This is a genomic window from Bradyrhizobium liaoningense, assembly GCF_018130825.1.
Taxonomy (GTDB): Bacteria; Pseudomonadota; Alphaproteobacteria; order Rhizobiales; family Xanthobacteraceae; genus Bradyrhizobium; species Bradyrhizobium liaoningense_B.
Genome location: NZ_JAFCJS010000001.1, coordinates 110344 through 166925, shown reverse-complemented (window position 1 = coordinate 166925; position 56582 = coordinate 110344). Strand labels below are relative to the sequence as shown.

The 56582-nt window shown below is 64.6% G+C and carries 51 protein-coding genes, 1 tRNA gene and 2 pseudogenes (2 of these 54 only partly in view); 11 read left to right on the top strand and 43 right to left on the bottom strand.

The genetic code is table 11. The annotated features are described in order from the left end of the window. Positions 1 to 984, top strand: partial view of an MFS transporter gene (locus JQ603_RS00830; RefSeq protein WP_212335902.1) — the 3' portion only. The gene continues 261 nt to the left of window position 1, outside the view; only the last 984 of its 1245 coding nucleotides appear in the window; the start codon falls outside the window, past its left edge; it ends in the stop codon at positions 982 to 984. 178 nt (positions 985 to 1162) lie between these two features. Here the strand turns inward: JQ603_RS00830 and JQ603_RS00825 are convergent, their stop codons facing one another. Then, a complete protein-coding gene (locus JQ603_RS00825) occupies positions 1163 to 2422 on the bottom strand; it encodes an adenylate/guanylate cyclase domain-containing protein (protein WP_212335901.1) in 1260 nt (419 codons plus the stop codon). 179 nt (positions 2423 to 2601) lie between these two features. Between JQ603_RS00825 and JQ603_RS00820 the strand changes: the two genes are divergently transcribed. Next, on the top strand, positions 2602 to 3759 hold the full coding sequence (locus tag JQ603_RS00820; RefSeq protein WP_212338098.1) for an MFS transporter: 1158 nt from the start codon (positions 2602 to 2604) through the stop codon (positions 3757 to 3759). 31 nt (positions 3760 to 3790) lie between these two features. After that, positions 3791 to 3982, top strand: a complete 192-nt coding sequence (locus JQ603_RS00815; RefSeq protein ID WP_212335900.1) for a hypothetical protein — start codon at positions 3791 to 3793, stop codon at positions 3980 to 3982. Here JQ603_RS00815 and JQ603_RS00810 read toward each other — a convergent pair. The 3 genes from JQ603_RS00810 to dmeF all read right to left on the bottom strand — a co-directional run bounded on the left by JQ603_RS00810 (position 3979) and on the right by dmeF (position 6829). Further along, on the bottom strand, positions 3979 to 4857 hold the full coding sequence (locus JQ603_RS00810) for a DMT family transporter (RefSeq protein WP_212335899.1): 879 nt from the start codon (positions 4855 to 4857) through the stop codon (positions 3979 to 3981). The genes JQ603_RS00815 and JQ603_RS00810 overlap by 4 nt on opposite strands. A gap of 83 nt (positions 4858 to 4940) precedes the next feature. After that, positions 4941 to 5771, bottom strand: a complete 831-nt coding sequence (locus JQ603_RS00805; RefSeq protein WP_212335898.1) for an N-acyl homoserine lactonase family protein — start codon at positions 5769 to 5771, stop codon at positions 4941 to 4943. Between the two features lie 83 nt (positions 5772 to 5854). Further along, entirely contained in the window at positions 5855 to 6829 is a 975-nt protein-coding gene (gene dmeF, locus JQ603_RS00800; RefSeq protein ID WP_212335897.1) for a CDF family Co(II)/Ni(II) efflux transporter DmeF, read from the bottom strand. 199 nt (positions 6830 to 7028) lie between these two features. Here dmeF and JQ603_RS00795 point away from each other — a divergent pair, with 199 nt between their 5' ends. The 3 genes from JQ603_RS00795 (at position 7029) to JQ603_RS00785 (ending at position 9853) form a co-directional block, all read left to right on the top strand. Then, positions 7029 to 7847: a chromate resistance protein ChrB domain-containing protein gene (locus JQ603_RS00795; protein WP_212335896.1), complete on the top strand. Its 819-nt coding sequence runs from the start codon at positions 7029 to 7031 to the stop codon at positions 7845 to 7847. Further along, positions 7847 to 9232, top strand: coding sequence for a chromate efflux transporter (gene chrA / locus JQ603_RS00790; protein ID WP_212335895.1), 1386 nt, complete (start codon positions 7847 to 7849; stop codon positions 9230 to 9232). The genes JQ603_RS00795 and chrA overlap by 1 nt, the downstream gene beginning before the upstream one ends. Before the next feature lie 174 nt (positions 9233 to 9406). Beyond that, complete coding sequence (locus tag JQ603_RS00785) at positions 9407 to 9853, top strand: hypothetical protein (RefSeq protein ID WP_245003429.1); 447 nt, start codon at positions 9407 to 9409, stop codon at positions 9851 to 9853. Positions 9854 to 9978: 125 nt separating this feature from the next. On the opposite strand, the gene JQ603_RS00780 is transcribed toward JQ603_RS00785, so the two are convergent. From JQ603_RS00780 to JQ603_RS00715, 14 genes and pseudogenes are all read right to left on the bottom strand, one after another. After that, a complete protein-coding gene (locus JQ603_RS00780) occupies positions 9979 to 11523 on the bottom strand; it encodes a GMC family oxidoreductase (protein ID WP_212335893.1) in 1545 nt (514 codons plus the stop codon). Between the two features lie 4 nt (positions 11524 to 11527). Then, positions 11528 to 13078, bottom strand: coding sequence for an ABC transporter substrate-binding protein (locus tag JQ603_RS00775; RefSeq protein ID WP_212335892.1), 1551 nt, complete (start codon positions 13076 to 13078; stop codon positions 11528 to 11530). 292 nt (positions 13079 to 13370) lie between these two features. Continuing rightward, complete coding sequence (gene parC, locus JQ603_RS00770; RefSeq protein WP_212335891.1) at positions 13371 to 15629, bottom strand: DNA topoisomerase IV subunit A; 2259 nt, start codon at positions 15627 to 15629, stop codon at positions 13371 to 13373. Between the two features lie 194 nt (positions 15630 to 15823). Beyond that, a complete protein-coding gene (locus JQ603_RS00765) occupies positions 15824 to 16843 on the bottom strand; it encodes an ABC transporter substrate-binding protein (RefSeq protein WP_433996616.1) in 1020 nt (339 codons plus the stop codon). Then, complete coding sequence (locus JQ603_RS00760) at positions 16840 to 18945, bottom strand: adenylate/guanylate cyclase domain-containing protein (protein WP_212335890.1); 2106 nt, start codon at positions 18943 to 18945, stop codon at positions 16840 to 16842. The genes JQ603_RS00765 and JQ603_RS00760 overlap by 4 nt, the downstream gene beginning before the upstream one ends. Before the next feature lie 21 nt (positions 18946 to 18966). After that, positions 18967 to 19983, bottom strand: coding sequence for a SphA family protein (locus JQ603_RS00755; protein WP_212335889.1), 1017 nt, complete (start codon positions 19981 to 19983; stop codon positions 18967 to 18969). A 60-nt stretch (positions 19984 to 20043) separates the two neighbouring features. Next, positions 20044 to 21477, bottom strand: a complete 1434-nt coding sequence (locus JQ603_RS00750) for a DUF1254 domain-containing protein (RefSeq protein WP_212335888.1) — start codon at positions 21475 to 21477, stop codon at positions 20044 to 20046. A gap of 22 nt (positions 21478 to 21499) precedes the next feature. After that, positions 21500 to 22519, bottom strand: a complete 1020-nt coding sequence (locus tag JQ603_RS00745; RefSeq protein WP_212335887.1) for a DUF1254 domain-containing protein — start codon at positions 22517 to 22519, stop codon at positions 21500 to 21502. 12 nt (positions 22520 to 22531) lie between these two features. Next, a complete protein-coding gene (locus JQ603_RS00740; RefSeq protein ID WP_212335886.1) occupies positions 22532 to 23473 on the bottom strand; it encodes an HlyD family secretion protein in 942 nt (313 codons plus the stop codon). Further along, positions 23473 to 23712, bottom strand: a complete 240-nt coding sequence (locus JQ603_RS00735) for a DUF3302 domain-containing protein (RefSeq protein WP_212335885.1) — start codon at positions 23710 to 23712, stop codon at positions 23473 to 23475. The genes JQ603_RS00740 and JQ603_RS00735 overlap by 1 nt, the downstream gene beginning before the upstream one ends. A 32-nt stretch (positions 23713 to 23744) precedes the next feature. Next, positions 23745 to 24254, bottom strand: coding sequence for a hypothetical protein (locus JQ603_RS00730; protein ID WP_212335884.1), 510 nt, complete (start codon positions 24252 to 24254; stop codon positions 23745 to 23747). 59 nt (positions 24255 to 24313) lie between these two features. After that, a pseudogene (locus tag JQ603_RS00725) lies at positions 24314 to 24547 on the bottom strand (haloacid dehalogenase-like hydrolase); the annotation flags it as partial. A gap of 18 nt (positions 24548 to 24565) precedes the next feature. After that, positions 24566 to 26278, bottom strand: a complete 1713-nt coding sequence (locus JQ603_RS00720) for an arylsulfatase (protein WP_212335883.1) — start codon at positions 26276 to 26278, stop codon at positions 24566 to 24568. A 26-nt stretch (positions 26279 to 26304) separates the two neighbouring features. After that, a complete protein-coding gene (locus JQ603_RS00715; protein WP_212335882.1) occupies positions 26305 to 27318 on the bottom strand; it encodes a formylglycine-generating enzyme family protein in 1014 nt (337 codons plus the stop codon). Between the two features lie 517 nt (positions 27319 to 27835). Between JQ603_RS00715 and JQ603_RS00710 the strand changes: the two genes are divergently transcribed. After that, on the top strand, positions 27836 to 28843 hold the full coding sequence (locus tag JQ603_RS00710; RefSeq protein WP_212335881.1) for a helix-turn-helix domain-containing protein: 1008 nt from the start codon (positions 27836 to 27838) through the stop codon (positions 28841 to 28843). A gap of 71 nt (positions 28844 to 28914) precedes the next feature. On the opposite strand, the gene JQ603_RS00705 is transcribed toward JQ603_RS00710, so the two are convergent. From JQ603_RS00705 to rpoZ, 10 genes are all read right to left on the bottom strand, one after another. After that, entirely contained in the window at positions 28915 to 29184 is a 270-nt protein-coding gene (locus JQ603_RS00705) for a hypothetical protein (protein ID WP_212335880.1), read from the bottom strand. Between the two features lie 101 nt (positions 29185 to 29285). Next, positions 29286 to 30038, bottom strand: coding sequence for a DNA repair protein RecO (gene recO / locus JQ603_RS00700; RefSeq protein ID WP_212335879.1), 753 nt, complete (start codon positions 30036 to 30038; stop codon positions 29286 to 29288). Positions 30039 to 30183: 145 nt separating this feature from the next. Further along, complete coding sequence (locus JQ603_RS00695; protein WP_212335878.1) at positions 30184 to 30564, bottom strand: hypothetical protein; 381 nt, start codon at positions 30562 to 30564, stop codon at positions 30184 to 30186. Positions 30565 to 30585: 21 nt separating this feature from the next. Beyond that, on the bottom strand, positions 30586 to 31512 hold the full coding sequence (gene era, locus JQ603_RS00690; protein WP_212335877.1) for a GTPase Era: 927 nt from the start codon (positions 31510 to 31512) through the stop codon (positions 30586 to 30588). Continuing rightward, on the bottom strand, positions 31502 to 32383 hold the full coding sequence (gene rnc, locus JQ603_RS00685) for a ribonuclease III (protein ID WP_212335876.1): 882 nt from the start codon (positions 32381 to 32383) through the stop codon (positions 31502 to 31504). The genes era and rnc overlap by 11 nt, the downstream gene beginning before the upstream one ends. Continuing rightward, positions 32380 to 33144, bottom strand: a complete 765-nt coding sequence (gene lepB, locus JQ603_RS00680; RefSeq protein WP_212335875.1) for a signal peptidase I — start codon at positions 33142 to 33144, stop codon at positions 32380 to 32382. Before lepB ends, rnc begins: the two co-directional genes overlap by 4 nt. A 249-nt stretch (positions 33145 to 33393) precedes the next feature. Continuing rightward, on the bottom strand, positions 33394 to 33813 hold the full coding sequence (gene acpS, locus JQ603_RS00675) for a holo-ACP synthase (protein WP_212335874.1): 420 nt from the start codon (positions 33811 to 33813) through the stop codon (positions 33394 to 33396). Beyond that, positions 33810 to 34562 carry a pyridoxine 5'-phosphate synthase gene (locus JQ603_RS00670; protein WP_212335873.1) on the bottom strand — a complete coding sequence of 251 codons (753 nt, stop codon included), beginning with the start codon at positions 34560 to 34562 and terminating at the stop codon, positions 33810 to 33812. Before JQ603_RS00670 ends, acpS begins: the two co-directional genes overlap by 4 nt. A gap of 45 nt (positions 34563 to 34607) precedes the next feature. Further along, positions 34608 to 36893: a RelA/SpoT family protein gene (locus JQ603_RS00665; RefSeq protein WP_212335872.1), complete on the bottom strand. Its 2286-nt coding sequence runs from the start codon at positions 36891 to 36893 to the stop codon at positions 34608 to 34610. A 208-nt stretch (positions 36894 to 37101) separates the two neighbouring features. Next, the gene (gene rpoZ / locus JQ603_RS00660) at positions 37102 to 37494 is read right to left on the bottom strand and encodes a DNA-directed RNA polymerase subunit omega (protein WP_008133017.1); all 393 of its coding nucleotides are present in this window, start codon (positions 37492 to 37494) and stop codon (positions 37102 to 37104) included. A 330-nt stretch (positions 37495 to 37824) separates the two neighbouring features. Between rpoZ and JQ603_RS00655 the strand changes: the two genes are divergently transcribed. After that, positions 37825 to 38472, top strand: coding sequence for an NYN domain-containing protein (locus tag JQ603_RS00655; RefSeq protein WP_018644573.1), 648 nt, complete (start codon positions 37825 to 37827; stop codon positions 38470 to 38472). Next, complete coding sequence (locus tag JQ603_RS00650; protein WP_212335871.1) at positions 38453 to 39127, top strand: uracil-DNA glycosylase; 675 nt, start codon at positions 38453 to 38455, stop codon at positions 39125 to 39127. Before JQ603_RS00655 ends, JQ603_RS00650 begins: the two co-directional genes overlap by 20 nt. A gap of 12 nt (positions 39128 to 39139) precedes the next feature. Here the strand turns inward: JQ603_RS00650 and JQ603_RS00645 are convergent, their stop codons facing one another. The 4 genes from JQ603_RS00645 to dapA form a co-directional block, all read right to left on the bottom strand. Continuing rightward, positions 39140 to 39721, bottom strand: a complete 582-nt coding sequence (locus tag JQ603_RS00645; RefSeq protein WP_212335870.1) for a peroxiredoxin — start codon at positions 39719 to 39721, stop codon at positions 39140 to 39142. A 4-nt stretch (positions 39722 to 39725) separates the two neighbouring features. Then, complete coding sequence (smpB, locus tag JQ603_RS00640) at positions 39726 to 40199, bottom strand: SsrA-binding protein SmpB (protein WP_035709956.1); 474 nt, start codon at positions 40197 to 40199, stop codon at positions 39726 to 39728. A gap of 72 nt (positions 40200 to 40271) precedes the next feature. Continuing rightward, positions 40272 to 40685, bottom strand: a complete 414-nt coding sequence (mscL, locus tag JQ603_RS00635; RefSeq protein ID WP_212338094.1) for a large conductance mechanosensitive channel protein MscL — start codon at positions 40683 to 40685, stop codon at positions 40272 to 40274. A gap of 56 nt (positions 40686 to 40741) precedes the next feature. Then, entirely contained in the window at positions 40742 to 41632 is an 891-nt protein-coding gene (gene dapA / locus JQ603_RS00630) for a 4-hydroxy-tetrahydrodipicolinate synthase (RefSeq protein WP_212335869.1), read from the bottom strand. 278 nt (positions 41633 to 41910) lie between these two features. On the opposite strand from dapA, the gene JQ603_RS00625 reads away from it, so the two are divergent. Next, the gene (locus JQ603_RS00625; protein ID WP_212338092.1) at positions 41911 to 44295 is read left to right on the top strand and encodes a lytic transglycosylase domain-containing protein; all 2385 of its coding nucleotides are present in this window, start codon (positions 41911 to 41913) and stop codon (positions 44293 to 44295) included. 158 nt (positions 44296 to 44453) lie between these two features. On the opposite strand, the gene JQ603_RS00620 is transcribed toward JQ603_RS00625, so the two are convergent. The 3 genes and pseudogenes from JQ603_RS00620 to JQ603_RS00610 all read right to left on the bottom strand — a co-directional run bounded on the left by JQ603_RS00620 (position 44454) and on the right by JQ603_RS00610 (position 48718). Next, a complete protein-coding gene (locus JQ603_RS00620) occupies positions 44454 to 46121 on the bottom strand; it encodes an arylsulfatase (RefSeq protein ID WP_212335868.1) in 1668 nt (555 codons plus the stop codon). 29 nt (positions 46122 to 46150) lie between these two features. Next, positions 46151 to 46488: pseudogene (locus JQ603_RS00615) on the bottom strand (SUMF1/EgtB/PvdO family nonheme iron enzyme). Positions 46489 to 47149: 661 nt separating this feature from the next. Then, positions 47150 to 48718, bottom strand: coding sequence for a porin (locus JQ603_RS00610; RefSeq protein ID WP_212335867.1), 1569 nt, complete (start codon positions 48716 to 48718; stop codon positions 47150 to 47152). Positions 48719 to 49559: 841 nt separating this feature from the next. Here JQ603_RS00610 and JQ603_RS00605 point away from each other — a divergent pair. Further along, positions 49560 to 49652: transfer RNA gene (locus JQ603_RS00605), tRNA-Ser, on the top strand. Positions 49653 to 49791: 139 nt separating this feature from the next. Here JQ603_RS00605 and JQ603_RS00600 read toward each other — a convergent pair. The 8 genes from JQ603_RS00600 to JQ603_RS00565 all read right to left on the bottom strand — a co-directional run. Next, the gene (locus JQ603_RS00600; protein WP_212335866.1) at positions 49792 to 50001 is read right to left on the bottom strand and encodes a hypothetical protein; all 210 of its coding nucleotides are present in this window, start codon (positions 49999 to 50001) and stop codon (positions 49792 to 49794) included. Between the two features lie 187 nt (positions 50002 to 50188). After that, positions 50189 to 50455, bottom strand: a complete 267-nt coding sequence (locus JQ603_RS00595) for a hypothetical protein (protein WP_130366276.1) — start codon at positions 50453 to 50455, stop codon at positions 50189 to 50191. A 1569-nt stretch (positions 50456 to 52024) separates the two neighbouring features. After that, positions 52025 to 53503, bottom strand: a complete 1479-nt coding sequence (gatB, locus tag JQ603_RS00590) for an Asp-tRNA(Asn)/Glu-tRNA(Gln) amidotransferase subunit GatB (RefSeq protein ID WP_212335865.1) — start codon at positions 53501 to 53503, stop codon at positions 52025 to 52027. Beyond that, the gene (locus JQ603_RS00585; protein WP_212335864.1) at positions 53500 to 53802 is read right to left on the bottom strand and encodes a hypothetical protein; all 303 of its coding nucleotides are present in this window, start codon (positions 53800 to 53802) and stop codon (positions 53500 to 53502) included. The genes gatB and JQ603_RS00585 overlap by 4 nt, the downstream gene beginning before the upstream one ends. After that, positions 53793 to 55268 (bottom strand): Asp-tRNA(Asn)/Glu-tRNA(Gln) amidotransferase subunit GatA, encoded by a 1476-nt coding sequence (gene gatA / locus JQ603_RS00580; protein WP_212335863.1) that lies wholly within the window; start codon positions 55266 to 55268, stop codon positions 53793 to 53795. Before gatA ends, JQ603_RS00585 begins: the two co-directional genes overlap by 10 nt. Continuing rightward, entirely contained in the window at positions 55265 to 55477 is a 213-nt protein-coding gene (locus tag JQ603_RS00575) for a hypothetical protein (protein WP_027547180.1), read from the bottom strand. Before JQ603_RS00575 ends, gatA begins: the two co-directional genes overlap by 4 nt. Before the next feature lie 18 nt (positions 55478 to 55495). Continuing rightward, on the bottom strand, positions 55496 to 55783 hold the full coding sequence (gene gatC, locus JQ603_RS00570; RefSeq protein WP_212335862.1) for an Asp-tRNA(Asn)/Glu-tRNA(Gln) amidotransferase subunit GatC: 288 nt from the start codon (positions 55781 to 55783) through the stop codon (positions 55496 to 55498). A 77-nt stretch (positions 55784 to 55860) separates the two neighbouring features. Further along, positions 55861 to 56582: the 3' portion of an NAD(P)H-dependent flavin oxidoreductase gene (locus JQ603_RS00565; RefSeq protein WP_212335861.1), read on the bottom strand. The gene runs 355 nt beyond the window's last position; only the last 722 of its 1077 coding nucleotides appear in the window; the start codon falls outside the window, past its right edge — the gene reads right to left on this strand; it ends in the stop codon at positions 55861 to 55863.

Below are 56582 nucleotides of genomic sequence, written 5' to 3'. Positions count from 1 at the left end.
GCGCTCGCGGCCATCGTGCTGCTGCTCGTGCTCGGCGCGCTCAATCTGTCGCTGCTGTCGCTGCTCGGCTTTGCCGCGGTATGCGGCACCGTCGTCTACAGCGTCGCCGCGCCGGCGCTGGTGCCCTCGCTGGTCAGGGCGGATCTGTTGCCCGCAGCGAATGCCCGGATCGAGCTTGCACGCACCATTGCCTTTGCCAGCGGACCTGCGCTCGGCGGCGCGCTGGTCGGCTGGTGGGGCGCGAGCCTCGCCTTCGGCTTTGCCGCGGCGCTTTCGGCCGTCGCCGTGGGCCTGCTCTCCGGCATCTACGAGCCCGCCCGCGCGCCGATGCCACGGCGCCATCCATTCCAGGAGATCCGTGAAGGCGCGGCCTTCGTGTTCCACCATCCGCTGCTGCGGCCGGTGTTCATCACCCAGTTCATTTTCAACACCGGCTGGTTTCTCCAGATCGCAGTGTTCGTGCCCTATGCGGTGCGCCATCTCGGCCTGACCGCCGCCGGCGTCGGCACGGTGCTGACGATGTACGGCGTCGGCATGGTGATCGGCGCGCTCCTCGCCACGCGCGTGATGCAGCGCATCGCCTTCGGCACCGTCGTCGGCCTCGGCCCGGTCACGGGGTTCGTCGCCTCGGTGGTGATGGCGCTCACGGTGCTGGTCCCCTCGCCCTGGCTCGCTGGCTTGAGCTTCTTCCTGCTCGGCGTCGGGCCGATCCTGTGGGTGATCTCGACCACGACGCTGCGCCAGTCGGTGACGCCGCCGCGGCTGCTCGGCCGCGTCTCCGCCATCAACATCATGAGCTATGGCGCCCGCCCGCTCGGCTCGGCACTTGGCGCAATCGTCGGCGGCTTCTGGAGCGCCGAAGCGTGCCTCTATCTCGCCGCCGCCGTGTTCGGCGCGCAGGCGCTGGTGATCCTGCTGTCTCCGGCCGCGACGCTCGACCGACAGCCGGACATGGTGGGGGATGAGGTGGCGGTGCGGTGTTAGCCGCGTCGCGATTGGGGAAAATGACGCAACATCTCCATCGTCGTCCTGGCGAAAGCCAGGACCCATTACCCCAGGGAGAAATTTGAGGCGAGCCGGTAACCACTAGTCTTCGCAAAACCCAGGCCGGTGGTTATGGGTCCTGGCTTTCGCCAGGACGACGTTGGAGAAGCAGTCGGGCCTAACCCGCCAGATATCGCTCGTAGCTGCCCGTCACCGGCTCGCTGGCATCGACATCGGGATCGAGCGTGTAGAGGTCCTGCGCGCGGCCGATGCCACGCAGCGCGTAGCGGCCGGTGGAGACGAGATAGCGGCGGCCGGCGGCATCCAGGCCCTTGTAGAATTCCGCTGATGCCAAGAGCTCGCGATCGACCGAGCGGCTCATCGAGGCGATGCGGCTGACCTCGTTCACCGTCGGGCCCACCACCGTGAAATCGAGCCGGTCCTCGCTGCCGATATTGCCGTAGAAGACCTCGCCGACATGCAGGCCGATATAGGCCGACGTGGTGGGACGGCCGTCCGCCGCCCGGCGCGCGTTCAGCGCCGCGACGTTCTGGCGGAACAGATGCTCGGCGCGCAGCGCGGCACGGCGCGCGGCCGCCATGTCCTCGCCGGTGAACATCGCGAGCACACCGTCGCCGATCAGCTTCAGGACGTCGCCGCCGGCGTCGTGGATCGCGTCGATCACCGCCTGCGCATAGTCGTTGAGGAACGGGATGATCTCGTCGGGGCCGATGCTCTCGCTGATCCCGGTCGAGCCGCGTAAATCCGAATACCACAGCACGGCGTTGATGCGCTCGGTGACGCCGCGCGAGATGCGCCCGCCCAGCACCTGCTCGGAGGCACCGCGGCCGAGATAGACCCGTCCCAGCGTGCGCGCGATGTCGACCTGCTGCGCCGACTTGATCGCAAGCCCCAGCACCGGCACCAGATCGCGCAGGGACTCCAGCTCGGCTTCGCTGAAGCCGCTGTCGCGGCGCGTGGTCCAGCAGGAATACAGGCAGTCCATCAGGCCTAGCGCGCCGTTCTCGCCGAAGCGATGCACGAAGGCGAGATAGTGCTTATGGCCCTTCTCCGCGAGCTCGCCGATCTGCGAGAAATCCAGCGACGGTGCGTCGGCCAGATCGATCAGCATTTCGTCATGGCCGTGCTCGAGCATGTGGAAGAACACCGAGCGGCGCCACTTCTTGTTGGCATCGCCCTCGGCGGTCGAACCATATTCGAAGGCGTCGCTCTCGTTGCTGGGGCGGTCGCTCCAGAGGAAGCCGCGGCCCTCATAGATCGGATGCAGCGTGTCGATGACGACGAGGGCGCGCGAGAGCTGCAGGCCCTCGGCGCGGCAGCGCTCGCAGAACCCTCTGAGTAGTTCGTTTTCGGGCAGGCCCGTGAGCCCCTGGCCGGTCAGCCAGTTCATCAGCGCAAGGCGCGAGGTCAATTGCATACGCCATTATGGCGTGCATTCGTGACGAGCGAAAGGCGCAAGCCTCGCGCGGGGCCGTGTCCAAGGTTCCCCGTCCCGCGCAGGTCGAATATGCCGCAGCCGCGGTTGACGCGCTCGCTACGCGGGCGGCAAATGCCGGCGATGATGACATTGCCGGCCAGAATCGAAAGCACGCGCGGATGAGCCAGCGCCAGCTTCCGATCATCCTGGCGCTCGGCACCACGCAGACCTTGGCCTGGGCTTCCAGCTACTATCTGCCGGCCCTGCTCGCCGACCCCATGGCGCACGACCTCGGCATCTCCTCCAACTGGATTTTTGGCGCGTTCTCGGCCTCGCTGGTGATCTCGGCGATGCTCGGCCCGCGGATCGGGCGGCAGATCGATCTCGTCGGCGGGCGGCAGGTGCTGTCGGTCTCCAACCTGACCATCGCCGCCGGCCTCGTCCTGCTCGGCGTCTCGCAATCCGTCGCAGTGATGGCGATCGCCTGGCTCGTGCTCGGCATCGGCATGGCGATGGGTCTCTATGATGCCGCCTTCGCCGCACTGGGGCGCATCTACGGCACCGAGGCGCGCCGGCCCATCACCGGGATCACGCTGATGGCGGGCTTTGCCTCCACGGTCGGCTGGCCGCTCACCGCCTGGGGCCTCGCCCATATCGGCTGGCGCGAGACCTGCTTTGCCTGGGCCGCCGCCAACATCCTGATCGGCCTGCCCCTCAATTTCTTCATGCTGCCGGCGATCAAGGGCGCCAAACAGGCGGCGGCGACCGCCGAGAAGCCGCATCTGCCGCTCGACCGCACCATGGTGCTGCTCGCCTTCGTCTTTGCCGCGGTCTGGACCGTCACCGGCGCGATGGCCGTGCATTTTCCGCGGATCGTCGAGGCCACCGGCGCGACGCATGTCGAGGCGATCGCGGCTGGCGCGCTGATCGGCCCGGCGCAGGTGGTGGCGCGCATCCTCGAAGCCAGCGTTCTGAGCCGCTTTCATCCCTTGTGGTCGACGCGGCTCGCCTGCCTGACCCATCCGATCGGCGCTGCCGTCGTCGCCATCTTTGGTGGTGCCGCCGCGAGCGCCTTTGCGCTGTTCCACGGCTCGGGCAACGGCATCCTGACGATCGCCCGCGGGACGCTGCCGCTGTCGATCTTCGGCCCCAAGGATTTCGGCTACCGCCTCGGCATCATCGGCGCGCCGGCGCGGATGGCGCAGGCGGTGGCGCCGCTGGTGTTCGGCCTGCTCATCGACGTCATGAGCGCCAAGGTGCTGATCGTCTCCTCCGCGCTCAGCCTCTCGGCGCTGGCGGCGCTGTTCCTGATCCGCGCCGAGCGGCGGCCGGATTGACCGCACCGCCGCTTTCGCGCACAAGCGGGCCATGACCGACGACAACAATCCGCCGCGCACATTCAAGGGCCTTTTGCGCTGGGCGACCACTCCGCCGCAGGCCTGGGGCGTTTATCTCCTCGCCCTCCTGCTGGTGTGGCTGGTCTCGTTCTATGCCGGCTCGCTAAAGCCGAAGAAGACGCCCGAAGCGAGCCCGCCCGCGGCCACGGCGCCGAAGAGCTAGGCCGGCTTCGCTTCGCCGGTCGCAATCCAGATCCCGGCGAACACCGCCACCAACCCGATCAACAGATTTGCCGTGATCGGCTCGCCGATCAGCAGCGCAGCGAGCAAGGTGGCGGCGATCGGATTGACCGTCATGGTATTGGCGACACGGGTCGGCGTCGCCCGCGCCAGCGCCATGACCCAGAGGATGAAGGCAAGCGCGCCGCCGCCAGCGCCGAGATAGAGGCCGGCAATCCACTGCCCCGTCGTGAACTGGTCGAGCGCCGCAAAACTGCCCTTCAACAAACCCGCCACGACCAGCACCACGGCGCCCGCGCCCATGCCGACCGTGAGAAAGCCGAGCGCGCTCGAACGCTGCATCAGCGGACGCGACAAGACGTTGTAGAACGCCATGCAGAACACGGCCGCGGTCATGATCAGTTCGCCGCGCCAGGCTCCCGGCGGGCTTTGTGCGAGCCCCGCGGCGAGCGCCGCCGTCACGCCGAGCACGGCGATGCCCACCCCCATGATCTTGCGCGCGGTCAGTCGCTCCGCGCCGAGGATGGCACCGACCACCATGGTGTGCAGCGGCAACGTCGCCAGCGCGAGGCTGGCGCGCGCCGCGGTCGTGTAGGATACGGCGATGTTGTAGAGGATGAAGAACAGGCCGAAGAAGCAGATGCCGAGCAGCGCCACCGCCGGCCAGTCGGAGCGCTGCGGCCAGCGGACACCAAGCAGCAGCGCGCATGGCAGGAGACAGAGGAAACCGATCCCCCAGCGCAGGATCGCCAGCAGGACCGGATCGGCGCCGGTGACGAGATAGCGGGTGATCGCCGCCGCGGTGCCCCCTAAGCTGCTCGAGACAAGCGCGATCGCAACGCCGAGCCACTCCCCCACGACCGTCTCCTGTGCCGGAGCTTTTGCGGACCGCTAGCACAGCCCTGCTGCCACCGGTGTGGCAACAGGGGTGTTGACGAGCGCTAGTCGTAAAACTCCGGCGCCATCTTCTGGCTGTCGCGCTGGGCCTTGTCGTGGTTGATCCAGAGCTGCGCCTTCTCCCTGGCGAGGGTGTCGGCGATCTTCTGCATCGAGGCCGCGCTCTGGTCCTTGTTGACGTTCATGCTGGGCACGCGGCGGTTGTCCCAATTGTCTTTGAAGTGCACGGCATCGCCGGACAGCACCACCGCGCCGGTCTTCGGCAATTTCACCAGCCGCGACTGGTGCCCCGGCGTGTGGCCGGGTGTCGACAGAATGGTCACGCTGCCGTCGCCGAACACGTCCTTGTCTCCTGCGAGCTGCTCGACCGGATGCGAAGGCTTGAAGCGCGGCTCGTTATTGGCGCCGGGCCAGTCATATTCGGCCTTCTGCACGTAGAGCGTGGCCTGCGGGAACAGCTCGACATTGCCGGAATGGTCCGGGTGCGTGTGCGAGACGGCCATGGCCTTGATGTCGTCGGGCTTGACGCCGAGCTGCTCGAGCTGGGCCGCCAGCGTCTTCGGCCGGCGCCAGGTCACAGCCTTGGGGTCGGCCGGTGCCAGGCCGTTGGGCATGGCTGCGACTGCATCGGCGATGCCGGTGTCCCACAGGAACCAGCCCTTCGTGTGCTTGATCAGGTAGCAGCTGTCGACGAAGTCCATCGTCTTGCCTTCGTTGATGCCGGGCGTCCAGCGCGAGATGTCGCCGGCAGTGCCCTCACCGCAATTGAGGACGTAGAGCCGTTCGACGCCGCCCTTCTCCGACTGGGCCATCGCCGCATGGCCGGACAAGGCTAGCGAAACGACGGCGAGTGCGAGCGTGATCCTGGGCATCATTGTTGCTTCTCCTCAACGCCATGCGGACTGCGACCGAGGATCAACCCCGGCCGCGCCGCAGAATTCCGCGCCCGCCGATCACGTCAATGCGGGCAGGTCTCGACCTCGACCGTGACGTGGCTGAGACCCTTCAGCCCGGCGAGCCGCTTCTTGTAGACCGCCGGCTGCTTCGGCTTGTCCGACACCACCGACACCAGCACGGCACAATGGCCGGGGCCGACCTGCCAGAGATGCAGATCGGTGACGCGGTCCTCGCCGACCTCCATGCGCGCGCGGATCACGCGCTCCAGCTTCTCGTCGGCGCGCACGTCGAGCAGCACCGCGCCCGACGACTTGATCAGACCGAACGCCCAGCTCGCGATCACGACGCTGCCGATCAGGCCCACAGCCGGGTCGGCCCAGACCCAGCCCGAATACATTGCGACCACAAGGGCGCCGATCGCCAGCACCGAGGTCGCGGCGTCCGCCATGACGTGGACGTAAGCTGCGCGAAGGTTGTTGTCGTGATGATGGTGGTGGTGATCATGGTCGTGGTCATGATGATCGTGATCATGATGCGCATGGCCGTGGCCATGATCATGGCCGTGGTGGTGATGGTCGTGGCTGCCGCGCAAGAGCCACGCGCTGGCGAGATTGACGCACAGTCCCAGCGAGGCGACCGCGATGGCCTCGCCATAGACGATCGGCACCGGCGTGATCAGCCGCAGCACGCTCTCATAGGCGATCTCGACGGCAATCAGGCCGAGGATGATCGCGCTGGAGAAGGCGGCGAGATCGCCGAACTTGCCGGTGCCGAAGGTGAAATGCGCATTGCCGAGGTGCCTCCGCGCGAAGCGGTAGGCGAAGGCGGCAATGCCGAGCGCGGCCGCATGCGTTCCCATGTGCCAGCCGTCGGCGAGCAGCGCCATCGAGCCGAACAGCGAACCGGCCACGATCTCGCCGACCATCATGACCAGCGTCAGCACGACCACGAGCCAGGTGCGCCGCTCGTTCTCGTCGTGCTTCTCGCCGAGGAACGCGTGGTCATGGGTCCACGGTTCAATGGAGTGGGAATGCATCGAATTCTCCAGAAGATTCAGGTGTGTTGGCGCGCACTATAGACCGGTGCAGGCCAATTTTCTAAGACCCAATCGTCCTGCGGATTGACAGTTCCGCTTAGTTTAGCTGTAATCAGCCCATGGGGATTTGAGCGATCTCCCCACGAGGCGACATGCCCAAGTATCGCGTCCCGTTCGGTTTTTGCGAGGACGCAACAACATGTCTACTTTCACGACCATATCATCCGACAAATTGGCGCGCCTGATCGGCACGGCCAATGCACCTGTCCTGATCGACGTCCGCACGGAGGAGGATTTTGCCGCCGACCGGCGGCTGATCCCCGGCTCCATCAGGCGCAGCCACGAGACCGTTGCGGAATGGGGCGGCGAATTTGCCGGCCGCTCCGCCATCGTCTCCTGCCTGCGCGGTGCCAAGCTGGCGCAGGGCACCGCCGCCTGGCTGAGGCAGCTCGGTGTGCAGGCCGAGACGCTCGATGGCGGCTTCGAGGGCTGGAAAGCAGCAAAACTGCCGCTGCTCGACACCCGCAAGCTGCCGCCGCGCGACGCGCAGGGTCGCACCGTCTGGGTGACCCGGGCGCGGCCGAAGGTCGACCGCATCGCCTGCCCCTGGCTGATCCGCCGCTTCGTCGATCCCAGCGCGGTGTTCCTCTATGTGGCGCCGTCCGAGGTGGTCGCCGTCGGCGAGCGCTTTGGCGCAGCGCCCTTCGACATCGAGAACGTGTTCTGGAGCCACCGCGGCGAGCTCTGCACCTTCGACGTCATGATCGAGGAGTTCGGCATTGCGACGCCGCCCCTGCTTCGCCTCGCGATGCTGGTGCGCGGCGCCGACACCGCGCGGCCGGATCTGGCGCCGGAGGCACCGGGCCTGCTCGCGGCCTCGCTCGGGCTGTCGCGGATGTATGACGACGATCTCGAGCAGCTCGAGGCCGGGATGACGATCTACGACGCCTTCTACCGCTGGTGCCGCGACGCCACCACCGAGACCCACAACTGGCCGACCAACAAGGTGAAGGCGTAATGGATACTCGCGCCAATCAAATGGGAGCTGATGCCGGTCACGGCATCAGCTTCAACGAAGCCTTCCGCGTCTGGCTTCGCGTCGCCTGCCTGAGCTTCGGCGGGCCCGCGGGCCAGATCGCGGTGATGCACCGCATCCTGGTCGAGGAGAAGACGTGGATCTCCGAGGGCCGTTTCCTGCATGCGCTGAACTATTGCATGTTGCTGCCAGGACCGGAGGCGCAGCAGCTTGCAACCTATGTCGGCTGGCTGATGCATCGCACCGCCGGCGGCCTGATGGCGGGCGGGCTGTTCATCCTGCCCGGCATCATCGCCATCATGGCCTTGAGCTATATCTACGCCGCCTATGGCAATGTCAGCTTCGTCGAGGCGCTGTTCTTCGGCCTGAAGGCCGCCGTGCTCGCCATCGTCGTCGAGGCCGTGGTGCGCGTCGGCAAGCGCGCGCTGAAGAACCGCATCATGATCGCGCTCGCCGCCCTCGCCTTCGTCGCGATCTTCTTCTTCGCCGTCCCCTTCCCGATCATCATCATCGCCGCCGGCGTGATCGGATATGTCGGCGCCAGACAAGGCCGTCCGGAATTTGCCCCGGCCGGTCACGGTCATGGCGACAGCAGCGCCGTGATCGACAGCATGCTCGGCGACGCCGTGCCGGACCACGTCAAACCCGACACCGGCCGCGCGATCCGCATCGGTGCGATCTGGCTGGCGCTCTGGCTGGTGCCGGTGATCGCCCTGCTCGCTGCGTTCGGACAGGCCAACGTCTTCAGCCAGATCGCGTTGTTCTTTTCGAAGATGGCGCTGGTCACCTTCGGCGGCGCTTACGCCGTGCTGGCCTATGTCGCCCAGCAGGCGGTCGAGCATTATCACTGGCTGAAGCCGCACGAGATGCTCGACGGCCTCGGCATGGCCGAGACCACGCCGGGCCCGCTGATCATGGTGCTGCAGTTCGTGGGCTTCATGGCGGCCTATCGCGACCCCGGCGGCCTGTCGCCGATGGTCGCGGCAACCTTCGGCGGCCTGCTCGCAACCTGGGTCACCTTCACGCCCTGCTTCCTCTGGATCTTCGTCGGCGCCCCCTACATCGAGCGCCTGCGCGGCAACACCGGCCTTGCCGGCGCGCTCAGTGCGATCACCGCCGCCGTGGTCGGCGTGATCCTCAATCTCTCGATCTGGTTCGCGCTGCACACGCTGTTCCGCGAGACCGTGCCGGTGCACGCCTTCCCGTTCGCGTTCGACCGGCCGGTGCTGACCAGCGTCGATATCCCGGCGCTGCTGCTGGCGATCGCGGCGGCGACAGCGATCTTCCGGTTCAAGCTGGGGATGCTGACGGTGCTGGCGGGCAGTTGCGCGGCGGGTGTGGCGTTACGGCTGGCAGGGGTCATTTAGAGCGTGTAGTCGCCTCCATTTTCGCCGCCGGAAGGACGTGAGCGGCAGCATCACCGACGTTAACCCTGTCGGTAAATGATCCGTCGTGGGTCGGCTGCCCGCCGACAAGTTGCCTTATTGGAGCGGAGAATTTTCAGCAGCACTAACGCAGGTTAGAGGCGCATTATGCTGAGAATGGCGTTGTTGGGCCTCCTGATCCTGCTGACTGTAGGAATGCTGTCGGCCATGGAGCTGAGAGCTCCACCGCGTCGCGCAGCCGCGATCGCCCAGCAAAATACAGACATTTCCGCTTCACGTGGCGCGCTGGCGAAGGCCGATCGCCTTGAAATTGTTGCTGTGAGCAGCGAGACGCCGACACAGGCTGCCGTGGTTGAAGACCGTGTTGCTCCCCCGGAAGACATCCATATTGGCTCGTCCGAGCCGAAGCCGATTGCCCGTCATCGGCACAAGCCGAAGAAGATCGCGACCGCTGAACGTCCCAAGCCAAAGCCAAGAGCAATCGTTATCAAGCAAACCTCCAATTTCCAAAGTCCAAAGGCCGCAAGCAATACAGAGCCCTGTCGGCTCAAGGCGTTTGGTGGTTTGCTCAAGGCGCTGAATCTGACCGGTTGCGAAATCTGAGGATCCTTGGGCGTGGCCCCCGTCGACCGATATCCGTCGGACAAAACAGCCGCGGCACGCCGGCCACGCCGTCTGTCAAGCCCCGCTCCGCGGTCGAGTCGGGGCATGACACCATGGTTGTCGCGCTACCGCATCATCATCCGCGCGATCGCCTCCCCGATCACCACCGTCGTGAAGTGCGTGTTGGCGCGGCAGTCGGACGGCATGATCGAGGCGTCGGCGACGCGCAGGCCGCTGATCCCTTTCACGGTGCCATCGGGGTTGACCACGCCATCGCCGTCGTTGACGCCGCTCATGCGGCAGCTGCCGGCGGCGTGCTGGATGTCGCCGGTCTCCCGGCGCAGCAGCGCATCGAGCTCGTGATCGGACAGGCTAGCTGCCTGCGGCAGCGTCAGGTCGGTGTCGGTCAGCCTGATCCAGTCGGCGATGCCTGACAGCGCCGGCTGCGAGGTGATCACGGCAAGGCGCTTCACCGCATCCATCATGCGCAGCATGTCGCGGGGATCGGCCAGCATGTTCTCCTCGACGACAGGATCGATCGCAGGATCGGTCGAGGCCAGCTTGAGCGTGCCACGCGAATAGGCGTTGAACAGCCCGGCGCCGATCGCGCCGGGCACGCCGATGCCGCGATGGTTGAACGCGATCAGGATCATGTCGCGCTTGCCGCCATTGGCGAGGCCCGAGGAATAGGTCACGCAGCAATTGGTGTGGCGGGTATCGGGATCGGTCGGCCGCAGGTCCTCGCGGAGCTGGATCGTGGCGCGAAACAGCGGGTGGTCGAAGAAGTGGCGACCGACCGGCAGGTCGCGCTCGACCGCGATCCCCATCGCCTTCAGCTCCTCGGCCGGGCCGATGCCCGAGCGCAGCAGGATCGCCGGGCTGTGGATCGCGCCGGCACACAGCACGATCTGACGCGCGCTGATCTCGTGGATGCCCTGCCCCTCGATGTGGACGCGGAGGCCGGTCGCCCTTCCGTCGCTGATCAGCACGCGATCGACCAGCGCATGGCCGCGGATCTCCAGATTGGCGCGGCCGCGCCCGGGCTCGAGATAGCCCTCATTGGTGGTGATGCGGCGGCTATCGCGGCTGTTGATGGGATAACAGGCGACGCCCTCGCCGTCAGGACCGTTGAGGTCGGCGCACCAGGGATAGCCGCTCGCCAGCGCGGCGTCGCGCAAGCCCCGGTCGATCGGGCCCCACGTCTCGAGTGGCGCGCGATAGACCGGCAGCGGTCCGCCGCGTCCATGTCCCGCGGCGTCACCGAACTCCAGATCATCCTCGATCACCGAGAATAGCGGCATCACCTCTTTGGCCGACCAGCCGGTGCAGCCATTGGCCGCCCATTCATCGAACGCGTCGGCAACGCCGCGGATGGCGATCTGGCCGTTCATCATCGATGAGCCGCCAAGCCCCTTGCCGCGCCAGTAGAAGCGTGGCTCCTGCCCCGCCACGCGGCGCGTCAGGAGATCAGGCCACTGCCATTTCTCCTGAAACTCGCGCTTGTGGATGATCGGGATGGGGTTCGGCGTCTTCACTTCCCACGGCGCTTCGTCCGCGCGCCAGTCGAGACCGGCCTCTAACAACAGCACGCGGCGTGCGGGATCTTCGGAGAGCCTTGCGGCCACAGCGGCGCCGGCGGAACCGCCGCCGACAACAATGACATCGTACATCGCGTTACTTCTCAACGTTCCAGAACACCGGGATGGCGGACGGTATCAGACCGCGCAGAGTGGCGCGATAGGCGGCCGGCTGCGCGAACTGGCCCCACGGAATTGCGGGCGCCTGATCGTACATCACGCTCTGGATCTCGCCCGCGATCTTCTTGCGGTCCTCCTCCGCCGGCGCCTTGGCGAAGGCTTCCATCAAAGGCGTGATGCGCGCATCGCACTGCCAGCCGGTAAAGTCGGCGCAGTTGAAGGCGACCATGACGTTGGTCAGCGGCGAGCCCAGATCGAAACCGCCGGCGTGAACGCCATAGACGCTCCAGCCCTCCTTCTTGGCACGGCGCGCCAGCACGCTCGCCCAGTCCATCACCTGCAGATCGACATTGAAGCCGACGGCCTTCAGCCGCTCGGCCAGCACCTGCGCCGAGACGCGCGGGGCTTCGAGATCGTTGGCCTCCATGACGACGACGGGCTCGCCGGCATATTTGGTCGCCTTCAGCGCAGCCTTCGCCGCTTCGATTGAGGGCTTGGCGGCAGCTTCCGTGCCGGCCTTGCTCTCATAAGTCGTGCCGCAGGTGAAGGAGGTCGCGCAGGGCGTGGCGTATTTGGCATCTAAGCCGAGCGCATCCAGCACTTCGCGCTGGTCGACCAGCTTCCACAGCACGCGCCTGATCTCGGGATCGTCGAATGGTTTCGACGCAGCGTTGAGGCGATAGGCGCCAGCGAACATGTTGCCGCCGGTGAAATTGACCAGCTTCACGCGCGAGTTCTTCTCCAGCTGCGGCAGCAGATCGAACGGCGCGTATTGCATGAAGTCGACTTCGCCGGCCTGCAACGCGGAGGCCGCCGTCGCGCCATCGGGAATGACGCGGACCTCCAGCGTGTCGACATTGACGCGCTTGCCACCGGCGAGGAAGTCGGCGGGCTCGGGACGCGGCACATAGTCGGCGAACTTCTTCAGGATCATGCGGTCGCCGGTACGGTGATCGGCCTTGCTGTAGACGAACGGACCGGAGCCGATGATCTCCGTGATGCGCTGGTCGCCGGGCGTTTTCGCGATGCGCTCGGGCATCATGAAGGCAACGGGGCTGACGGGATTGCCGAGCGCGTCGATGACGAGGCCGGACGGCTCCTTCAATGTCAGCACGAAGGTCTTCGCATCCGTCGGCTCGAGCGAAGCCGTGATCGCAAAAATGCGGCGGCCGAGCGCGCTGCGGGTGCCCCAGCGGCGCAGCGAGGCGACGCAATCCGCCGCCGTCACCGGCTGGCCGTCATGCCACTTCAGGCCGTCGCGCAGCGTGAACGTATAGGTCAACCCGTCGGCAGAGACTTTCCAGTCCTGCACCATTTGCGGCTTGATCTCGCCCTTGGAATCCTTCGCGAACAGCGTGTCGAACACCATGTAGCCGAAGGTGCGCGAAATATAGGCCGTGGAAAAATGCGGATCGAGCGTGACGATTTCCGCCTCGAGCACCGCGACCAGATTGCCCGCCGCATGCGCGGGCGCAGCCACCAGCGCGAGGCCGAACAGCGCCGGAATGAAAGCCTTCAGTTTGAACATTGGGGTGTTTTTGCCTTTTGACCAGCCGTTTGCAGTCGCCAGGAAAAAGCAATGTTCGTGCCCGCACGTATGCTCTCGTGGCTATCTGCCACGCGTTTGCGGGGTACTCAATGTCAGTTGGAGAGCAGCGCTATCGCCTCTCGTCATTGCGAGCGCAGCGAAGCAATCCAGAATCTTTCCGCGGTGGCAATCTGGATTGCTTCGCTACGCTCGCAATGACGAAGGGGAGATAGCGCATCTCCCCTCCCCGTCATCGCCCGGCATGACGCCAGCGCAGCAATGAGAGCCGTCCCTACCCGATCACCCGGCCGAACTTGTTCGACTTCGGGAAGCCCTTCGGCGGCAGGCGGCCGGCATCGGCGCGGGTGCCCTGCCACTCCGCGAGCTCCTTCATGGTCGCCGAGAATTCGCGCCCCGCGGAGTCCTTCCAGGTCAGGCCGGCCTTGGCGTCGAACACGGCGATGTCAGAGAGGCCGCCATCCTTGTACTTCTGCAGCCGCACGCCGCGGCCGCGCGCCATTTCCGGCACCTGGTCGAGCGGGAACACCAGCATCTTGCGGTTCTCGCCGATGACGGCAACGGTGTCGCCGAGCACCTCGGTGATCGCGCGCGCCTCGTTCGGCATGTCGACGTTGAGGACCTGCTTGCCCTTCTTGGTGGTGCCGACGCAATCGTCCTCATTGACGACGAAGCCCTGGCCCTCGTGGCTCGCGACCAGGAACTTGCGCCCGCCCTTGTTGACGAAGAGCGCGACGGGCGCCGCCTCCTGCTCGAGGTCGATGAACAGGCGGATCGGCTCGCCGTGACCGCGGCCGCCCGGAAGCTTGGCAACGTCGAGCGAGTAGAACTTGCCGTTGGTCGCGAACAGCAAGAGCTTCGAGGTCGTCTCCGCGAAGAAGGCGAAGCCGAGCTTGTCGTCCTGCTTGAAGGCCAGCCCCGAGAGATCCTCGACATGGCCCTTCATGGTGCGAATCCAGCCCTTGTCGGAGACGACGACCGTCACCGGCTCGCGCTCGACGAGGGCCTCCTCCATCGCCGCGAGATCGTGCTCGGGCGCATCCGCAAAAGTGGTGCGGCGCTTGCCGAGCGGCGTCTTCGGCCCGAACATGTCGCGGACCTTGCCGACCTGCTCGCCGACCTTCTTCCACTGCTCGGCTTCCGAGGCGAGCACGCCCTCGATGCCCTTCAGCTCCTTGCGGAGATCCCTGTCCTCGTTGCGGATCTCCATTTCCTCGAGTCTGCGCAGATTGCGCAAACGCATATTGAGGATGGCCTCCGCCTGGATCTCGGTGAGCTTGAACGCCTTGATCAGGGCTGGCTTCGGCTCGTCCTCGGTGCGGATGATCTTGATCACCTTGTCGAGGTTCAGATAGGCGACCAGATGACCGCCGAGGACTTCCAGCCGGTGCTCGATCTGCGCCTTGCGGAAGTTGCTGCGGCGGATCAGTACGTCGCGCAGATGGTCCAGCCATTCGCGCAAGCACTCCGCGAGCCCCACCACCTTCGGGATGCGGCCCTTGATCAGCACGTTGAGGTTCAGCGGAATCTTGTTTTCGAGCTCGGTCAGCCGGAACAGCGATTCCATCATCAGCGCAGGATCGACGTTCTTCGACTTCGGCTCGATGACGATGCGGACGTCTTCGGCCGACTCGTCCCTGATGTCGCCGACCAGCGGCAGCTTCTTCTGGTCCAGCAACTCGGCGACCTTCTCGATCAGGCGCGACTTCTGCACCAGATAGGGAATCTCGGTGACGACGACGACCCAGGCGCCTCGCGCGCCCTCTTCCTGCTCCCACCTCGCGCGGACACGGAACGAGCCGCGGCCGGTGGTATAGGCTTCGGCGATCGCCTGCTTGGAATCGACGCAGATGCCGCCGGTCGGGAAATCCGGGCCCTTCACCCACTTCATCAGCGCCTTCGACTTCGCGTCGGGCTTCTCGATCAGATGCAGTGCGGCGTCGCAGAGCTCGGCGGCGTTGTGCGGCGGAATCGAGGTCGCCATGCCGACCGCGATGCCTTGCGCGCCGTTGGCGAGCAGGTTCGGAAAGCCGCCGGGCAGCACGACCGGCTCTTTCGACTGGCCGTCGTAATTGGCGCGGAATTCGACGCCGTCCTCGTCGATGCCTTCGAGGAGAAGGCGCGCGACGTCGGTCATGCGCGCTTCGGTGTAGCGGTAGGCGGCGGGGTTATCGCCGTCGATGTTGCCGAAATTGCCCTGGCCGTCGACCAGCGGATAGCGCGAGGAGAAATCCTGCGCGAGGCGGACCATGGCGTCGTAGATCGCCTGGTCGCCATGCGGATGGAACGAGCCCATCACGTCGCCAACGATCTTGGCTGATTTCTTGAAGGCCGTGCCGGGATCGAGCCGGAGCAGGCGCATGCCGTAGAGGATGCGCCGGTGCACCGGCTTCAGGCCGTCGCGCGCGTCCGGCAGCGCGCGGTGCATGATCGTGGACAGCGCATAGGCGAGATAGCGCTCTTCGAGCGCTTCCCGCAGCGGAACCTCATGGATTTCGGCCGGCTCTTCCGGCGGAACTATTCGTTTGCCCATTAGGCCTTTACTTTCAAAGACTTCCGGCTGGGCCTCGGGCAGCTTCCCAAAAACCTGGCCAATTCTCCCCCGCTGGGGCGCGATTCGGGCGGATATATAGCAGGCTGGGCTGCGACATGCGCCCCCTGCCCTGTGTGTGCGCCACGGCGCGAGTTATCCACAGGGCGCCCGCGGCCGCTGCGGACGGTATGGGGTTACGCCACGGTCGAAAGATAGAGCTGCGTGTCGAAATAGTCCGATGCGCGGAGCGGGTTCGTGACTCCGGCATCTGCCATGAAGAAGTCGCTGACCTGCTGGAGCCATTTCACGACAGTGCCGCCCGAATAAAGACGTCGCCATTCGCGCGAGGAATAAAGCTTCTGCGCCTTGAAGGCCTCGGCGAGGTCGTCCCGCCCCGACCGCTGATAGTGGGACCGCTGCAACGCCTCCGCGGCCGCCGCCGGATTGCGGACCATGTGGTCGTTGGCATCCGTCCAGGCGCGGATGATCCGTCTGAGCACCTCCCTGTGCTCCGTATAGTAATCGCTCGTCGCGGCCCAACCGCCCAGCACGGCCGATTGCGGATAGAAGGCGGACGCATCGACCAGCTTGATCGCTTCGGGCAGCGCCTGGCGCACGGCGATATTGAACGGCACCCAGAGCGCCACGGCGGGAACGTCGCCGGCGATGAACGCCTGGACCGCGGCGGGCATGCTGCGATTGACGATCTCGACCTCGGATGGATTGATGTTGTTGGCGCGCAGCGCGCGGTCGAGAAAGATGTGCGCGGTCGTCTTCGCCGTCGTCGCGATCCGTCTGCCCCGGAGGTCGGCAAAGGTCTTTACGCCCAGCGTCGGCCGGACCCAAAGCTGCGCGGTCGCCACCTCGATGTCATTGATGAGAAAGCCCCGGCCGTGGCCGAGCGCCAGATAGTTCGAGATCACGCCGCCGGCCGAGACGACGTCAACCTGGCTCTTCCCCATCGCCTCGAAGACCTCGGGGCCGGTGCTGAATTCGTGCAGCTCGAAATCAATTCCCTCGCGGTCGAACGAACCGCGATCGAGGCCGGTCCAGATGTGCCCATCCACGGCGACCACGTGGAGATAGCCGAGCCGCACTCTGCTGCGGGCCTGCGCAAGAGCCGGTGCGCCCAGCGCCGACATGGTGGCCGACATGGTGGCTAGGCCCGCGCCACGATGCAGCAACCGTCTGCGGCTGATATCGCCTGCGCTCACGCCGCCTCCCCCGAATTCTGGGCCGCCGCGCGGAGTCGCCGGGTGTGAAACTGCGCGACGGGGTCCGCGGGATAATCGAGCAGGAAGCCGGCGAGCCGAACCAGAGTCGTCTCGACCGCACCGCCCTTTGCAATCAGCGCAAAAATCTCGTCCCAGCGCCGGCACATCGTGATCTCGGCTTCATCCGCCTTCGCAAGCTCGCCGCGCAACTCGCTGACCTCGATCGCCTCGGCAAATCCCTTCGGCCTGATGCTGTCGACGCCCCGGAACAGGAACGCCTGCTCCGCACGGGCGCGAACGGCCGCGCTGACCAGCACGCGCGTGCCGTAGTTCTTGTTCAGTCCTTCCAGCCGCGAGGCCAGATTGATGGTGGCGCCGAGCGCGGTGTAGTTCATCCGGTCGCTCGAGCCGATATTGCCGACCACGGCATCGCCGACGTGAAGGCCGAAGCGCGTGTCGTAGGGCGGCCAGCCCTCGCGCCGAAATTCCCTGTTGAGCGCTTCATTCGCCACGACGCATGCCAGGACGGCGCGGCAGGCATTGACGGTGTGATCAGGGTCATCGACGGGCGCATTCCAGAACGCCATCACGGCATCGCCGATATATTTGTCGATCGTGCCCTGGTGGTGCATGATCTCGTCCGACAGCACAGCGAAATAGCGCGAGGTGTGGATCATCACCTGCGACGGGTCGGCCCGTTCCGTCTTGGCGGTGAAATCGGCGACGTCGGTGAACAGCACCGTCACCTCGCGCCTGGCTCCGCCCAGCCTGAGCGCAGAGCCGGTCTCGATCAGCTGCCGCACGATCTGGCGCGGGATGAAGCTGGCAAAACTGCGGACCACGCTGCGCATGGTGAACACCGAGCGGCCGAGTTCCTCGATCTCGGCGACGACCGAATGAATGCGCGGCCGTTCCGCGATCTCGAACCGCTGGATCGCGTCGGTTTCCTCCGCAAGCTTGCGCAGCGGCCGCGCCATCAGCGATCCCAGCCAGAACGCGAACGGCAGCGTGGCGCCGACGAAGGCGAGCGCCAGCGCGAACAGGGTGCGGCGCTCGCGGATGATCTGCGCGTAGAATTCGTCGAGCGGCGCGATCATCGCGAGGCGAACATTGGCGGAGCCCGTCGTTTCAAGCTTATGGACCGCGGCCACATAGGTGCGCCCCGATGCGCCTGTGAAGAATTGCTGAGCCGGCCCGCCCTCGCGCCAGGAGCGGATGATCGGCACGAGGCCCGGCAGCTTGAGCGCGCCGACCTGCGGCAGGTCGTCCTGCCGCTCCGGGATCTCGGCCATCAGGCGGTTCATCTCGGGATGGCCGACGATCTGCTCGCTGTCGTTGAACAGGAAGGCCTGTCCCGACTGCCCGAGCTTCTGCTCCGCCAGCATGTCCTCGAAGCGGTTCAGCAGCACGTCGCCGGCGACGACGCCGCGCCGTCCCTCCCTCAGCGGCGTCCGCAGGGTGTAGCCGGGTTCGCCCGTGGCAAAGAAGACGTAGGGGCCGGTCAGCAGCGTCTTGTCGTTCCTGAATGCCTCGACATACCAGGGCCGCTGCCGAGGGTCGTAGCCCGTCGGTCCGGCGACCTCGGCGACCTGGATGAGGTTCTCGGACAGATATTGGGTCACCGGTGCGGCTCCCGCCGTGCGCGAGATCACCACAAGCCGGAAGGCCGCATCCTGATCCACGTTCAGGCTTGTCCGGAAAGCCGGCCTGGCGCGATCGATCACGTCCATCTCGATGAATGAACCATCCTCATAGCCCACATAGAGATTGAAGAGCTGCGGATTGTTGCGCAGCATCGCCGCCATCAGGCTGTAGAGCCGCGCGTTATCGGCGATGTCAGCCTCCTGGATCGACGGCAGGCCGGACAGGATGTCGAGATTGTCGCGAACGTTCTTGAACTGCTCGTCGACGTGGTCCGCCCCCAGTTGGGCCACCTTCTCGATGAAGCTGCTGGCTGCCTTCTGCGTGATCACCGTCACGCGTTCGAAGCTGAGATAGACCAGCGCCAAGCCCACGATCAGCACGACGGCAACGAACACCGTGATGATCGATGTCTGAAAGCCGATGCTGAATGCGCGCTTTATGGTTTGATCTCCCGCCATCGAGCGACGTCGGCGCCTCCCTCAGTACTTTCGAACGATGGGCTTCGTCGCCGCCGGCGCAGGCGCGGCCGGCGAGACCGAGAAGGTGACCCAGGTCGACCAGCTCTTCGGCCGGTTCTCGACCTCCAGGTCCTTGTAGCCACGGACATTGAGGTAGCCCTGGTAGCCGTCGGACATCGGGATCATGAAACCGATCTGCGGCCCGATGCCGACCGCTTGGCCCCTGAAGCCGCCGAGCCTGGCGCCGGGACCGCTGTCGTCGGTGAGCTGCTGGAAGAAATAGCCGGCGACGCCGATATGGACATTCTTGCTGACGAACTGGGACGCGGCCCAATCGACGTGGAAATCGATCCCGTTCTGGTACTGGAGGAACGGATTCGTGAAATTGTAGGTGAGCCCGCCGACGACCGAGAATTCATGCCCGGTCTTGAGGTCGAGATAGGTGTAGCCGGCTCCCACATCGATCGCGGGGAAACCAAAGCTCAGGTTCGCGAGCCGGCTGGAATCGTAAGTGCCGCTCGGGATGTTGCCGGTGATGTAGACCATCTCGTTGTGCACGCCCTGGTTCCATTTCAGCGTGCCCTGGTAGAACACGTCGGTCAGCGTGGTGCGGTTGTCGGTCGCACTGCCGGAGATGGTGTTGCCTCTCGGACCCGTCAGCGTCGCGTCGATGCCGACGCCGATGTTTCCCGGCGCGGTCAGCACGGTGAAGCCGGCCTGGCCGCCGAGCACCGGCATCGACGAGGTGTAGGTAATGCCCATGACGAGCACGTCGGCATGCGCATTGAGGCCGGCGGTCACCGAGCCGGGTATGCCGCCGCTGGTGACGAAGTTCTGCCCTCCTCCTGCCTTCTCCTGAAGATGGATGTAAATGGTCGAATAGGCCCATCCCGGCGTCACCGGAACGGCGGCCAGGCTGCCGAAGATGCCCGGCAGCCAGAAGCTCACGCCGCCGGCGGCGGCCAGCGCAGGCTGGGCGGAGAGGCTGGTGAATGTCAGTGCGGCAGCGAGCGTGGCCTTTCGAAGATGTCCCGTCATGTCGTGTCCTCGTTCTTGTCGCTGCCCCGACCAACTAGCCTTTCACAGGCCGCGCCCCCGCTACTTCGTGGCGCCTCCGACCGTCGTGGCGAGGAGTTCGACATCAGGCAGCTTCCAGCTCTTTGCGAACAGTTCCTGCTTCGGCCCATAGAGGCGGAACATCATTTCGAACTTGCGAGCGGGGTCGGTCGGGATCCAGTTAGCCTCCTGCCCGGCGGGCGGCCTGGGCCCGAGGTAGAGATCGACTGAGCCGTCGGCATTCTTTTTGACATCCGCATTGTTCGAGGCGCGGCTGGCACGATCGACGTTCTTGATAAGCGCGTGCGTTTCGCGGTCATAGGCCGTCAGCGACCAATATTGCTCGACTGGCACGTTCGGCGGAACGTGGAGACGATAGGTCTTCGCACCGTCGTAGCTCTGGCCGTCCTTATCTTTGATGTTGATCAGGTAGAACTGGCCGGCGCCGAGCCGCTTGATGCCGACATACGCATAAGTATAGGCAAGGCCGCGCCAGTCCACCGGATAGGCATTCGGTTCGTCGAAATTGGCTGCGGCTGCGCTCAGCACCTCCGGATGCGCGGGCAGCGTCCAGTGCGTGCCGTCGAAGAATGTGGGCAGGCCGGCGTCGTATCTTTCTGCCATCAGCGCGTGGGCCTCGCGAATTCCGTCCTTCAGCGCCTGCTTCAGCTTCGCATCCGGTGCGAACGCCTTGCCCTTCTCGATGCCGATCGTGCGCAGCTGATCGATCATCGCGCGATCGCGCGTGAGCCACGGCTCGGTCTGCACGGCGCGGTCGAGGTTGACGAAGAAACTGTCATCGTAGCGGATCGTCGAGTCGAAGGTGACGTCCTTGACGTCGGTAAAGACAGTTGCCGGCGGATTCGATGCCTGTGACATCGGATAGACCCTGATCTGCCTGCCGTAAGCGATGGAGCTGGCGACGTCAGCCTCGCCGTGGCTCTTCATGTTGGAGCGGAACAGGACGTAACTTCCGAATGTGTTGGGCTGCAGCGGCTCGAACCCCGCGGGCACCTGGCCCGTGTAGCCGGGTGGCAGCATCACGAGCTTGACGCCGGCTCCCTTGTCCACGCCGAGCAGACCCGCGTCCTCCAGCGGCTGCTGCCAGGCATTGACGATGTTGGCGTTGAGAGAGCCGCCGGGACCCGCTGGCGGAATTTCGATGGCGATGGGGCCGACGTCCTTCGTGTTGAGGAACGCCATCAGGTAGAGCGTGTCCGGGTTTGGCGTCAGCGTCTGGTTCTTCCAGTCAAGCGGCTTGCCCCAGTAAATCACCTGATTCACCTTGCCCGGCGTCTTGGTCAGCATCTCCTGGAGCATGAGATCGTAATTGACGATCGGCATTCCCCAGATGACGGCCTCGACGGCGCGGCGCTGAAACTGGCGCGCGGCAAGCTCATCCGGATTGTTAGTCTGCGCGGCTGCTCCCGTAGCAATCCACATCATGGCAGCAACTCCAGAAAGCAGCATCTTCATGGAAGCCTCTCCTTCTCCGTGTTCAGCTCACGGGCTTCGGCTCCGGGAATTTCCACTTGCCGTTCAGGATTTCGGGGCGCGGCCGGTAGAGCCGCACGGTGTAGTTCCATCCTTTCATGATCGGCAGGCAGTTCGGGATCTTGCCGTCGCAGCCGCCGAACTGGATCGCCGTCGAGCCATCAGCCGATTTCACCGCCGTCAGATTGTTGACGGAGTAGGCGTTGTACGGGTTCTTCTCGAAATAGCCCTCGGCGTTGTAGAGGCTGATCGACCAGAAGCCGTCGACCGGCACATTGCCGGGAACGACCAGCTTGTAGACCGTGCTGCCGTCGTTCTTCTCGGGATTGAAGCTGAGATAGGTGGCTTCCTTGTCGGGATTGCCGCCCCACCCCGCGGCGGTTCCGATCAGGTGCTTGATCGGATCGACCTGCTCCCTGGGGCCGAACGCATTCTTGAATCCGCCCGTCGTTGAGGCCAGCACGAGCAGAGCATCGCGCACCTTCTTCTGGCTTGCCGGATCCCAGTTCGGGATTTCGAACTTCCCCGCAGCCTTCTGGCTGATCCTGACGGCATCCTGAAGCGCGTGGACCTTCTCGACGTCCTTGGGATCGCTCGGATCGACCAGTGTCCGCAGCCCAACGAGCACATAGCGCGTTCCGACCTTGTTCTTGTCGACCGTGTAGCTGCCGGCACCGTATTCGACCTTGCCGACGACATAGTGATCCTCGTTGATCAGCTGCATTGACCGGAATCTCTTGCCGGCGTCCGGTAACGTGATCGTCGCGGGACCGGCATCGAGGTCGAACACGGCCATCGAATACAACGTGTCCCGGTTCGACCGGATCACACCCTGCTTGTCGATCTGCATCGGCTCGCGATGGTGAAACACCTTGCCGATGCCGCCGGCGTCCTTGACGCCGTTGCCGAAATAGAGGTCGGACTCCGCGCGCCCGAAATTATCGACCGTGACCGGAACGGGCGACTGCGCATATGCGGTCGCCGTGAGAACAAGCATCGAAGCCGTCAGCAATACTCTCTTCATGCGTCCCCTCGCCTAGAACGGATTGACGTAATTCAGGATCGCGACCTGCCGCAGGATCACGCGGCGCACGACATGGGTTGGCTTGACGTGGTCGGTGTAGATCGCCGCCGTCCCGGCACTGCCGGCGGGCAGCCGCTTGACGAACTCGGCATCGTCGAGCCTGACGCGGACGATGAAGGGCGCGGCCTCGATCGCCTTCGGCATGACGGCAGTACCCGAGGTTTGCGTCTGCCCCGGCGCGATGGCCTGGAGCACGCTCTCGACCTTGCCGGAAAAGATCTGTCCGGGCGCGAATTTGAACGTGGCTTCGACCTCCTGGCCGGGCGCGACGTAGCGCGCGTCGATCTGGTTGATCTCGACCCCAATAATGGTGTTGGAGGTGTCGATGAAGGCCATCACTGGCGACAGGGGCAGGTTCGCCACCCGCGCCCCCTTGCGCAGCGCTAGGTTGGTGACATAGCCGTCGGTCGGCGCGCGCACGATTGTCTTGTCGAGATTCCATTGTGCCGACTCGAGCTGGCCGGCGAGCTGGTCGGCCTCGGACTGGCGCTGCTCGACGTCGAAGCCGCGGCCGGCATCGCGCTCATAAAGCTGCGTCATCTGGCCGAGGCGCGTCTTGGCGAGCTTGAACTGGGCGTCGATCGCCTTGACTTGCGCCGCGTAGGGCGTCGGGTCGATCTTGAACAGAACATCACCGGACTTGAGTGGAGCATTGGCGACGACCGGTACATCCGCTACCTCGCCAGCGACATCAGGCACGATCGAAACAGCATTGCGTACCACGAGGGCATCGCCCTGCGGCGCGCCCCATCCCATCGGGACGAGGAGGCCGAACATCACAAGTACCAAAACAATGATCGGCGAGGCCTTCCAGAAGAGGTTGAAGGGCACGACCTTGAAACGCACCAACAGGAATAGCAGCAAGAGATAGATATTGAGGATCGCAATCGCCATCACGCGTCCCCTGCCTTGCGTGATGGCACATCGACATAGGCCCAGATGAAGGCGATCGGCCACAGCGCGAAACCGAAGAACAGCGTGATCCAGCCGGCGACCGTGACGGCGTCCGCATAGGGATGACCACGCGATTTCGCGATGTGCCCGGGCAGCCAGCCGGCGATGCAAACCACGCCGATGGCGCTGGCGAGCAGGATCACCAGCACGATCCAGGCAAAGATGTCATAGCCGCTCATGACGGACGCCTCAGCGCATCAGTGACGCTCCCTCATTGGCAATAGTCCCAGAAGCCCTGCGTGCGGGACGGATCGGTGTAGTACCAGCACATGCCGGGTGCGGGAGCCGCACCGGCCCAAGCCGCAGCCGTCGCTGCTGTCACGACGCCGATCGCGGCACCCGCGGCGATTGCGCCGCCTCGCGGCCAGCCGTACCAGCCGGGCCGAGCCCAGCCGCCGCGTCCGGCGACCGCCGTCGTGCTGCGGACGGCGACGTTGCCGCGCGGACCAACGACCGCGGTCCGGCCGCGATAGGCGCCGCCGCGAGGTCCGACCGCGGCGCCTCCACGATGAACCACAGCGCCACCACGCGGACCGACCACCGCACCGCCACGGCGGGCGGCTGCGCGGACTTCGATGAGATCGGATGATCCGATCGCACTTTGCTGGATTGCCGCCGGCTGGAGCGGCGCCGCCGTCGCCGTTCCGCCGGGAACAGACACACTGGTGGCAAGCGCCAGCAAGCAGCCCGTCAATCGAACGTTGCGCATATGACCGAACATCCCGATGCCTCCCGCTCTTCGTGTCTCGTTGATGCATGCGACCGCTCCGCGTGTCCTCATCATTGCGAGGCACCCGTGTTGCTGCGTTCGAACGCGAACACCGTCTTCCAGTCCCTGGCCATGCCGACCACAGTCCAACCGCGCTGCAGCGCCTCGTCCCACGCCTTGTCGAGCTTTCCGATTCTGGACTGCCGGTCGTAGGCATATTCGCGGGCTGCATCGGTGTGATGGACGATGCCAATGAGACGCGCACCGGACCCGGCCGCAATCCATTGCAGCATCTGGTGGTCGCCGCCGCCACGCCGCCACCGTCAGTTACTCTGCACCGCTTCGAAGCTCTGCTGCATCTTCTCGACCATCTGGTCGATGCTGAAGCTCGAAGGCCGCTGGCTCGGCGGATACGTCTTGAATGTCTGCAGGAACTGCGACAGAATCGTTGGCCCGGCGATCATGACGCCCGCCGCATCCGACATGAGCCAGTCGTAGTAGACGTTGGATGTGACGTCGGCCCGCTCATAGGGGTCCGAGCGCAGGTTGAAGAATTTCGGGACGCGAAGCTTCGTGAACGGCTCGGCCCAGATCCGGAGCGTGCCGTTTGCGCGCTGCTCCTCGAACACGATCTTCCAGTTCTCGATACGTGCCGCGACAACGTCGCCGTCGTCGTTGAAATAGACGAACTCCTTGCGTGCGCTGTTGGGCTGCCGGCCGGTGAGATAGGCAAGCTGGTTGTAGCCGTCGAGATGGACCTTGAAGGTCTTGCCGCCGATCTGATAGCCGCTCAGGAGCTTCTGCTTGACATCGGCATCGCCTGCTGCCGCGAGCAACGTCGGCATCCAGTCGAGACCGCTGACGAGTTCATTTGAGACCGAGCCGGCTGCGATGCGGCCCGGCCAGCGGATCAGGCAGGGAACGCGGAACGCGCCTTCCCAATTGGTGTTCTTCTCGCTGCGGAACGGGGTCGTGCCCGCATCCGGCCAGGAATTCTGGTGCGGTCCGTTGTCGGTCGTATAGATCAGGATCGTGTCGTTGGCGATGCCGAGATCGTCGAGCGCCTTCAGGATCGTCCCGATCGTCGCATCGTGCTCGATCATGCCGTCGGCATATTCGGTACGGGACGTCAGCCCCGGCTTGTCGCGATGCTCCGGCCGCACATGCGTGCGGAAGTGCATGCGGGTGGAATTGAACCAGCAGAAGAACGGAGTGTTGGTCTGCGCCTGCCGCTTGATAAAATCGATCGCCGCGGCTGAAGTCTCGTCGTCGATCGTCTCCATTCGCTTCCTGTTCAGCGGCCCGGTGTCCTCGATCGTCTGCTTGCCGACCCGTCCGAAGCGCGGATGCTCGGTAGGATCGTCGCGATCGCTTGCCTTGCAGCGCAGAACGCCGCGGGGGCCGAACTTCTCCAGAAAGCCGGGATCGCGTGGATAGAACCGGTTCTCGGGGTCCTCCTCGGCGTTGAGATGGTACAGGTTACCGAAGAATTCGTCGAAGCCATGCACGGTTGGCAGATATTCGTTGCGGTCACCGAGATGATTTTTGCCGAACTGCCCGGTCGCGTAGCCGAGCGGCTTCAGCAGTTCGGCGATGGTGACGTCGCGTGCCTGCAATCCAACCGCCGCGCCGGGAATGCCGACCTTGGACAGCCCGGTACGCAGCGTGCACTGGCCGGTGATGAAAGACGAACGGCCCGCCGTGCAGCTCTGCTCGGCGTAGTAGTCGGTGAACATCATCCCGTCCCGGGCGATACGATCGATATTCGGCGTGCGATAGCCCATGACGCCGAAGGAATGGGCGGAGATGTTGGTCTGGCCGATATCGTCGCCGAAGATCACGAGGATGTTCGGCTTGCGGCCGGGCGTCGCCGGTGCCGGCGATGTGGCGGGAGCGGCCTGCTGGGCCTGCGCCATTGCCTCGGACGTCAGTGCCACGGCGGCGACGATCGAGGACGTTCCAAGAAGCAGATGTCTGCGATTGAGCGGTTGGTCAGCCCGAGACTGGTTGTTGTTGTTCTTCAATTCGGTACTCATCCGACACTCCTATGCTGCCGACACTGCTATGCTGCGGCTATTCCCTCTTGCTCGTGGTGAACGCCAAGCGACGACCGCACCACGCAGCGGAAGCCGACATGGCTGGTCGAGGTATCGATCGGCTCGGCGTGCCGCGCTGCGGGACGGTAGCGGCGGCAGTAATTCGGCGCGCAGAGGTGTGAGCCACCCTTCAAGACTTTGCGCGGGATGCGGATGTTTGGTTGACATGGATCAAAGCTCGCATCCTCCCGGCCGCCGCGCGGGTTCTTCGGAATGCAGCAGGGCTTGGCGGCTTCGGCCTGATGTCGCGACGACCACCAGTCCGAGGTCCACTCCCAGACATTGCCGATCATGTCGTAAAGACCATAGCCATTCGGCGGGAAGGCCATGACCGGCGAGGTACGCTTGAACCCATCCTCGCCGAGGTTCTGGACAGGGAAGTTTCCCTGCCAGATGTTGGCCATGTGCCTGCCGCCCGGCATCAGCGCATCACCCCAGGCAAACTCCTCACCGTCGAGCCCGCCGCGCGCAGCGAGCTCCCACTCCGCCTCCGTCGGCAGGTCCTTGCCCGCCCAGCGCGCATAGGCGGCCGCATCATTGTAGGAGACGTGCACGACCGGGTGGTCGTCGAGCCCTTTGATATCGCTGCCGGGGCCGTAGGGATGGCGCCAATTGGCGCCACGCATGAAGGACCACCACTGACTCCAGTCGGCAAGATCCGTGATGCGCGGCAGCGGCGAGAACACCAGCGAGCCTGCGTAGAGCATCTCGCTGAGCGCACCTGGATAGTCCTTGGGATCGGGGACGACCTGCGCCTCCGTCACATGGCCGGTGGCGTTGACGAACTTCTTGAACTGCCGGTTGGTCACCGGCGTGCGGTCGATCCAGAAGCCGTCGACTGAGACACGATGGCTCGGCGCTTCCTCGGGATAATGATGATCGGATCCCATACGGAAGGTGCCGCCGGGAATGAAGACCATCTCGCCGGTCTTCGCGTCATCCGGCAACCACTCGCAGTGATCCGGGTCAGCCCGCAGCATGGTGGAAGCTCCGATACGCGTGGTCCACAGGTGCTACGACGCGGACGTCGGCAGCCGCCAATGATGGCGGATTGCCCGGCGCATTGGACGCATTGTGTCTGGTCCCCCCTCTTCCTGGCGCTTAGGGCCGGAGATGCAGATCGCGAATTACGTCAACATCTCTCCCGTTCTTGCCCGCGCGCGCGGTCCGGGCATGCAGTAGCACGCTACCGCCACCGCTTCCGCGCCGCGATCCGCAGCGCGCTTTCAATATCGCTTAGGTTGCAAATGGTATCCGAAGATGGGGCGGCTGTGATGTGCAGATTGTGCCAGCACGTCGCAGCCATGGCCGGGATCGAGCGACATCGCGTCGCAGATCCACTCAAATACGTGATCGCATTGCCGGATTCATCGCGTCAAATTCGACGATCATTCGCCTCAAAACGCGAACTCAATTCATAACACCCCTTCGCGTTGTGGTGGTATGTCGCTTGTCGTCTGCCGCACAAATGTCGCGCTTCAAGACAAGTGTACGACCATGGAGCAGTCTCTTCTGGTTGATTCGCGGAAGCTCGACGGTTTCGAGGGTCTACACCAGGCCGTGCACGGCTCTCACGTCGACGTCATGCAGCTCGGACGCGGGCGGCTGCGCGGGACACTGTCCCATGTCGGCATCGGCGATTTCTCGCTCAGCATCGGCGCCTTCAACATTGGAATGCGCACGCAGCGCGTTTCCAGCGACGACAAGCTCATCATCGGCATGCTGCTGGCGGCCGAGCGGCGCGTTGCGCATTGGTCCTTCGACATGCAGCTCAACGACGTGCTCGTAATTCCGCCGCTGCTCGAGCACGACGGCGTCTTCCACGGCGCATCCGCTTATGCGGCCATGCGCTTCGATCTCGATGAGGTGGCGTCCCTGTTCGGTGGAGAGGCGCGTCTGAGCGATCCCGACACATGGCGCACGCGCGGTCACTTCCGCGCGGACCTGGATACCGGCGCAGTGGCCTCGCGTCGTCTGATCCGGATCATGTCCCATCTGGCCACCAACAAAGACGGCCTGACGACGTCGACAGCCGATTTCTGGAAACGATCAATCGTCGAATGCATGGCTGCCAACGTGATGTCGTCGCTGCCTCCCGACGATCCCGGCAGACTTCCATCAGCAAGGCGGCTGATCCGCAAAGTCGAGGAGTATCTTGACCAGGCCGGCACGCGCCCGGTGCATGTTTCGGAAATATGCGCCGCGTTCACGGTGTCGCGACGCACTCTGCATCGCGCCTTTCAAGAGGTGTTCGGGCTCGGCCCGGTCACCTTCCTGCGCCAGAAGCGGCTGTGCACCATTCACTCCATCTTGCGGGAGAGCAGGCCGGGTTCGACCACCGTGGCGGCGGTCGCGATGCAGCAGGGCTTCTACGAGCTCGGGCGCTTCTCGCAGTATTATTCGATGATGTTCGGGGAGCGGCCGTCGCAAACGCTGGGAGTCACATCGTTCCCGCTCTCGGACGATGGGCACGCCCAGGCAGGCTCCATCCTCTCCGAGAGATGAAAACGACGAGCGGATCGCGCGACGTTGTCCCGTGCGGCCCGGTTCAGGATCAATCGGTTTCTTGCGGCGGACTACTGCCCGGCCCAACCCGCGGTCACGGTCTGGGTCTTGGCCTGTGCCGGGGTGTTGGTCAGGCAGCGGCGGGCCGTCTCGATCTCGGCCTCCGTCGCACCGTGGGCGCGCGCCCACGTCTCGGCGGCCGCCGCGGAGTATTTCGCCACATAGTACCGCACGACCGTGCAGGAGGCGCGGCGAAACAGGCCAGGTTGCGGCTCGCCAGCCGTCGCGTCCGGCGCAAAAGCAAGCAGCGCCGCCGACAGCGCAAATCCTCTGATCAACATTTAGGCTGTCCCCGTTGTGGAACCCAGGGCGCCAACTCGATCAGGCCGATTTCGTTCCGGGGAATTCCATGCCCTTGGGCGGGGGCAGAACTGCGGTTCCCTCATGGCCCCGAGATCGCCGCCCTCGCCTGCTGCCGCATCAGCGCGTTGATGAAGCCGGCCCGCGCATCGGAATGGCCTTGGCCCCGCGGCTCCAGCACGTGACGCAGCAGGAACAGACCGGTCAGGCGGAACCCGTCCTGGAGATCCTGCTCGGTGAGTTCGCTCGCGGTTTCGCCGTGCCGCAGGAACGGCGGCAGCCGCAACAGCCGGTCCCGCCACGGCTCGCCCGCGCCGCGTGACACCGCCCCGCCGGATTTAGGCGAGACGTAGATCAGGTCCGTGGTCTCGCCGGTCACCGCGCAATTCTCCAGCGCGAGCCCGAAGCCGAGCTCGGCGAGCATCGCCAGCTCGAAGTGAATGAGATGCACGGCCGCGCTGCCGATGTCGTCGAAATCATCGAGCGAATGCTCGAGCAGCGCAAAGATCTCTTCGTGCGGATCACGCTCCGGCAGGAGCCGTGCGATCGAGGCGAGATGGGTGACGCCGTAGACCCCGTGGGACGATCCCAGCAGCGTGGCCGCACGCAGCTTCAGTCCTTCGATGGCGTAGGTGCCGAGATGCTCGTCGAGCCGCGCCCGCCACACCGCGCTGACGCTGTTGCCGGGCTGCAGTAGCGGCCGCAGCCGCGCGCTGGCGCCACCGCGCACGAGGCCGAGATGCCGGCCGTGCGCGCGCGTCAAGAGCTCGACGATGGCGCTGCTCTCGCCATGCCGCCGCACGCCCAGCACGATGCCTTCGTCGGTCCATTCCATGGGAGGAAGTCTAGCGCAATTCGAGCTATCGTAGGGTGGGCAAAGCGAAGCGTGCCCACCAAATTTGATCCACGAGACCAGCTGATCACGGTGGGCACGGCGCGCAAGGGCGCGCCTTGCCCACCCTACGGCATCGCGCAAGACGTCACGCGTTGAACCAGCCCTGCGCATCGCCCGTGAAGGAGAAATACAAGCCCATCGTCGTCAGCACGCAGGACACGATCTCGATGGCGCTGTCGAGCTCCATGCCCTTCTCGCCAATGATCTGGCCGAGCGAGATCACCGACAACACGAGCGCTGCCGCCAGCACCCAGCGCGGCCAGTTCTTGCGCCAACGCGCAGCCAGCCAGACGAAATAGACGAGGAGCAGGATCATGCCGCCGGCGAGCAAGGTCGCCGTCATGATCATCTGCTCGGTCATCTCGACATTGGGCGTGCGGTCCTGCACGGCAACCGAGACGGCATCCAGCATCAACGATGCATAGAGCAGCGCTTCGAAGCGCTGGACGTTGGCGGGTACGCTCATCGAATGCCGATCTTTTCTTGGTTATTCTTTGGGGAAGTCCAGGCCCATCTCGCGGTAGCGGTCGGGATCGTCGCCCCAGTTCTCGCGCACCTTGACGAACAGGAACAGATGCACCGGCACGTCCAGGATCTGCATCAGCTCTTTCCGCGAGTCCGCGCCGATCGACTTGATGGTGGCGCCGCCCTTGCCGAGCACGATCTTGCGCTGGCTTTCGCGCTCGACGTAGATCGTCTGCTCGATCCGCACCGACTTGTCCTTGCGCTCCTCCCATTTGTCGGTCTCGACCGTGGACTGGTAGGGCAATTCCTGGTGCAGCTTCTGATAGATTTTTTCGCGCGTAATCTCGGCAGCGAGCTGCCGCATCGGCGCGTCCGACATCTGGTCCTCGGGATAGAGGTACGGCCCCGGCGGCACCATCTCGGCAAGGGTCGCGCGGATGTCGTCGACGCCGTCGCCCGAGATCGCCGCGATCATGAAGGTTCTCGCGAACTTCATGCGCTCGTTGGCGGCCTGCGCCAGCGCCAGCAGCTTCTCGCGCTGGACCAGGTCGACCTTGTTGATGACGAGGATCTTCTCATGGTTGACGCTGGCCGCCTTGGCAAGGATCGCCTCGGCCTCCTCGTCGATCCCGGTCTTGGCATCCAGCAGCACGCAGACGAGATCCGCATCATGCGCCCCGCTCCAGGCGGTCGAGACCATGGCGCGGTCGAGCCGGCGCTTGGGCGAGAAGATGCCGGGCGTGTCGACCAGGATGATTTGCGCGTTGTTCTCGATGACGATGCCGCGGATCAGCGCGCGCGTGGTCTGCACCTTGCGCGAGACGATCGTGACCTTGGCCCCGACCAGCGCGTTGACCAGCGTGGACTTGCCGACATTGGGCGCGCCGATCAGCGCGACGAAGCCGCAGCGCGTCGCGGCAGGCGTCTCGCCGCTTGCTTCAGCCGTCATTGCCGCCGCCAACGCCTTCACGTTCGATCATCACTGAAGCTGCTACCTTCTCTGCCGCGCGCTTGCTGCCGCCGACGCCTTCGGCCGGCGCGAGGCCCGGCAGGTCGACGGCGACGCGGAATTGCGGATCGTGATGCGGGCCGGTGCGCTCGACCTCGCGGTAAACCGGCGTCGGCAGCCCCTTGCCCTGCGCCCATTCCTGCAGCACCGTCTTGGGATCGCGCAACGGACGCCGCGGCTTGTGCATGCGCTCGGTCCAGTTGCGCCTGACGAACTCGGCCGCCGCGGCATGGCCGCCGTCCAGGAAGATGGCGCCGATCACGGCCTCGCAGATGTCACCGAGGATGGATTTGCGCAAGCGCGCATCCGCGCTGGAGCCGACCGAACCGAGCTTGATGTCGTCGAGCAGGCCGAGCGACTTGGCGACGTCCGCGCAGCTTTCCTTGCGCACGAGCTCGGCGAGGCGCTTGGACAGCTCGCCCTCATCGGCGTTCGGGAAAGCATGATAGAGCATGTCGGAAACCACCAGACCGAGCACGTGGTCGCCGAGGAATTCGAGCCGCTGATAGCTGTCGCCGCGCTTGCGTCCGGACTTCAGCGCCGAGACATGCGTGATCGCCTGCATCAAGAGGTTCGGGTCAGTGAAGCCGTGGCCGATGCGCGCCTCGAGCGCGGCGTTCGCGTCCGCTGCCTTGGCCTTGCTGCTGCGCGCCCGCTTCTTCTTCGCGGGCTTCTTGGCTTCAGGAGTCTCGGCTTCAGGAGACTTGGTTTCAGGAGTCTTGGTCGCAAGCGTCTTGGCGGCAGCTTCGCCGTCAGGGACGGCTTGCGCGTCGATCGGTTCGGTCGTGATGTCCTTGGCTTCGTCTTTCATCGGACGATTTTGAAGAAGCGATTCCAGCGCACGGCCCACGGCCAGCGCCAGAACATCCAGGCATGTTCGCCCTCGGCGATCGAGAAGAAGATCATCTGGGCGCGACCGATCAAATTCTCCTGCGGCACGTAGCCGACCTGGCCGAGGAAGCGGCTGTCGGTCGAGTTGTCGCGGTTGTCGCCCATCATGAAGAAGTGCCCGGCCGGCACGGTGTAGACGTTGGTGTTGTCCATGTAGCCGTTGTCGGCGCAATCGAGCGTCTCGTAGGACACGCCGTTGGGCAGCGTCTCCTTCCAGCGCTTCACGCGCGAAATCGCGCCGCTTTCGGCGCCGCAGGGGTCCTCGCCGACATATTCGCTCATGCGCTGCCGCTCGACCGGGGTGTCGTTGATGTAGAGCAGCCCGTCCCGCATCTGGACGCGGTCGCCGGGAAGGCCGATCACGCGCTTGATGTAGTCGGTGGAGTCGTCCTTGGGCAGGCGGAACACGACGATGTCGCCGCGGTTCGGGTCCGAGCCCCAGACCCGCCCCGAGAACAGCGGCGGCGAGAACGGGATCGAGTAGTGACTATAGCCGTAGGAATATTTCGAGACGAAGAGATAGTCGCCGACCAGCAGCGTCGCCTTCATCGACCCCGAGGGAATGTTGAACGGCTGGAACAGGAAGGTGCGGATCACGAGCGCGATCAGGAGAGCATGGATCACGACCCGGATCGTTTCGCCGACGCCGCTCTCAGTTTTCGTTCCCGAAGTCACGCTCATTGCTCTCTCAATTCCGGCCGGCGATCACAGAGCGCCCTCCTCCCGCGAACAGCCCATCGCTTCGCGGCGCAAGGAGATTGTCCTGATTCTGATAATGAGGGCCAATTCCGGCGTAAAGCCGAATTCGCCCAGCCTGATTTGCGTCGGCGGACTTTTAGACGGTTGTCAGGAGCCACGCAATCAAGGATCGCATCAAAACTGCATAAGATATTGATTTTTAAAAGGAATTATAAAATGAGACCCGAATGGTCAGGGCTTGGCCAGCGGGACGGCGGAAATGACGACGAAGGCCTGTGCGAGCGGCCAGTCGTCGGTGATCGACAGGTCGATCCGCGGCTCGAATCCCTCCGGCGTCAGCGCCTGGAGCCGGGCCAGAGCCCCACCGGTGAGCTGCATGGTCGGCCGCCCCCCCGGCAGGTTGACCACCCCCATGTCGCGCCACCAGACCCCGCGCCTGATGCCGGTGCCGAGGGCCTTGGAGCAGGCCTCCTTGGCGGCGAAGCGCTTGGCATAGGTCGCCACCACCATCTTCTCGTTCTTTGCGCGGCGCTCCGCCTTGGCCCGCTCGGCCGCGGTGAAGATGCGGTCGAGGAAGCGCTCGCCGTGGCGCTCGATCACCTTGGCCACGCGGGTGATGTCGATCAGGTCGGAGCCGATGCCGATGATCATGCCCGGCTCCGGCCGCGGTCCATCGCCGCCCGCATGGTGCGCACCGTCTCGGCAAGGCCCACGAACAGCGCTTCGCCGATCATGTAGTAGCCGATGTTCAGCTCCATGATCTCCGGCAGGCCTGCGATCGTCTCCGCCGTCGCGTAGTCGAGCCCGTGGCCGGCATGAACCTCCAGCCCCGCGTCCTTCGCCAGCTTCACCCCCGCCACGATCCGCTGCCATTCGGCCGCGGCCTTGTCGGTGTGGCCGTCGACGACGGCATCGCACCAGGCGCCAGTATGGATCTCGATCACGGGCGCCCGCAGCCGCGCCGCCATCTCGATCTGCGCGGGGTCGGCGGCGATGAACAGCGAGACGCGGATGCCGGCATCGCTCAGCCGCGCGATGTAGGGCGCGAGCGCATTGTGCTGGCCGACCACGTCCAACCCGCCTTCGGTCGTGACCTCCTGGCGGCGCTCCGGCACCAGGCACACCGCATGCGGCTTGGTGGCGAGCGAGATGCGCATCATGTCGTCGGTCGCCGCCATCTCGAAATTCAGCGGCTTGGAGATCTCCGCCTTCAGCCGCGCCATGTCCTCGTCGCGGATGTGCCGGCGATCCTCGCGCAAGTGAGCCGTGATGCCGTCGGCGCCGGCCTCGATGGCCAGCAGCGCGGCGCGCACCGGATCGGGATGGCGGCCGCCGCGTGCGTTACGCACGGTTGCAACGTGATCGATATTGACGCCGAGGCGGAGCGGAGTTGCGGGCATTTCAGGACTCACGAAATCAGAGAGACGGACGCATGCGAGATGCGTCTATCCATTAACACGTTCGACGCGGGCGACGACCGCCTTGGCGCGCAACTGGGCGAGGATCGCGCTCAGGTGCTTGAGATCGTAGACTTCGAGATCGATCGTCGTTTCCGTGAAGTCAGGCGAGCGGCGCTGCATGCTGATATTGTCGATGTTGCCGTCGTGCTCGGCGATCACGGTCGCGATCTGCGCCAGCGCGCCGGGCTCGTTGACGTTCTCGACCTTGATGCGGGCCGGGAAGCGCTGCGGCGCGGTGTCCTCGATGTCCCAGCGCACGTCCAGCCAGCGCTCCGGCTCCTCCTCGAAATCCTTCAGGGCCGGCGCCTGGATCGGGTAGATCGTGATGCCCTCGCCCGGGGTGACGATGCCGACGATGCGGTCGCCGGGCACCGCGCCGCCATTCGGCGCGAACTTCACCGGCAGGTCGGAATTGATGCCGCGGATCGGGATCGCGACCGGGCTGCGCGGCGGCTCGGACGACTTCTCCTTGAGCTTGGCGGCGAGGCCCTTCTTGATGCCGTAGCGGGCGACGCGCTCCTCCTTGTAGTCGGGATACATCGCGCGCGCGACGTGCGACGCCTTGATCTCGCCGCGCCCCACGGCCGCCATGACGTCCTCGATCGAGGTGCGCGCAAGCCGCGGCAGCGCGCCCTTGAGCTTGTCGTCGGCGTATTCGATCTTGGCACGCTCGAACAGGCGCTCGACGATGCGCCGGCCGAGGCCGACATATTGGTCGCGCACGGCGGTGCGCGTGGCGCGGCGGATCGCGGCGCGCGCCTTGCCGGTGACCGCGAGCGTTTCCCAGGCGGATGGCGGCGCCGACTGCGCCTCCGAGGTCAGCACCTCGACCTCGTCGCCATTCTGCAGCTCCGAGGACAGCGGCGAGAACTTGCCGTTGATCTTGCAGCCGACCGCGCTGTTGCCGACATCGGTATGCACGGCATAGGCGAAGTCGATCACGTTGGCATGGCGCGGCAGCGCGATCAGCTTGCCCTTCGGAGTGAAGCAGAACACCTGGTCGTGGAACAGCTCGAGCTTGGTGTGCTCGAGGAATTCCTCGGGATTGGCGCTCTCCGACAGGATTCCGACGGTGTGGCGCAGCCAGGCAAACGCGTTGGATTCCCGCTTGAGGTATTCGGTCGGCGAGCCCGTGCCTTCCTTGTAGAACACGTGCGCGGCGATGCCGCGCTCGGCGATCTGATCCATCTCCTCGGTGCGGATCTGGAGCTCGGCGCGCTGGTTGCCCGGACCGATCACGGTGGTGTGGATCGAGCGGTAGTCGTTCTGCTTCGGCGTCGAGATGTAGTCCTTGAAGCGGCCCGGCACGACCGGCCAGGTGGTGTGAACGATGCCGAGCGCGCGGTAGCACGCCTCGACGTCGTTCACGACGACGCGAAAGCCGAAGATATCGGACAATTGCTCGAAGCCGACCGACTTGCGCTCCATCTTTGTCCAGATCGAGAAGGGCTTCTTGCGGCGGCCGTAGACGCGCGCCCCCAGGCCCCGGTGGCGCAGATTGTTGGAGAGCTGATCCTCGATCTCGCCGATCAGGTTGCGGTTGCGCTCGGCGAGCGCGTCGAGCCGCTGCATCACCACCGAATAAGCCTCGGGGTCGAGCGTGCGGAAGGACAGATCCTCCAGCTCCTCGCGCATTTCCTGCATACCCATGCGCCCCGCGAGCGGCGCATAGATGTCGAGCGTCTCCTCGGCGATGCGCCGGCGCGATTCCGTCGGCACGAATTCCAGCGTGCGCATGTTGTGCAGGCGGTCGGCGAGCTTGACCAGCAACACGCGAACATCGTCGGCAATCGCCAGCAACAATTTGCGCAGGTTCTCGGCCTGCTTGGCCTCGCGCGACACCAGCTCCAGCCGCTTCAGCTTGGTCAGGCCCTCGACCAGCGCGCCGATCTCGGGCCCGAAGATCTGGTCGATCTCGCCTCGCGTCGCCTCTGTGTCCTCGATCGTGTCGTGCAGCAGCGCGGCCACGATGGTGGCATCGTCGAGCTTGAGGTCGGTGAGAATCGCCGCCACTTCGAGCGGGTGCGAAAAATAAGGATCGCCCGAGGCTCGCGTCTGCGAGCCGTGCGCCTTCATGGCGTAGACATAGGCGCGGTTCAGCAGATCTTCGTTGGTGTTGGGATTGTAGGACCTGACGCGCTCGACGAGGTCATATTGACGCATCATGCGCGCGCGCGGCTTTGCCGGGCGCACCACCGGCGCAGTCGGTACCACGGCAACCGATTCGGTTGCGGCCTGCATCTGCGTGGATCTCCGGCGCCGATATACCATTCCGTCCTGCCTTCAAACGGACCAAGAGACGGCCCGTTGTATACATCTTAGCTTCGATCGTGCGCGCGTCAGATCAATTCGATGACAGGTGCGCAGCGCCAACCGACAACACTATGGTAACCACGAAAACGCCAACAAAAGCAAAGGCCCGAACAACGGTTCGGGCCTTTGATAAGATCACAAGAAATCGATGATTGCGACGGGACGATTACTCGTCCTCCTCGGGCTGCTCTTCCGGCGGCGCGAGGCCTTCGAGGCCCTTCAGGAGCTCCTCTTCGGTCATGCGCTCAACGGCAACTTCGGTATCGTCCGCATCGACGCTGGCGCCGGCGGAACCGATCAGCGGCACCGTATCCGGCTCGGGCTCGTCGACCTCGACGAACTTCTGGAGCGAGTGCACCAGCTCCTCGCGCAGGTCCTCCGGCGAGATGGTCGTGTCGGCAATTTCGCGCAAAGACACAACAGGGTTCTTGTCGTTATCGCGGTCAACCGTTAGTTGTGAACCTGACGAAATCATGCGGGCGCGGTGGGCGGCCAGCAGGACCAGGTCAAACCGGTTGTCGACCTTGTCGATACAATCTTCTACGGTGACGCGAGCCATGGACTGTCGCTCCGTTGTGGGTGGGACGAAATATGTGGATGATTGGGGCTAGTTATAGGGGCCAAGGCGGTTTCGCAAGGCCAATTTGTGATTTGGCCTCGCCAAATGGCTCTGGTACCCCCACATTAGGGCTGGGATGGGTGATTTCCCGGGCTGCCAGCGGGGGCGGCGCCGGGCATATGAGAGTCCGCCATAACTATACCTTGATTGCCCCGACTTCTCCGGATTTGCGGATTCGACGGGTTTAGGCGCCACCTGGGGACTGCGCGGCCGGCTGCCGCCGCGCCAACAATAAACGATCAATCACGACACACTACGCGAGCAAACTGAATGTCACCTTCTCCTACCAACAAGATCGCGCTCTTTATCGACGGGGCCAACCTCTACGCGACGGCGAAAACTCTGGGCTTCGACATCGACTACAAGCGCCTGCTGAAGGAATTTCAGAGCCGCGGGACGCTTCTGCGGGCCTTCTATTACACCGCCATCATCGAGGATCAGGAATACTCCTCGATCCGCCCGCTGATCGACTGGCTGGACTACAACGGCTACACCGTCGTCACCAAGGCGACCAAGGAATTCATCGACGCCTCCGGCCGCCGCAAGGTCAAGGGCAACATGGACATCGAGCTCGCCGTGGACGCCATGGAGCTCGCCGAGCACATCGACCAGATGGTGCTGTTCTCCGGTGACGGCGACTTCCGCTCCCTGGTCGAGGCCGTCCAGCGCCGCGGCGTGCGGGTCACCGTGGTCTCCACCATCGCCAGCCAGCCGCCGATGATCGCCGACGAGCTGCGCCGCCAGGCCGATGTCTTCACCGACCTCGTCGAGCTGCAATCCAAGCTCGGCCGCGACCCGTCCGAACGCCCCGCCCCGCGCGACCGCGGCGAGCGTGGTGAGGGACGCCACCACGCCCCGCAGTTCCTCCAGCGCGCGACCACCATGGCGCCGAGGGGCGATGACGACTTCGAGGAGTGAGGCGGCACGGTCAAGCCGCCAGCCCCCCGCCCTCGTCCCCGACCGTGACTGTCCGCTCTGCCCCCGCCTGGTCGCCTTTCGCCAGGCGAACCGCGCGCGCGAGCCGTTGTGGCACAACGCCCCGGTGCCTCCCTTCGGCGACATCACGGCACGCCTGCTGATCGTCGGCCTGGCGCCGGGCATGCAGGGCGCCAACCGCACCGGCCGCCCCTTCACCGGCGACTATGCCGGCGACCTGCTCTACGCCACGCTGCTCGAATACGGCTTTGCCAAGGGGACCTATCAGGCGCGGCCCGATGACGGGCTGAAGCTGGTCGACTGCCGCATCGCCAATGCCGTGCATTGCGTGCCGCCGCAGAACAAGCCGCTGCCGGTCGAGATCAACACCTGCCGCCAGTTCCTCGTCGCGAATCTCGAGACGATGCCGAAGCTGCGCGCGATCGTCGCGCTCGGGCGGATTGCGCACGACAGCGTGCTCAAGCCGCTGAAGCTGAAGGCCTCGCAGGCCCCCTTCGGCCATGGCGCGGTGCATCAGGCCGGCCCGTTCAGGCTCTACGACAGCTATCATTGCTCGCGTTACAACACGAACACCGGCGTGCTGACCGCCGACATGTTCCGGAGCGTGTTCGCGAAGATCAAGGCCGACCTCGACTAGGCCTCGCCCTGGTCAGCCCTTGGCCGGATTGGCCTTCAGCCAGTCCAGGACGTCGCCGGCGTTCCGGTCGGGCGGAAATACCGGATAGAACACATGCGTGATGCGGGCATCGTCGATGATCAGCGCAAGGCGCTTGATCAGCGTCAGGCCCGCAACCTCCATGGTCGGCAGGTTCAGCGCGCGCGTGAGCGCCAGCTTCTCGTCCGACAGCACGGGAAACGGCAGGTGCAGGCGCGAGGCCATCTCGGTCTGGTAGTCATTGCTCTGGGTGGAGAGACCGAACACGTGGGCAGCGCCGGCCGCCTTCAGCTCGGCGAACAGATCGCGGAACGCGCAGGTCTGCGGCGTGCAGCCGCGCGCCCCCGGGATCATGTCCCAATCGTCCACCAGCGCGATCTTGCCGGGCTCGCCGGTGCGCGGATAGGCGAACACCACGGTCCGGCCGCGCAGGGCCGACAGCGTCACTGACCTGTCGTCGGTCGCGAGCAGGCCGATCGGGGGCAGCGTCAAGCCTTTGAGATGCGCGGCACCGCCGTCATCGGCGGGTGCCGGAATCTGGCTCCAATCCACCTCGAGCAGGTTCCGCTGGTTCATCGCATTATCCCCTCGCCCGCATCAGCCGGCCCTTCTCCCGGCTCCAGTCGCGCTTCTTCTCGCTCTCGCGCTTGTCGTGCAGCTTCTTGCCCTTGGCGACCGCGAGCTGCAGTTTGGCGCGCCCGCGCTCGTTGAAGTAAAGCTTGAGCGGGATCAGCGTCATCCCCTCGCGGTCGACCGCGCCCATCAGCTTGTTGATCTGCCGGCGATGCAGCAGCAGCTTTCGCGGCCGCTTCGGCTCGTGATTGAAGCGGTTGCCCTGCAGATATTCGGGAATGGTGGCGTTGATCAGCCAGATCTCGCCGTCCTTGGAATCGGCGTAGGATTCCGCGATCGTGCTCTTGCCGTTGCGGATCGACTTGACCTCGGTGCCGGTCAGCGCAATCCCCGCCTCGATCGTATCCTCGATCGCATAGTTGAAGCGGGCCTTGCGATTTTCCGCCATGACCTTGATCGGACGTTCGTTCTTGTCGGCCATGACAGTGAAACCTGGGAGTCAAACCTGATCGAGTTGCGCGCTTAAGCTAACAGTTTGGACGAAGTGCGCGCGTCACTTCTTGAGGAGATCGCGGATCTCGGTCAGCAGCTCGACCTCCGCCGACGGCTTCGGCGGCTCCGCGGGCTTGGCTTCCTCCTTGCGCTTCAGCGTGTTCATGGCACGGATCACCAGGAACAGCACGAAGGCGACGATGATGAAGTTGATCGTCAGCGTCAGGAAACTGCCGTAAGCGAGCACCGCGCCTTGCTTTTTCGCATCCGCTAAATTGGTGGCGGTCACCGCCTTCGACAAGGGGATGAAGTAGTTCGAGAAGTCGAGGCCGCCGGTGGCGGCACCGATGATCGGCATGATGACGTCGCCGACCAGCGACGTGACGATGGCGCCGAAGGCCGCGCCGATGATGACGCCGACCGCGAGGTCGACGACGTTGCCCTTCATGGCGAACTCACGGAACTCGGTGAGCATCTTCCTACCCTTCTCGTCGACTCCCATGAAAAGCTCCCCCGGGTTTGGTCAGCGTCTCAGTTGATCAGTCCGGCGTGCACCATGGCACTGCGCACCGCAACGCGCGTCGGTTCGGAGACCGGCACCATCGGCAGCCGCAGCGTCTCGTCGAGCTTGCCGAGCAGCGACATCGCGTACTTGATCGGCGCCGGATTGCTCTCGATGAAGAGGTTGTTGTGCAGCGGCATCAGCTTGTCGTGCAGCTTGAGCGCAGTGGCATGATCGCCCTTCTGCCAGGCGGCGTGGAACTCGGCGCACAGGCGCGGCGCGACGTTCGAGGTCACCGAGATGCAGCCATGGCCGCCATGGGCCATGTAGCCGATGATGGTGGCGTCCTCGCCGGACAGCTGGTTGAAATCCTCGCCCAGCGCCGCGCGCTGCTGCGAGACGCGGACCATGCTTGCGGTGGCGTCCTTGACGCCGGCGATGTTCTTCAGCTCCCACAGCCGCTTCATGGTGTCGACCGACATGTCGATCACCGAGCGCGGCGGGATGTTGTAGATGATGATCGGAATCCCGATCGCATCATTGATCGCCTTGAAGTGCTGATACATCCCTTCCTGGGTCGGCTTGTTGTAATAAGGCGTCACGATCAGCACGGCGTCCGCGCCCGCCTTCTCGGCGTGCTGGGAGAGCTCGATCGCCTCCTTGGTCGAATTGGAGCCGGCGCCCGCGATAACAGGCACGCGGCCCTTGGCCTCAGCGATGCACCACTCGACGACCTTCTTGTGCTCGTCATGGCTCAGCGTCGGGCTCTCGCCGGTGGTGCCGACCGGGACCAGGCCATTGGTGCCCTCCGAGATCTGCCAGTTCACCAGGGAGCGGAACGCCGCCTCGTCCAGCGAGCCGTTCTTGAACGGCGTGACCAAGGCGGTGAACGACCCCCGGAATTTCGTCTTGGCTGCCATGGACTTCCTCCGTACGCGGCAATCTTGAGAGCAAGCCCATACATATCGGGTCTATCCCGCCGGTAAAAGGGCCGCTGCCGCGGGACGCACCGTTTAGGCCGCGATTTTGCCGCGGTGGTGGTGCAAACCCGCCGGAAGTAAGCGCCTGTTGGTATTTTGTCCGCATATTCAATCAGATTCAGCTAGATCTTGAGCCACTTCACTGATTCGGGGCGACAAACGCCGTGACCTCCTTTCCTCGTGCCGCCTGGCGATCCGCCGGTCTGGTCGTGAGCCTGATGGCAGGGCTGTCGGTCGGCTGCGTCGCCCTCGCCAAGTCCAATGAGACGCCCGCGGACGGGACCAAGGAACCCGCCAAGCAGGCTGCCAAGGACGCAGCAAAAGGGTCAGCGAAGGACGCAGCCAAGGGAACCGGCAAGGACGCAACGAAGGGCGCAAGCAAGGGGACAGCGGGCGCCCCGGCCAAGGACGCAGCGAAGAAGCCGGCCAAGGATGCTGGAAAGGATGCCGGAAAGACCGCAGGCAAGGACTCCGGGAAGGACAAGCCGAAGCCAGCGGCCGCAGCTACCGCGCCAAAATCACAGCCGACCGCCAGCTCGCCCGCCAAAACCGCACCCGCCCCGGCCGTGACAGCGACCATCAGGCCGACTGCCCCGGCCCCCGCCAAACCAATCGCCGCGCCTGTGCTTGCACCTGCGACCCGCCAGCACGCCGCACCGCGCAAGCCGGTCACGCCGGCCGCGGTCGCTGCGACCTCGTCGACGTCGCAAGCCGACAAGGACACGCTGGAGAACGTCATCGAGCTCGTCCGCAAGCGCAAGCCGGGCGATGCCACCAATTATGCGGCCTCGATCTCGGATCCCGTCGCCCGCAAGCTCGCGGAATGGATCATCCTGCGTAGCGAGGACAATGGCGCGACCGTCGAGCGCTACCGCGCCTTCCTCTCGGCCAATCCGAGCTGGCCGTCGCAGACCTTCCTGCGCCGCCGCCTCGAGGCCGCTATGTGGGACGACAGGCGCGACGAGTCCGTCGCGTGGTCCTGGTTCGAGAACGAATCCCCGGTGTCCGCCAAGGGCCGCTTCACGCTCGCCAGGGCGATGCTGGCACGCGGCGACCGCGCCAATGCCGAGCGGCTGGTGCGCGAGGCCTGGCGCAGCGATCCGATGTCGGAGGACACCGAGAACAACGCGCTCGACCAGTTCGGCGCCCTGCTGACGGCGGGCGACCAGAAGGCGCGGATGGACACCCTGCTCTATGGCAGCGAGAACGAGGCCGCGCTGCGCGCCGCAAAACGCCTCGGCGCCGGCTATATCGCGCTGGCCAAAGCCCGCATCGCCTCCGTCAAGAAGGCGCCGAACGCGCGGGCATTGCTCGAGGCGGTGCCGCGCGAGCTGCACAACGATCCCGGCTTCCTCTTCAGCAAGATCCAGTTGCTGCGCCGCGAAGAGAAGTTCACTGAGGCCGCCCAGCTGATGCTATCGGCGCCGAAGGATCCGAACCGACTCTACAATCTCGACGAATGGTGGATCGAGCGGCGCCTTTTGGCGCGCAAGATGATCGACACCGAGGAATTCCGCAGCGCCTATCTCATCGCGCGCGATGCGGCCCTGCCCTCGCGCGACATCTACAAGACCGAGCAGGAATTCACCGCCGGCTGGATCGCGCTGCGCTTCCTCAACGACCCCGCAACCGCCACCCAGCATTTCGCCCGCATCGGCGTCGGCAGCGTCAACCCGACCACGCTGGCGCGCGCCGGCTATTGGCAGGGCCGCGCCGCGGAAGCCGCCGGCCGCCAGCAGGAGGCACGCAATGCCTTTGCCCGCGCAGCCGAACAATCGACCAGCTATTACGGCCAGCTCGCACGCGCCAAGCTCGGCCTGCCGCAGATCGAGCTCAACAGCCAGCCGCGCGGCCGCGGCGCCGAACGCCTTGAGATCGTGCGCGCTGCGCAGCTGCTCTACGAGCTCGACGAGCGCGAGATGGCAATACCGCTGCTGGCCGACATGGGCGAGAACGGCGATCCTGAGGCGCTCGCCGGCCTTGGCGAGCTCACCCAGCGCTACAGCGACGCGCGCGGCATGCTGCTGCTCGGCAAGGCCGCACTCAACCGCGGCCTGCCGTTCGACTTCTATGCCTACCCCGTCAACGGCATTCCGCAGTTCACGCCGATCGGCCCCGAGGTCGAGCGCAGCATCGTCTACGCCATCGCCCGGCAGGAGAGCGCGTTCAACCCGTCGGTGGTCTCGCCGGCCCAGGCCTACGGGCTGATGCAGGTGACCCCGGATGCCGCGCGCTATGTCTGCAAGCGGCACGGCGCGACCTACGATCTGGGGCGGCTCAAGAACGATTCGGTCTACAACGCCACGCTCGGCTCCGCCGAACTCGGCGGGCTGCTCGAGGATTATCGCGGCTCCTACATCATGACCTTCGCCGCCTACAATGCCGGCCGCGGCAGCGTGAAGAAGTGGATCGACCGCTACGGCGACCCGCGCGACCCGAAGGTCGATGCGGTCGACTGGGTCGAGCTGATTCCGTTCTCCGAGACGCGCAACTACGTGCAGCGCATCATGGAGAACCTTCAGGTCTACCGCGCCCGGTTCGGCGGCGGCACGCGGTTGCAGATCGAGGCCGATTTGCGCCGCGGCGTCGGCAGCGTGGAATAGAGATCCCCTCCTTCGGTTCGCTGCCAAGAGCATGGGGTCTGACCCGACGCTCGGGCGAGCTATCCCAATCCAGAGCGCACCTTGAGAGCTGCCGGTGTCGCTGGTCAGACCGGCAGCTCGCGTCACTCCGGGGCTTGGAGCGCCCGTCGCCGCATATCCTACTTGCCAGCGTGCGACTGCATGGCCTTCTCTATCTGCTCCTTGACGGCTTCCAGGTTGAAGCTTGCACCCTTCTGCATCGGTGGGAACTCGATCGCCGTCTGGGCGAGCTTGCCGACCTCCTGCTGCACGAACTGGAACCGCCAGAACTCGTAAACAAACCAGTTATAGAAGGCCAACGACCCCTGCGCGCCGTTGGGCAAGTTCGTGCGTTCGAAGGGATCAAGGCGGATATTGGTGAGGATCGGCCAATCAACCTTGACCGTGCCGCCCAACCAGCCGCTCGGCTGATCGGTGAAGCGATATTTGAAGTCGTCGATGCGCACCGCGCTCAGCGTGCCCTCAGTGAAATAGAAGACCGAGTGGCGCGCAGACGGGCCTTTTCCGGTAATCAGGTCCATCTGGTTGTACCCGTCGAGGTGGACCTTGTAGGTCTTGTCGCCGAACTGCTTTCCTTTCCGCAACTCGTCGGCGATATTCGGATTGCCCGCTGCGGCGACGAAGGTCGGGAACCAATCAAGTCCGGACATGATGCCGTTCTCGACCTTTCCCGCCGGCACCTTGCCCGGCCAGCGGATCATGCAGGGCACGCGAAATCCACCTTCCATGGCCGTTCCCTTGCCACCTGCAAATGGCGTCTGTCCGCCGTCAGGCCAGGTGAAGTTCTCCGCGCCATTGTCGGTTGTGAACGCAACGATCGTGTTATCGTCGAAGCCCTCGTCCTTGAGCTTCTTCATGACGGCGCCGACGATGTCGTCGAGCTGGGCGAATCCGCCCTCGGAAACCGACCAGCCGTTTTCGGAGTTGCGCATGTTCTCGTATTTCTCGGAGAGGTGGGTGACGACGTGCATGCGCGTCGGGTTGAGCCAGACGAAGAACGGCTTGTTGTCCCGCTTCGCCTTGTCGATGAAGTCGAACGTGATCTTCAGGATTTCGTCATCCACCGTCTCCATCCGCTTTGGATAAAGCGGTCCGGAGTCCTCGATCTTTTGCTTGCCGACCTTGCCCCAGCGCGTCTGCACCGTCGGATCGTCGACGTTGGTCGCCCAGGAATGAACCATGTTGCGCGGACCGACGGTGGCCAATAGCGCCTGCGGGTAGTTGCGGTGGGCCGGGTCTTCCATGGCGTCGAGGTGGTACAGATAGCCGAAGAACTCGTCGAAGCCGTGCATGGTCGGCAGGAATTCGTTGAGGTCGCCGAGGTGGTTCTTGCCGAACTGTCCCGTGGCGTACCCCATGGATTTCAGCGCGGTCGCAATGGTCGGCGCTTGCGCCGGCATGCCGATCGGGGAGCCTGCCTGGCCGACCGTGGTAAGCCCGGTACGGATCGGCAGCTCTCCGGTGATGAAGTTGGCGCGGCCCGCCGTGCAGCTCGCCTCGGCATAATAGTCGGTGAAGCGCATGCCTTCCGCGGCGAGCTTGTCGAGGTTCGGTGTCCGGCTTGCCATGATGCCCTGGTGGTAGGCACCGATATTGAACCAGCCGATGTCGTCACCCATGATGAAGACGATGTTCGGCCGCTGGCCGGCCGCTGCGGGCGCCGGCTGCTGCGCTTGTGCCGGGCTCGTCAATCCGACCGCCGAGAGCGCCGAAGCGGCGACGAGAGAACTACCACTCAACAACAGATCGCGGCGTTTCAGTCCTCCGCCGATTGATCCCGTGCTCATCTCAGGCTTTTCCGGAATCCTATCTGTACTCATGATGTGATCCTCTTCCTGGTGATGCACCTGAAGCCGACATGGCTTGCTGAGGTGTCGATCGGCTCGGCATGACGCGCGGCCGGACGATAGCGGCGGCAGTAGTTGGGAGCGCAAAGGTGCGAGCCGCCTTTGAGCACCTTGCGCGGAATCCTGAGGTTTGGCTGACAAGATCGTAGCTCGCGCCCTCGAGCCCGCCGCGAGGAGTGACGTAACCGGTCGCGTTCACGAATTTGCGGAATTGGCGGTTGGTGACCGGCGTGCGATCGATCCAGAATCCGTCAACGGTAACGCGATGGGCTGGCGCTTCCTCCGGACAATGGCGATCCGAGCCCATGCGAAACGTGCCGCCCGGCACATAAAGCATCCCCTCACCTGCCGGATGCTCGGACGATTGTCCGGAACCAGACAACGACTTCGTATCAGCCAGATTCATGACGCCCCCCGGGCGCGTGCATCAGCGGCCTGCGTTGCTTGGTTCGTGACACCGCCCGAAGAGTCGATTCGCTTGGTATGCGTCTTTCGAAAGTGGGGCCTTTGACGGACGGTGAGGCGTACAGAAACGGAGCGGCCCTTCTCCGGATTGATCCAGATCAAGGGTCCACAGCTCGGCGGCAGCGGAGGCTCAAGCCTGAGGAGCTTGAAATTGGCCCGCCGACCTCGTCAGTTCTGGGACCCATCCGCCAGTTCGGAACCGTCCGATTTCGAGTGCAGCGAAACGAAGGGAAGCCCTCGCCTCCGCGGCGAGATCAATCGGCGAGATGTTCGCTCGCTGAGTCAGTGAGGCGACGGGGGACCACGTGCGCGCTGGCCGGAGATGGCGTGCAGAGCAGTCGCCGGCTCTTGTGCAACGGCCGTGACCCGAGGCGTAGCCAGCGACCGGTCACGGAAGCGATGCGCCGACCCGGGCGACCCCCGCCGGCTCGCAAGCCCATGCACCAAAAGAAAAGCCCCGGCGGTTTCCCGCCGGGGCTCTCTGTCAGGTCGTTAGACCGAACTTACCAGTTGCGCTGAGCGCGGAGCAGCAGCGTGATGCTGTCCTGATCCTTCAGCTCGTAGGTCGCGGCCGGCTTCGCGATTGCACCGGCACCGCCGTAAACGAACGTACCCGCCATCTTCGAGTCCAGGTGGGTCCAGTTCAGGTCAGCCGAGAACGTCAGGTTCTTGACCGGGGTCCAGCGGGTGATCAAGCCGACCTGGCCGATCGCGAAGTCCGGGTTACACGAGGTAACGCCAGCCACGTTGAACGTACCACCGACGCCGCAGACGGAGGTCTTGGCGAGCGAGCCGTACTGAGCCTGAGCGTAGGCACCGTAGATCGCCGTGTTCCAGTAGGGATCCCAGTTGTGGGTGTAGGCACCACGGAAGCCCCAGGTCTTCACGGTCTCCTGCTGGCTACCGCCACCAGCCGACGTGAACACCGTATCCGGCGCGAAGGCGAAGCCGACGCTCTGGTAGGCGATGCCGGAGCTGCCGAAGATCGAGTACGAGCTGCCGGCCAGGTTCTGGAAGTTGTAGCGGGTCGCACCGTCGGTGTAGACGCCCTGGATGTTGATCACGTCACCCGCACCGGTCGGGATGTTCTTGATCGACAGAGCGAGCTGAACCGCCCAACCCCACTTGTCGTCGGGGTGGCCGGTCGGCTCGGTCGCGCCATAGTACGCAACGTGGTTGTCGTGCGCAGCGACCGACGCCTGGAAGAGACCCCAAGCCTGGTCGACGCGGACCATACCGACGAGGTTCGGCGAACGCGAGCCACCGATGGCGTTGATGCCAGAGGTGCCGCCGACGAGGCCGGCCACGGTAGCGCCGGCGAGGTTGACGTTGCCAGCCTGGTAGTAGGCCGTCGCGTCTTCCGCCGAGAACGCCGCCGTCACGCCCTGACCGAAGTCAGCGGTGTAGCTGAACTGGTTGACACCGGTGACCGTGCCGCTGCCGCCGACGAGACCGTCGAAGTTGTTGCCGGGATAGTTGGTCCAGGGCGCGTCGAACTGCGACACGGCCTTACCCATCGTGAAGCCGGCGAACTGGATGAAGGCATAGTACACGCCGAGCGAACCGCCCGAGGTACCGCCGTCAGTCGGGTTGATCGTCGTACCAACGAGGGCCGGGGTCGCACCCGAGGTGTTCAGAGCCACCGTGCTGCTGTAGGCGGTGCCGCCGAACGCGGAGCCGGTGCCCTGATAGCCGCCGGTGGTCCAGGAGAACGTCGCATCGAAGAAGGTGCGGACCACGCCGTATTCGGTCGCGGTGCGCGTATCGATGTTGAGATCTTCACGAGCGCGCGCGGTGTAGTAGTTGCTCAGGCGATTGTGCGCACCGGCGGGAGCGCCGTTGGCAATGCCGTAGACGCTGTTGGTGCCCAGCGCGACTTCAGCGCGCAGGTAACCACCCAGCTTGATGCAGGTGTCGGTGCCCGGGATGTAGTAGAAACCCGCACCGTACAGGGAGCAGATCTTCACGTATTCGACCGCCTTGGCCTTCACGGGGAGATCGGCTGCCTGCGCTCCGCCCACGGCGATCAGACCCGCCGCTGAGCCGAGCAAAAGGCTCTTAACCAACTTCATGTTAAACCTCCAAGTTGCTCTTCAGGGATGGTCACTGACCCGGACGGCCAATTCCCCAACCCCCTCTAAATCACCGCTGTTGGTCCCTTCGCGCCTTCGGACACACCCGCATGAACGCGAGGGACTTAAGCGAAAGACCTAAACGGGACGACCTCGGGATGCCCCCCTCCGTCGCTCAGTCACAATTACCGAACGTCCTTGCACACACAACAACAGAACGCTCCGGAACGGGCCTATGAAGCGCGTTTTCCGATGGGTGTTGCACAAATAACACGCAGATGTGATCGCGGCGCCCTCGTAACGCACTGTTATTACTAATGTTTTCGAGGCGGTTCCATTTGCCATCAAAATTCCCCACTTAAGGAACGACGGGCAACGCCCTCGCACGCACGAGCTTTGGCACCCACGAATCGTGGAATCAGAAGGAGACTCAAGGACAAGGCACAGCCTCCTTCCGCGGCTCGTTTCTTGACGCATTTCTTGGTCCAGGCGCGGTCACAGCGGCGCTTCAGGCCCGGCATCCCCCTGGGATTGGCGCGGCTATCGGGCGAGCAGCTCGCCTGGCGGGGCCGGAGGACACCCAGTCAGGCGCTCCCGCGCGCAAGCCCCTGAAATTTATCAGCAATGTCAGGTTCTTGCCTGAGAAGAGCCACGTTCATCCGTGAAAGACGCCTTTGTTTTGGGACGCCAGACGATTCCAGCACTGCGCCCGCTCTCGCCGCCTCAGGTTCGCGCCCCGAGCGCAAACCGGCTTGTCTGGAAAATCGATGGGAATATTCGAGCGAAAACACGCGCTTCCAAATTGACCGGCTCAAGCAATTAGATGCATAAGGCTCGCACCGGAGAGGTGGCCGAGTGGCTGAAGGCAACGCTTTGCTAAAGCGTCATACGGTCTCAAGCTGTATCGAGGGTTCGAATCCCTCCCTCTCCGCCACCCAACAGCAGCAGCATCAAGGTCTGTGGGTTCTTTCACCTGAAAGCGACCGCCGAACGGCTGCGAAAGCCCTGCGCCAGGGATCAGCGCCGCCGCGCTCAGGCCGATTCGCGATCACCTTATATATGCGTGTCCGCACCTAGCCGCCGGACCGCCAGATGCGCCAGTGCCAGGGCGATATCAGCACCGGCTCGTTGGCCCAGACGTTGAACCAGACGCCGGACCTGCGGCGGGCCGGAAAGGTCCAGGGCACGATCCCTGTCTTGTGCGGCCGGCCGAGTTCCAGATCGCAATCGTCGGGCGCGATCTGAATCGGCAGCCATTGTTCATTGATGTCGTGGGCGCTCATACCGCGCGGGTCTAGGCGGCGGCACGACATAGGATTTTGATTCAACGCAACGAGGTCCACCCGTGAAAACACGGGTCTGGACGCGATTCTCTTCCCAAGGCTGTTTCGCTCGAGGTTGGTTCCCGCGAGGAACCGCGTCAGGCGGGAATCGAGAGCCCGTTCCGATTCAAGCGGAACGGAAACGGCCCTAGTGGGCGGAAACCCAGGCCCTCGCCTCGCGCTGTGCGGCCGAGATCTCGGCGTCCGACATCTGACCCGCGACTTCCTGGCGGAGCGCCACGGCGTCCTTGCGGCCCTTCAGGGCGGCGAGGTTGAACCATTTGTGCGCGGCGACGAGATCGACGAGGCCGGAGCGGCCGCTCGCCCAATAGATCCCGCGCTCGAACAGCACGTCCGACAGCGCGCTCGCGTCGATCGGCGTCGCCGTATCGAGATCGAAAGTACCCTGAAACATAACGCATCCCCTTGTTCTTATGCCGCCTCGTCCCCCGAGCGCGGCTCCCGTCCAACTCTGATGTGCATGATCCCTTCTGGGATCGTGCACTGTTCAACTCTTCCCCAAGTCTTCTTGCCGAAGCCGTTTGCCGGCTTGTTGGAGGCGATGATGGCGGGCAAATTTGAATGGCAGTTTAAGTATCGCGATGAAGCAGACGTAAACGCGAGCGCGCGGCGCCTGCGCACGGAATTCAAGAAGCCCCTGATTTGCAGGCACTTCTGCGATTCGTCAGATTCGGTTTACCCTGCGATTTTGGGAGAACGATAACCATCGCGCGCGGAGGCGCGCGTGTCCCGTGGCATCCCCGCTCGCTGTCATCACCCGCGAGCTGGCTACGCGAAGGCTTCGCCGGGGCCCGCGGTCCTGGGACGATGAAGCTTCAGCGAAGGCGGCAGGCGGGTGACCCGGCATTGCAGGGACAGCAATGTCCACGAGACGCCAGGATCGTCCGGTCGAAGCCAGGCGACGAGACCGCGCAGGGAGAGACGGCGCGCGCACAACGCCACTGGCGCCGCAGCCTCGCCCGCCCCAAGGCAGCACAAGAGAGGCGCGCGGACGCGTCGCGGTCAGATCAGCAATGTCGGAAAAGGGGATGCCGGCAATACCCCGGCCTCAGGGAACGAGGGCGTCGGCGAACACGTCAGGACCAGATTCCACGTTGACCCGAAGGCCGCTTGCGGAATTGCGGAGCTCTTTGGAAAGAGAACCGCACCGAACGAAGAAAACTCGTTTCTTCTGCCGGACCGTGATTGAACGGCCCGACCGTTGACCTGATGTCTCGCCGACACCCTCTATCGTCGACCAGAACCTCTGGGAGGCGCTGATGACGTGCCGGCTGCTTTAAGAGCCGGCAACTTCAGAAGTCGAAGTTACTTCTTCTTCTTGGCGACCTTGCGGGTCTTCTTCGCAGTCTTCTTCACTGCGCTCTTCGCCTTCTTCGCCTTCTTCGCTTTCTTGGCCATGTTGCCCTCCGATGTGTGAGATGGCTTTAATCGCTGCGTGCACTCGGGGATCGAATGCACTCACCCCGAATACACCAACACGACGAAAAAAACATCTTCTCACTTAAGGAAGTGTTGACGGCGCAGTGCGCGTGCGCCAGCCGCGCCTGATTTGCCGACACGCAGAGACACGCGTCTGCGATTGCAAATGCGTCTCGCAGCATCGACGTCGTCAAGCGACGCGATTGCAAAAAAACTCTATGCAGCAAGTATTATCCTGCGCGCACACATCACGCGTGATCAGTGCGATGAAGCGCGCTGCAGTGCGCGCCATCGCCTCGCAGAGGCGAGTCGCGGACTCTGAGTCGCGAATTTTGGCAACGAAATTATTTTCATGCTTAACGGCGCAAGCGCTCGTCGGAGCGCGTGCAAGTCGCCGTTTTGCGCGAATCGCGCGGCGGCGATTCGGTGGCGCTGCGCGCCCTCGGCGGGTGATGTTTGCCGCCAACGATGCGCGCGAACGTCGCATCGCGAAGGCGTCGCGAGGTGACGGAGCGTGTCCGTCACCTCGTTCGAACGCGTGAGGTTAGACGCCGAGCTTGGACTTGAGCAGGTCGTTGACGCTCTGCGGGTTGGCCTTGCCGCCGGACGCCTTCATCACCTGGCCGACGAACCAGCCGAGCGACTGCGGCTTGTCCTTCACCTGCGCGGCCTTGTCGGGATTGGCCGCGATGATGTCGTCGACCACCTTCTCGATCGCCGAGAGGTCGGTGACCTGCTTCATGCCGCGGCTTTCGACGAGCGCACGCGGATCGCCGCCCTCCTGCCAGACGATCTCGAACAGATCCTTGGCGATCTTGCCCGAGATCGTGCCCTCGCCGATCAGGTCGATGATCGCGGCAAGCTGCTCGGCATTGACCGGAGAGCCCGTAATATCCCGGCCTTCCTTGTTGAGACGGCCGAACAGCTCGTTGATCACCCAGTTCGCCGCCATCTTGCCGTCGCGCGCGCGATTGGCGAGCTTGTCGAGCACCGTCTCGTAGAACACCGCGCTCTCGCGCTCGGCAACGAGCACGCTCGCATCATAGGCCGACAGGCCGAAATCGGCGACGAAGCGCGCCTTCTTCTGGTCCGGCAGCTCGGGCAGCTCAGCCTTCAGCTCGTCGACCAACGTTTGGCTGAACTCGAGCGGCAGCAGATCGGGATCGGGGAAGTAGCGATAATCGTGCGCTTCTTCCTTGGACCGCATCGAGCGCGTCTCGCCCTTGTTGGGGTCGTAGAGCCGCGTTTCCTGCTCGATCTCGCCGCCATCCTCGAGGATCTCGATCTGGCGACGCGCCTCGTACTCGATTGCCTGGCCGATGAAGGTGATCGAGTTCATGTTCTTGATCTCGCAGCGGGTGCCGAGCGGCCCGCCGGGCTTACGCACGGAAACGTTCACATCGGCGCGCAACGAGCCCTTCTCCATGTCGCCGTCGCAGGTGCCGAGATAGCGCAGGATCGAGCGCAGCTTGGTCACATAGGCTTTCGCCTGCTCGGCGTCGCGGATGTCCGGTTTTGAGACGATCTCCATCAGCGCCACGCCGCAGCGGTTGAGATCGACGAAGGACAGCGACGGCGACTGGTCGTGCAGCAGCTTGCCGGCGTCCTGCTCCAGATGCAGCCGCTCGATGCCGATCGTCGCGGTCCTGCCGCCGTCGAGCTCGACCAGCACCTCGCCCTCGCCCACCACGGGCGACTTGTACTGGCTGATCTGGTAGCCCTGCGGCGAGTCCGGATAGAAATAGTTTTTCCGGTCGAACACCGAACGCAGATTGATCTTCGCGTTGAGGCCGAGCCCGGTCCGGACAGCCTGCCTGACACATTCTTCGTTGATGACGGGCAGCATGCCCGGCATCGCGGCGTCGACCAGCGACACGTGGCTGTTCGGCTCGCCGCCGAACGCCGTGGATGCGCCTGAGAACAGTTTTGCGTTCGAGGTCACCTGGGCATGAATCTCCATGCCGATGACCATCTCCCAGTCACCGGTGGCGCCCTTGAGAAGCTTGTGCGTGGCCGTGCTCATGTCTTGCTCCCGAGCAGCGTGGCAGCGATCCGCTCCCACTCCGCTTCCAATGAATCCTTTGCAGCGGGCTGGCCGGCCTGGCGGTACCAGTAGCCGGCATTGCCGAGATCGCCTTCGACGCGGTGCAGATAGGCATGCACCCAGGCGGCGTCGCGGCCCTGGTCGTCCTGAACGATCTTGTGCGCCTGGTCCCAGTCGCCCTTCGCAGCCCACCAGAGACCTCTGAGCGGCGCGTTCAGCTCCGGCGCGGGCGCCGCGCCGTCGAGGCTTGCGATGAAGCCAGCGACATTCACCACCACCTCGCGGGCGTGAAGCGGCCGGCGGCCTGCTCGATCACCTCGCCGAGCGAGAACAGCGTCTCCTCCTCGAACGGACGGCCGATCAGTTGCAGGCCGAGCGGCAGGCCCTGCGCGTCCTTGCCGGCGGGCACGGCGATGCCCGGCAGGCCCGCCATATTCACGGTCACCGTGAAGATGTCGTTGAGATACATCTCGACGGGGTCGGCGCCGCCCTTCTCGCCGATGCCGAAGGCCGCCGACGGCGTCGCCGGCGTGAGGATGGCGTCAACGCCCATGGCGAAGCAATCCTCAAAATCCTTCTTGATCAACGTGCGCACCTTCTGGGCGCGCAGATAATAGGCATCGTAATAGCCGGCGGAGAGCACATAGGTGCCGATCATGACGCGGCGACGCACCTCCGCGCCAAAACCTTCGGCGCGGGTGTTCTCGTACTGCTCGATGATGGTCTTGCCCTGCTCGCGCAGGCCGTAGCGGACGCCGTCATAGCGCGCGAGGTTGGACGACGCTTCCGCCGGCGCCACGATGTAATAGGCCGGCAGCGCATACTTCGTGTGCGGCAGCGAGACCTCGACGAGCTCGGCGCCGGCCGCCTTCAGCCACGCCGCGCCCTCGCTCCACAGCTTCTCGATCTCGGCCGGCATGCCGTCGAGACGATACTCCTTGGGGATGCCGATCTTCATGCCCTTCACGGACTTGCCGATCGCCGCCTCGTAATCCGGCACGGCAATGTCGACCGAGGTCGTGTCCTTCGGATCGTGCCCGGCCATCGAGCGCAGCAGCATCGCCGCATCGCGCGTGCTGCGCGCGATCGGCCCGGCCTGGTCGAGCGAGGAGGCAAAGGCGACGATGCCCCAGCGCGAGCAACGGCCGTAGGTCGGCTTGATGCCGACGGTTGCGGTGAACGCCGCCGGCTGACGGATCGAGCCGCCGGTGTCGGTCGCGGTCGCGCCCATGCACAGCAGCGCCGCCACGGCCGAGGCCGAGCCGCCGGACGAGCCGCCCGGCACCAGCGTCGTATTGCTGCCCTCGCGCCGCCAGGGATTGCCGACGGGACCGAAGCACGAGGTCTCGTTGGCCGAGCCCATCGCGAACTCGTCATTGTTGAGCTTGCCGAGCATCACGGCGCCGTCGCGCCAGAGCTGCGAGGTGACGGTGGACTCATAGGTCGGCACGAAATTGCCGAGGATTTTCGAGCACGCCGTGGTGCGCACGCCCTTGGTCGCGAACAGGTCCTTGATGCCGAGCGGAATGCCGGCGAGCAAACCGCCCTCACCCTTGGCGATCTTCTCGTCCGCAGCCTTCGCCATGGCGCGCGCCTGGTCCGGCGTCTCCATCACGAAGGCGTTGAGCACGCGCGCGGCTTCGATCGCGGAAAGATGCGCGTCGGTCAGCTCGAGTGACGTGAAAGTCTTGTCGGCGAGACCCTTGCGGGCCTCGGCGAGCGTCAGCGATGTCAAATCGGTCATTTATTGATCGGGCTGCAGAAGAACGGAGACAGGGTCTTGTCGTTGGCCGGGTCGTCTTTTTTGGCGGCGGCTTTCGCAGCCGCCTCAATCTCGTCGAGCACGGCATTGACGGCGACATTGGGATCGGCAGCCTTGCCCTGCCGCTCCATCTTGTCGAGGTAATTCATGTAGGCCTGATAGGCCTTCTCATCGTCGCAAAGCAGACACATCGGACCACGTCCTAAAAGTTACTCTACGACCTTCGGCACAAGAAAGAAGTGACCTTCGGTCGCCGGCGCGTTGGCAACGATATCGTCGGCGATCTCGCCGTCATTGACCACGTCCTGCCGCTTCTTCATCTGCATCGGGGTGACCGAGGTCATCGGCTCCACGCCCTCGACATCGACCTCCGAGAGCTGCTCGACGAAGGCGAGCATGGCATTGAGCTCGCCCTGCAGGTGCGGAACTTCGCCCTCGGAAACCGCAATGCGCGCCAGATGCGCGATGCGGCGGACGGTAGCGGCGTCGACGGACATTATATAAGGCCTCTCACGGCAAAACCTATGTGCCGTATAGCAGAGGCCGCTTTTGCGCCGCAACCGGCGCTTTCCCCTTACCCAGCCAGCACTTTCATGCGCGCCAACGCCGATTTGGCGAGATCCCGGGTCAATTCGGCCGCGGGGACCTCACGACCGAGGGCAATCGCCTGCCCGGCCCACAGATTGGTGAAATCCACCCTGCCCTGCTTTTCGGCAGCCGCCTTGAGCGGCCCCAGCGCGGTGGCGGCATGAGGAAACGGGGGCGCATCCGGCGAGACCGGGCCGGCCTCGCGCATCAGGCGGTTCTGGACACCGCGCGCCGGACGTCCGGTCATGACATTGGTGATGACGGTGGAATCGTCCCGCGCTTCAGCAAGCGCCTTGCGGCCGCCCGCACTGACCTTGGATTCCGGGCAACGCAGATAGGCGCTGCCGATCTGCACGCCGGAGGCACCGAGCGCGAAGGCCGCCGCAATGCCGCGCCCGTCCGCGATGCCGCCCGCCGCGATCACCGGCACCTTCACGGCATCGACAACCTGCGGCACCAGCGCGAACGTGCCGGGCTGCTCGGCGATCTTGTCGGTCAGGAACATGCCGCGATGGCCGCCCGCTTCGGCGCCCTGCGCAATGACGGCATCGACGCCGTGCTGCTCGAGCCAGACCGCTTCCTTCACGGTGGTGGCGGATGAGATGACGAGGCAGCCGGCGGCCTTGACGCGCCTCAGCAGCGCCTGCTCCGGCAGGCCGAAATGGAAGCTGACGACCTCCGGCTTCAGCTCCTCGACCACCTCGCAGA

Excerpts from the sequence above, each read along its gene's own strand:
- recO (WP_212335879.1), bottom strand. The coding sequence starts at position 30,038 with ATGGAATGGACCGACGAAGGCATCGTGCTGGGCGTGCGGCGGCATGGC.
- JQ603_RS00575 (WP_027547180.1), bottom strand. The coding sequence starts at position 55,477 with ATGTGTCTGCTTTGCGACGATGAGAAGGCCTATCAGGCCTACATGAAT.
- JQ603_RS00620 (WP_212335868.1), bottom strand. The coding sequence starts at position 46,121 with ATGAGCACGGGATCAATCGGCGGAGGACTGAAACGCCGCGATCTGTTG.
- parC (WP_212335891.1), bottom strand. The coding sequence starts at position 15,629 with ATGGGCAAACGAATAGTTCCGCCGGAAGAGCCGGCCGAAATCCATGAG.
- JQ603_RS00595 (WP_130366276.1), bottom strand. The coding sequence starts at position 50,455 with ATGTTTCAGGGTACTTTCGATCTCGATACGGCGACGCCGATCGACGCG.
- dmeF (WP_212335897.1), bottom strand. The coding sequence starts at position 6,829 with ATGCATTCCCACTCCATTGAACCGTGGACCCATGACCACGCGTTCCTC.
- JQ603_RS00730 (WP_212335884.1), bottom strand. The coding sequence starts at position 24,254 with ATGTTCGGTCATATGCGCAACGTTCGATTGACGGGCTGCTTGCTGGCG.
- gatA (WP_212335863.1), bottom strand. The coding sequence starts at position 55,268 with ATGACCGATTTGACATCGCTGACGCTCGCCGAGGCCCGCAAGGGTCTC.
- dapA (WP_212335869.1), bottom strand. The coding sequence starts at position 41,632 with ATGGCAGCCAAGACGAAATTCCGGGGGTCGTTCACCGCCTTGGTCACG.
- JQ603_RS00785 (WP_245003429.1), top strand. The coding sequence starts at position 9,407 with ATGGCGTTGTTGGGCCTCCTGATCCTGCTGACTGTAGGAATGCTGTCG.
- JQ603_RS00645 (WP_212335870.1), bottom strand. The coding sequence starts at position 39,721 with ATGAACCAGCGGAACCTGCTCGAGGTGGATTGGAGCCAGATTCCGGCA.
- JQ603_RS00820 (WP_212338098.1), top strand. The coding sequence starts at position 2,602 with ATGAGCCAGCGCCAGCTTCCGATCATCCTGGCGCTCGGCACCACGCAG.
- JQ603_RS00745 (WP_212335887.1), bottom strand. The coding sequence starts at position 22,519 with ATGAAGAGAGTATTGCTGACGGCTTCGATGCTTGTTCTCACGGCGACC.
- JQ603_RS00720 (WP_212335883.1), bottom strand. The coding sequence starts at position 26,278 with ATGAGTACCGAATTGAAGAACAACAACAACCAGTCTCGGGCTGACCAA.
- rpoZ (WP_008133017.1), bottom strand. The coding sequence starts at position 37,494 with ATGGCTCGCGTCACCGTAGAAGATTGTATCGACAAGGTCGACAACCGG.
- JQ603_RS00805 (WP_212335898.1), bottom strand. The coding sequence starts at position 5,771 with ATGATGCCCAGGATCACGCTCGCACTCGCCGTCGTTTCGCTAGCCTTG.
- JQ603_RS00710 (WP_212335881.1), top strand. The coding sequence starts at position 27,836 with ATGGAGCAGTCTCTTCTGGTTGATTCGCGGAAGCTCGACGGTTTCGAG.
- JQ603_RS00610 (WP_212335867.1), bottom strand. The coding sequence starts at position 48,718 with ATGAAGTTGGTTAAGAGCCTTTTGCTCGGCTCAGCGGCGGGTCTGATC.
- JQ603_RS00665 (WP_212335872.1), bottom strand. The coding sequence starts at position 36,893 with ATGGTATATCGGCGCCGGAGATCCACGCAGATGCAGGCCGCAACCGAA.
- JQ603_RS00740 (WP_212335886.1), bottom strand. The coding sequence starts at position 23,473 with ATGGCGATTGCGATCCTCAATATCTATCTCTTGCTGCTATTCCTGTTG.
- JQ603_RS00650 (WP_212335871.1), top strand. The coding sequence starts at position 38,453 with ATGACGACTTCGAGGAGTGAGGCGGCACGGTCAAGCCGCCAGCCCCCC.
- JQ603_RS00655 (WP_018644573.1), top strand. The coding sequence starts at position 37,825 with ATGTCACCTTCTCCTACCAACAAGATCGCGCTCTTTATCGACGGGGCC.
- JQ603_RS00705 (WP_212335880.1), bottom strand. The coding sequence starts at position 29,184 with ATGTTGATCAGAGGATTTGCGCTGTCGGCGGCGCTGCTTGCTTTTGCG.
- lepB (WP_212335875.1), bottom strand. The coding sequence starts at position 33,144 with ATGAGCGTGACTTCGGGAACGAAAACTGAGAGCGGCGTCGGCGAAACG.
- mscL (WP_212338094.1), bottom strand. The coding sequence starts at position 40,685 with ATGCTCACCGAGTTCCGTGAGTTCGCCATGAAGGGCAACGTCGTCGAC.
- JQ603_RS00755 (WP_212335889.1), bottom strand. The coding sequence starts at position 19,983 with ATGACGGGACATCTTCGAAAGGCCACGCTCGCTGCCGCACTGACATTC.
- chrA (WP_212335895.1), top strand. The coding sequence starts at position 7,847 with ATGGATACTCGCGCCAATCAAATGGGAGCTGATGCCGGTCACGGCATC.
- JQ603_RS00670 (WP_212335873.1), bottom strand. The coding sequence starts at position 34,562 with ATGCCCGCAACTCCGCTCCGCCTCGGCGTCAATATCGATCACGTTGCA.
- JQ603_RS00825 (WP_212335901.1), bottom strand. The coding sequence starts at position 2,422 with ATGCAATTGACCTCGCGCCTTGCGCTGATGAACTGGCTGACCGGCCAG.
- JQ603_RS00795 (WP_212335896.1), top strand. The coding sequence starts at position 7,029 with ATGTCTACTTTCACGACCATATCATCCGACAAATTGGCGCGCCTGATC.
- era (WP_212335877.1), bottom strand. The coding sequence starts at position 31,512 with ATGACGGCTGAAGCAAGCGGCGAGACGCCTGCCGCGACGCGCTGCGGC.
- JQ603_RS00750 (WP_212335888.1), bottom strand. The coding sequence starts at position 21,477 with ATGAAGATGCTGCTTTCTGGAGTTGCTGCCATGATGTGGATTGCTACG.
- rnc (WP_212335876.1), bottom strand. The coding sequence starts at position 32,383 with ATGAAAGACGAAGCCAAGGACATCACGACCGAACCGATCGACGCGCAA.
- gatC (WP_212335862.1), bottom strand. The coding sequence starts at position 55,783 with ATGTCCGTCGACGCCGCTACCGTCCGCCGCATCGCGCATCTGGCGCGC.
- JQ603_RS00815 (WP_212335900.1), top strand. The coding sequence starts at position 3,791 with ATGACCGACGACAACAATCCGCCGCGCACATTCAAGGGCCTTTTGCGC.
- JQ603_RS00760 (WP_212335890.1), bottom strand. The coding sequence starts at position 18,945 with ATGGCGGGAGATCAAACCATAAAGCGCGCATTCAGCATCGGCTTTCAG.
- JQ603_RS00600 (WP_212335866.1), bottom strand. The coding sequence starts at position 50,001 with ATGAGCGCCCACGACATCAATGAACAATGGCTGCCGATTCAGATCGCG.
- JQ603_RS00735 (WP_212335885.1), bottom strand. The coding sequence starts at position 23,712 with ATGAGCGGCTATGACATCTTTGCCTGGATCGTGCTGGTGATCCTGCTC.
- smpB (WP_035709956.1), bottom strand. The coding sequence starts at position 40,199 with ATGGCCGACAAGAACGAACGTCCGATCAAGGTCATGGCGGAAAATCGC.
- JQ603_RS00715 (WP_212335882.1), bottom strand. The coding sequence starts at position 27,318 with ATGCTGCGGGCTGACCCGGATCACTGCGAGTGGTTGCCGGATGACGCG.
- gatB (WP_212335865.1), bottom strand. The coding sequence starts at position 53,503 with ATGAGCACGGCCACGCACAAGCTTCTCAAGGGCGCCACCGGTGACTGG.
- JQ603_RS00625 (WP_212338092.1), top strand. The coding sequence starts at position 41,911 with ATGGCAGGGCTGTCGGTCGGCTGCGTCGCCCTCGCCAAGTCCAATGAG.
- JQ603_RS00780 (WP_212335893.1), bottom strand. The coding sequence starts at position 11,523 with ATGTACGATGTCATTGTTGTCGGCGGCGGTTCCGCCGGCGCCGCTGTG.
- acpS (WP_212335874.1), bottom strand. The coding sequence starts at position 33,813 with ATGATCATCGGCATCGGCTCCGACCTGATCGACATCACCCGCGTGGCC.
- JQ603_RS00695 (WP_212335878.1), bottom strand. The coding sequence starts at position 30,564 with ATGAGCGTACCCGCCAACGTCCAGCGCTTCGAAGCGCTGCTCTATGCA.
- JQ603_RS00775 (WP_212335892.1), bottom strand. The coding sequence starts at position 13,078 with ATGTTCAAACTGAAGGCTTTCATTCCGGCGCTGTTCGGCCTCGCGCTG.